Origin of the sequence: Actinoplanes oryzae (assembly GCF_030757795.1) — a bacterium.
GTDB lineage: Bacteria > Actinomycetota > Actinomycetes > Mycobacteriales > Micromonosporaceae > Actinoplanes.
The window spans coordinates 1-43,829 of sequence record NZ_JAUQWH010000070.1 but is presented as its reverse complement, the minus strand read 5'-3'; the positions used below and the strand labels follow the sequence as shown (position 1 = coordinate 43,829).

Here is a 43,829-nt window from a genome sequence, read left to right as displayed (position 1 = left end):
CGGCCCGGCGCCGGCGGGTGACGACCTTCCTGCTGGCCTGGGGTACGCCGGTCGCCCTGCTCGCGATCTGGGAGATCAGTGCGCGGGCGGGCCGCCTGGACACCCGGTTCTTCCCGGCGCCGGACACGATCTGGCGGGCCGGCGTGGCGTCGTTCGAGACGGGCGTCATGACCGACGCGATCGGCGACACGGTGGGCAAACTGCTCGTCGGCTATGCCGGCGGCGTGACCGCGGGGGTCGTACTCGGCCTGCTCCTGGGCATGTCGTGGATCGCCCGGGCCGCGCTCGAACACACCCTGATCGCCCTTTACACGCTGCCGAAGCTCGCGCTCTTCCCGGTGTTCCTGCTGATCTTCGGCCTGGGTGGCCTGCCGCAGATCGTGCTGGTCGGAGTCACCGTGTTCTTCATCGTCGTGCTCGCCTCGACCACCGCCGTGCTGTCGGTCGAGCAGGGGTACCGGGACGCTGCGACGGTCTTCGGCGCGCGCCGCGGGCTGCTGCTGCGGCACGTCATCGTCCCGGCCGCGATGCCGGCCATCGCCACCTCGATCCGGCTCACCGCGGGCATCGCGATCCTGGTGATCGTCGGCATCGAGATGGTCTCCGGCAGCACCGGCCTCGGCTATCTCATCTTCCAGCGGTCCCAGGTCTTCGACCCGGCCACCATGTACGCCGGCGTCATCGTGGCCGGGGTGCTCGGGGTGACCTTCACCGGTCTGGTCGGTCTGCTGCTCCGCCTCGCCGTCCCTCCGCACAGTCTCAGGAAGAGTCATGCGTAAAGCCCTCGCCACCCTCGTGGCCGTAGCCCTCACCGCCGCGTGCGCCTCCCCGGAGGACACCAGCGCCGCCGACGCCCGGAAGGTCTCGGAGCTGCCCAGCGGCGCCGCCCTGACCGCGTCCGCGGGCGCGCCCGCCCCCAAGCCGCTGCCCGCGAGGACGACGCTCAAGGTGGGCATCCCCTCGCTGCTCGAGGTCGAGGTGCCGGCGCTGCTGGCCGACGCCCAGGGCGAGTTCGCCAAGGAGAACCTGGCCGTCGAGTTCGTCCACGACACCGTTCCCAACCTGCTCACCCTCCTCGGGCAGAACAAGATCGACCTGACGTACGCCGGCGCGCAGGCGCTGGTCTTCAACTCGCTGAAGAGCAACGTGCCGATCCGCTGGGTCTCCGGTGTCTCGCACAGCCAGCCCGACAGCGGCCTCTACGTGAGCAACAAGTACGGTCCCGCGGCCGGCTTCGACCCGGCGTCGCTCAAGGGCAGGAACATCGGCGTCAACCCGGGCGGGCTGGCGGCGCCGTCCCAGTACGTCCTCTACTCGGCGCTGACCAAGGGCGGGGTCGAGCCGGCCGACATCACGATGACCCCGTTCAGCGACCCGGCCGCGATGGCCCAGGCGCTCATCAAGGGGACCGTCGACGGGGCGATCCTCGGGCCGCCGTACACCGCCGTGGCCAAGCCGGCCGCGTTCCTGGCCGAGGGGTCGGCGGGGACGGACACGCAGATCGCCGGGTACTTCGCCACCACCCGGCTGCTGGGCGCCGGGCGGGAGTCCGGGCTGGCGTTCTTCCGGGCGCTCGAGCGCACGATCAACACGTACCTGACCGGTGACTACCATCGGGACGCCGCGGTGATGGCCAAGGTGGCCACCCTGCTGAGCACCACGCCGGACAAACTGACGTCCTCGCCGGCGGTCACGTTCGACCTGAACGTCCCCGCCTCCTCGTTGGAGCGCCTGCAGGCGATGTACCGGTCGGTGCCGGGCACGCTGCAGTACGAGGGCTCGGTCGCGCCCGGCGACCTGATCGACCTGTCGCTGGTCGCCGACGCCGCGGCGGGCAAGTGACCGGGGCCCTCGACGGCGTCCGGGTCCTCGACGCGGCCACCGTGCTCGCGGGCCCGGTCGCCGCCACCATCCTCGGTGACTTCGGCGCCGACGTGGTCAAGATCGAGGACCCCCGGGCCGGCGACTTCACCCGGCGCGGCGGCCGGTCGCCCGCCTGGCTCCAGGAGGGCCGCAACAAGAAGTCGGTCTCGCTCGACCTGCGCACCGAGGCCGGCCAGGAGCTGCTGCACCGGCTGGTCCCGCACTTCGACGTGGTGGTCACCAACTTCCGGCCGCCCACTTTGGAGCGCTACCGGATGCTGCCCGAGCAGCTGCGGCCGCTCAACGAGCGGGCTGTGCTGCTCTACCTGACCGGGTACGGGCTGGAGGGCCCGTACCGGGACAGGGGCGCCTTCGATCGCGTCGCCAGCGCGTACAGCGGGCTCACCTACACCACCGGCGAGCCGGACCGGCCGCCGGTGCGCAGCGGGTACGCCGTGATCGACTACATGAGCGCCTACCTGGCCGCCTTCTCGGTGATGACCGCGCTCTACCACCGGGACGCCGGCGGCGGGCAAGGTCAGGTCATCGACCTCGCCCTGTACGAGGCCGGGCTGCGCGCCACCGAGGACGCCGTGCCGGGCTTCGGCCTCGAGGGCGCCGTCCGGGAGCGGCTGGGCAACCGGAACCCCGTCATCGTGCCGGCCTCCGACTTCGCGACCTCCGACGGGCGCCGGGTGTCGGTGCACGCCGGCACCGACGCGCTCTTCCCCCGCCTGGCCGCGGTCATGGGCATGCCCGGCCTGACCGAGGACCCGGCGTACGCCGACCGCGCCGCCCGGATCCGCAACCAGGACGAGCTCTACCGGATCATCGGCACGTGGGTGTCCGGCCGGACCGCCGCCGAGGTGGTCCGCGTGCTGAGTGCGGCCGGGGTACCCGCGTCGCCGGTGATGAGCGTGGCCGACGTCATGGCGGACCCGCACTGCCGCGCCCGGGGCTCGATCATCGCCGCGCCCGACCCGGAGTTCGGCACCGTGCCGATGGTGGCACCCCTGCCCCGGATGAGCGGGACGCCGGGCCGGGTCCGCTGGGCGGGTGCCCCGCTCGGCGCGCACACCGAGGAGATTCTCGGCGGCATACTCGGGCTGTCCGCCGGGGAGGTGGACGCTCTCCGGGCGAAAGGCGTGGTGTGAACTCCGACGAGACGGCGCGCAGGCGGCGCGGGCGGGACAGGGCCCGGACCGAGGCCGATCTGCTCGACGCCACCTTCGACCTGCTGCAGCGCGACGGCATCTTCGCCGGCCTCAACCTGCAGGAGGTGGCCGACCGGGCCGCGGTCAACCGGGGCCAGATCTACCAGTACTTCGGGGATCGCCGGTCGCTGCTGCGGGCGGCGGTGGCGCACCGGGCCCGCGCGTGGGCGGCCGGCGCCAAGCGGCACTGGGAGGCGTCGTTCGGGCAGCGGCGCCGCGCGATGTTCCGCGACGGGCTGGCGAACCCCGGCGTGACGCTGGTCGAGGCGCTGCTGGCGATCGACCGCGACCCGGAGTACCACCCGCTGCCGGAGATCGCCCGGACCCGGGTCGCGCTCGAGCGCGACCAGCAGGCCGGGGACCTGCCCGCCGACGCCGACGCGGTCGCGCTGCACGCCTTCACGGTGGCCGCGGCCAAGGGCTACGTGCTGTTCCGTGAGTCGCTGGCGCGTGACATCGGCGTGCCGGTGGAGGAGCTGGACCGGCGGGTGCTCGCCGTCTATGACCAGGTGCTGGACGGCATGGCGAAGGGGTGAGCTGCAAGCTCGCCGGGGTCGCGTGCACGGTCTGGACCGGCGACCGGGCCGCGCCCTCGCACGGCGGTCGCCCCGGTTCTTCAGGGACTGGCCGCGCGTACATGTGAATTCGTCGCGGCCTGGAGCACGACGCTGCCTGGGCGCAAGGACGGCCCCGGCCCGGTGGGGTCAAGATCGTGAGCGCGCACCAACTCTCCTTCCGGGACAACCCCGACCATCCACGCGCGCGGCCGTATCGCTACATGCGAATGCGTGAGATTTTATGGCGGCGACGCCGGCCTGAAACGGGGGTCGGCGAGCGTGCGATCAGTCCGGTCCCCGTGCACCCACCCCTGCGCGCGGGGAGGGACTTGTCCGGGGAAGGGAGCACCCCTCTTGAAGAGGAAGATACTGGCCGGGACCGCTGCGGTCGCCGTGGTTCTGGGCGGCCTGGCGGCCGGGCCGGCGAGCGCGGCGCCCGCGACGGCCGGGGCCGATGCCGAACCGCAGGCGTCGCTCGGGGAGGACAACCTGCCGCACCCGCTGGCCGAGGAGCGGGAGGCCGAGCGGACCGAGGCGCTGCGCAAGCTGATCTCGGGGCAGGCCGGCACCGAGAAGCGGAACGGCTCCGAGGTCATCAAGCTCGGCGCGAACAAGTTCGTCGAGTACCGCAAGAAGGAGACCAAGACCGACCCGATCCTGACCTTCCTGGTCGAGTTCGGGGATCAGGTCTATCCCGCCGCGGGCGGCACGCCGGGGCCGGTGCACAACACCATTCCCGCGCCGGACCGGGACTGGAACGGCGACGCGACCGACGACAACACCACGATCTGGGCGCCGGACTTCAGCCCCTCCTATTACAAGCAGCTCCTGTTCGCGAAGAACAAGGAGTCGATGACGAACTTCTACTACAAGCAGTCGGGCGGCCGGTACACGGTCGGCGGCGACGTCTCGGACTGGGTCCAGGTGCCCTACAACGAGGCCCGCTACGGCAGCAACGAGATCGACGAGTCCGACGGCTACTGGAACTTCATCAAGGACAGCGCCACCGCCTGGTACGACTCGCAGGTCGCCGCGGGCAAGACGGCCGAGGAGATCAAGGCGTACCTGAAGACGTTCGACGTCTGGGACCGCGACGACTTCGACGGCGACGGCAACTTCAACGAGCCCGACGGCTATGTCGACCACTTCCAGGCGATCCACGCCGGGGCGGGCGAGGAGGCCGGCGGCGGCGCCGAGGGGCCGGACGCGATCTGGGCGCACCGGTGGTACGCCTTCAGCAACCTGGCCGGCACCGCGGGCCCCGAGGGCAACCTCGCCGGCGGCGTGCAGATCGGCGACACCGGCCTGTGGATCGGCGACTACACGACCGAGCCGGAGAACGGCGGCCTCGGGGTGTTCGCCCACGAGTACGGCCACGACCTCGGCCTGCCCGACCTCTACGACACGGCCGGCGGCGAGAACGGCACCGGCTTCTGGACGCTCATGTCCTCCGGCTCCTGGCTGGGCCGGGGCGCCCCGACGATCGGCTCGACGCCCGGCTACATGGGAGCCTGGGAGAAGATCTGGCTGGGCTGGTCCAACTTCGTGACCGTCAACCCGGGCAAGGCCAAGACGGTGACCCTGGGCTCGGCGGCGCTGGCGGAGACGAGCGTGCTGCCCGAGGCGGTCGTCGTCCCGCTGGCCGACGGCTCGTACTACGCGGCGGAGTACCGGACGTACACGGGCTATGACGAGACGCTCAAGCTCGGCCCGTACAACTGGGGCTGGGCGGACAGCAAGCCCGACTGGGCGGAGCGCTTCCCGTACCAGGACGGCCTGCTCGTCTGGTACGTCAACCCGGCGGTGGGCAACAACAACACCAGCCGTCACCCGGGCACCGGCCTGACGCTGCCGGTCGACGCCCGCCCGGCGCCGATCGTCTTCGCCGACGGCACCCTGGCCAGCAACCGCCGCCAGCCCTTCGACGCCACGTTCGGCCTGCAGAAGACCGACGCGATCACCCTGCACCGCAACGGCGTCCCGGTCACGGTCCCGTCCTCGAAGGCCATCCCGGTCTTCGACGACTCCGACCCGCTGCGCTACTACAACACCCTCAACCCGCAGAACTCGGTCAAGGTCGCCGGCGCCGGCGTCAAGATCGAGGTCAAGACCCAGATCACGGGCCTGGTCCCGCTGATGACGCTCAAGGTCACCCCGCCCGCGGCGTGACCCGCAACGTGCCGGGTCCGGTGCCCCCACCGGACCCGGCACGTCAGCCTCACCGGGCGGCCCGCAATCATCCGCGGTCTGTTGTCGTTTCGTCGCTCGCGGTCATCCGCCGTCTGCTGTCGTTTCGTCGCTCGCCGCTCATCGCATCGCGGTCCGGCGTCAGCGGCGGGTCTCGTCGCTTTCCCCGGCGGCAATCTTCGCCTGGATCCCCGGCCCGAGAATCCCCGCGAAAATGACGACCAGCCAGGCACCAACCGCCCACCCGGGCACCACGGCCCGCGGCCCGATGATCCCGCCCAGCACCTGATTCCCCAGGTCGATGAAGTGCTCGGCCACGCCGCCTCCCGCCACGTCGAAGTGGCCCCAAGATCGGCCCCCCACCCCCGGACCTGAGCTTTCCCGCCCCGCGACGTCGTGCTCCAGGCCGCGACCAATTCCCATGTACGCGCGGCCAGTCCCTGAAAAACCGGGCCGACCGCCGCGCGAGGGCGCGACCCAGCCGCCGGTCCAGGTACGTGAGCGCGACTTCCGCGAGCTAGCCGGCCACCGGCAATGCCGCGTCCGCTCCAGCGCCCCGGGCGGATTGATCGACCGGTGTGGCAGGGCCATCGTCGGAGCGCCGCACCCTTCCGTCTGGCCGGAAAACTGCCCCCCGACCTCAAGGTGAAATCGTCCAGATTGTTCGCGGTCGACTTGACCGGAAAGAAATTGAACGAGTTGACCAGTCGTTGGTTACGCGTTCACGCCCGTCCGGTCATGAATCTGACGCAATGCCTTACGGGTATCGACGCGCGGCTAAATTTCCTGGCATGCATAGAAGCAGGGAAATGCCAGCCGGATTGTCGCGCCGACAGGCCGGCAAATTCGTGATCGAAGCTTTCCTGGTGGCCCTCAATATGCGACCGTCGCAGCTGTCTGAGCTGACGGGGCATGCAACAGTGACGATCTCACGATATCGGGCGGGACTGCGAGTTCCGACGCTGACCTTCATCCTGGATTTGATCGAGGAAGCGCCCAACGTCGGCTTCACCGTCGATCGAATCGCCGCAAGGCTGGGTCATCCGTGGAGGCGGACCAAGGATCCGGCTCGTCACCGGAGCTTCGCCGACTACGTGGCCGTTGTGCGGGTCATGGAGCAGTGCAGTCGTAAGCAGTTCGCCATCAGGCTCGGGGTGACCGCCGAGGATGTGCGGGACCTGGAGCGGGGCGTACTCCCCGAGGAGCCCTTGCTCAAGAAATTCGTCAGAGTCTTCCTGCGGCCGGAGCACTCGTACAAGGACGTCATCGCCGCCTTCCCGCTCCTGCGGCCGAATGACGATGAGCTGCAAATCCGTGATCGCTTTCTCAAGTTTCAGCACATTGCGAAGAGTGACCCGGTGCGGCGGGCGATGGAGAATTTGATCATCGAAGAATGCGTGCCGATGGCCAAGCGGATCGCTTCATCCGTTGCCGGCCGCTACCGTCGGCCGGAGTTGGCCGAGGAGCTGTGGGGTCTGGGGTTGGTGCTCGCCGTCCGGGACCATGACCCACGGCGTGGATATCTGCCTGGTTACTTGAAGGCAAGAATCGGTGGGTTGGCCCGAAATCTGATTTGGTCGCGGTTGCAGACAGGGGTGGGGGCTGCGCTTCGCAACCACGGCCTCATGGTCCGTGAGGCGGAGGAGTTCCTCCTGCAGGCGCTCGGCCGGAGCCCGAGTGAGATGGAGGTGGCCCAGCACCTCGAATTGCCGGTGGAGGCTGTCCGTCAGGTCGCTCAGGCGCTGTCGGCCGGTGACACCGTGCTCACCGACAATCTCGATCTGTTGATGCAGGAGGTCATCGACATCAGCGTCGTGTCCACAGAGTGGATGGACAGCGACAGTGCGCTCGTCAGGCGGTTCCGTCGACTGTCCGAGGAGTCGAAGGAGCTTCTGTACCTGCACTACTTCGATGAATTGCCGCTAAACGAGGTCGCTCGTCTCACCGACGCTACGGAAGCGGACGTCTCTTGGGGCCTCAGATGCGCGCTCGCAGCGCTGTCGGAGGGCGTCTGACAGCGCCCGACCCCCGAACATTGACCCGCGAGGAGCTCGGGGCGGGGCGCGCGGATCGCGATAGCGGGTACGAAAAGACCGCCGTCAGCATCGGCTGGCCGGCGGCGTAAAGAAAGTTTTGTGCCCCCGGCAGGATTCGAACCTGCGCTTTCGCCTCCGGAGGGCGACGCTCTATCCCCTGAGCTACGGGGGCTCAGTGAGGGAAACTCTAGCAGGCCGCCGGGGCCACCCGGCAACCGGATACCGCCGGGGCGCGTCCCCGCTGCTCATGAGGGCGCCCGGCGGGCAGTGGGAGGTCCGGGAGAGGCGCCGGCGCGGAGACGCGGGTCGGGCCCGAAGCGTCTTGCTTGCCCCGCGGGCCGGCGGGCAAGGGTGGCGTGACGCGGTTGCGGAGGGCGGCGGGCAAGGGTGGCGTGACGCCGTCGCGGGGGCGGCGGGCGAGGGGCCGGCGCGCGGAGTGGCCGGCAAGGGGTCGTGAGGCGAGGCGCGGAGGGCGGCGGGAGGGGGCCGGGGCGGGAACGGAGCAGCCGCCCCGGTGGTGGTCTCGGGGCGGCTGGGTGGGGCGGGTGCGGTCAGGACTTCTGGAGCTTGGCGAGGAGGTCGTCGATCAGGTTGATCTCGCTTTGCTGGCCGGCGACCATTGTCTGGGCCAGGTCGGTGACCTTCTCGTTGCCGGAGAGGTTGATGATTTCCTGGGCCATGTGGATGCCGCCCAGGTGGTGCTGGCGCATGAGGGTCAGGAACTGGATGTCGAGGTCCGGGCTCGCGGCCTTGCGGAGGTCGGCCAGCTGCTGCGGGGTGGCCATGCCGGGCATGAGGCCGTTGACCACCGAGCCCTCGGAGCCGGGCATCCAGGCCATCGGGTCGGCGGAGCCGGTGGGGCTCAGGTGCCAGTCGCGCAGCCAGGCCTGCATCGTGGCGACCTGGCCGTGCTGGGTGAGGGCGATGTCGCCGGCGAGGGTGACGATGTCGGAATTGGTCGAGTTCGCGTGGGCGATCATCGACATCTCGACGGCCTGGGCGTGGTGGGTGCTCATGTCGCGCAGGAAGCCCGCCTCGACCGAGTCGTCGCCCGGGGTGCCGTAGAGGCGGGGGACGAGCAGGCCGCCGGCCACGCCGACCACAAGGCCGAAGACGAGGACGGCGGCGAGCCAGGCCGCCCCGAAGCGGCGGGTGCGCTCCGGGGCGTTGCCGTTGACCGGCGCGGCGGCCGGGGTCGCCGCGTCCCGGTCGTCGGTGGAGACGGTCATCAGTTGCCCATGGTCGCGCCGGTCGTGCCCGTGGCGGCCAGCGGGCCGGTGGTCGTGTTGCCGCCGGAGCAGGCCGCGTTGGGCTCCATCGTCGCGTTGAGGCGCAGCGCCTTGATGAACTCGTCGATGCGCGGGTCGTCCGCGTTGTCGACCTTGAGCTGGTAGCCCCAGACCTGCAGGGAGATGTTCTTGTCGAGCCCGGCGTAGGGGCTCATGAACATGTAGTCCTTGCCCTGCACCTTGGTCGTGAGCTTGTCGATCTGGTCCTGGGCGAGGCCCTGCTTGTACGTGACCCAGACCGCGCCGTGCTCGAGGCTGTGCACCGCGTGCTCGTTGGCGATGGGCTCGGTGTAGACGTCGCCCATGCAGTTCTGCCAGGTGGCGTTGTGGTCGCCGCCGACGGGCGGGCTCGTCACGTACGTCTGGGTGCCCTCGACGTGGTTACGCGAGTCGATCTTCGCGTTCTTCTGGGCGCGGTAGTCCACGATGCCCGAGATGTCCGCGGCGCGCTCCTCCCAGGAGGCGCTGCCCTTGGCCGAGGCGAAGATGCCGTAGCCGATGATGCCCGCGGCGATCAGCACGACGACACCGGCCACCGCGATCGGCCCCCAGTTGCGGCCGCCGCTGACCTTGACCGGCTGAACCTTGCGGCCCTTGCCGCCCTTGCCGGGCTGGCCCTTGCCGGCCGGCCGGGCGCCCTTGGCGGGCGTCTTCTTGCCGGCGGCGCCGGTCGGGGGCTTGCCCTGGCCGGAGGTCTTGCCGACCTTGACGGTGGAGGGAACCCGCTCGGGCCCCGGGGTGCTCATGGACATCGTGCCTCGTCAATTCATGGGGAAGGTCGGGCCGGACCCCGCGCAGGGGCCTGGATACGCCGCCGGGCGCCAAAGTCTACCCGGATAGCATGGCTCAGTGACTCCCGCTGACCTCGCTGCCACCGTTCTCACAGCCGCGCGTGCCGTTTTCGTCACCCGCGGCCTCGACGTCTCGCTGCTGCCGGAGACGACGACGGTGGAGCGTCCCCGCAATCCCGAGCACGGCGACTACGCCTCGACCATGGCGCTGCAGCTGGCCAAGAAGGCGGGCGTGCAGCCGCGTGAGTTCGCCGCGGCACTCGCCGAGGAGCTGGGCGGGCAGCCGGGGATCAAGTCGGTGGAGATCGCCGGCCCCGGCTTCCTCAACATCCGGCTCGACGCGGCCGCGGCCGGCGTGCTGGCCCGCGACATCATCACCGCGGGCAGTGAATACGGACACACCGACCGGCTGAGCGGCCGGCGCATCAACCTGGAGTTCGTCTCCGCCAACCCCACCGGCCCCGTGCACATCGGTGGCGTCCGGTGGGCGGCCGTGGGCGACGCGCTGTCCCGCCTGCTGCGCGCGTCGGGCGCCGACGTCGGCACGGAGTACTACTTCAACGACGCGGGCTCGCAGATCGACCGCTTCGCGCGCTCCCTCGAGGCGGCCGCGAAGGGTGAGCCGGCGCCGGAGGACGGCTACGGCGGCGCCTACATCGCGGAGATCGCCGAGACGATCGTCAAGGAGCAGCCCGGCGCGGATCTGGAGACGTTCCGCACGCGGGGCGTCGAGCTGATGTTCGCCGAGATCAAGCAGTCGCTGGCCGACTTCGGCGTGCGCTTCGACACGTACTTCAACGAGAAGGACCTGCACGACCGCGGCGAGCTGCAGGAGGCGCTGGACCGGCTGCGCGAGCAGGGCCACGTCTACGAGTCCGAGGGCGCGACCTGGCTGCGGACCAGCGAGTTCGGCGACGACAAGGACAGGGTGCTGCGCAAGTCGGACGGCGACTGGACCTACTTCGCCGCGGACTGCGCCTACTACCTCGACAAGCGCAAGCGCGGCTTCGACCAGGTCGTGATCATGCTGGGCGCCGACCACCACGGCTACATCGGCCGGATGAAGGCCATGTCGGCGTGCTTCGGCGACGACCCGGCGGTCAACCTGGAGATCCTGATCGGCCAGCTGGTCAATCTGGTGCGTGACGGCGAGCCCGTACGCATGAGCAAGCGCGCCGGCACGGTCGTGACCCTCGAGGACTTCGTCGACGCCCTGGGCGTGGACGCGACCCGTTACGCCCTGGCGCGCTACTCCAGCGACAGCCCCATCGACATCGACATCGACCTGTGGACCCGGGCGAAGAGCGACAACCCGGTCTACTACGTCCAATATGTCGCGGCCCGCACCGCCAGCATCTCGCGCAACGCCGCCGAGGCGGGCCTGACCCGCGGCGAGCCGGGCGACTTCAAACCCGAGCTGCTGACCCACGAGAAGGAGAACGATCTCCTCAAGACGCTGGGTGAGTATCCGGCGGTCGTGGGCAGCGCCGCCGAGCTGCGCGAGCCGCACCGGGTGGCCCGCTACCTGGAGGACCTGGCGGGCGACTTCCACCGGTTCTACGACAAGTGCCGGATCCTGCCGCAGGGCGACGAGGAGATCGGCGACCTGCACCGGGCACGCCTTTGGCTGAACGACGCCACCCGAACGGTGATCGCGAACGGTTTGGGGCTCCTCGGGGTGTCCGCGCCGGAGAGGATGTAGGGACATGCGGGCGCAGGAAGCGGTACCACGCGACGCGGCTGGGAGGATCTGAGATGCGCGCACATGAGGCCGGGGCGCTGCACGGCGAGCTCGGCACGCGCGGGCCGGCCTGGCTGCGTACCCCGGAAGACGTCAATGCCCTCGTGCCGCAGCTCTGGCCGCGGACAGTGCACCGCGACCAGGCCGGGGCCCTGGAAATCGGCGGCGTGAGCGTGCTCGACCTGGCCGAGGAGTACGGCACCCCCGCCTACCTCCTCGACGAGGACGACCTCCGCGGCCGCTGCCGCGACTTCGCGAGCGCCTTCGCCGGGGCCGACGTCTACTACGCGGGCAAGTCGTTCCTGTGCAAGGCGGTCGTGCGGGTGGTCGACGAGGAGGGGCTCTTCCTCGACGTGTGCTCCGGCGGCGAGCTGGCCGTGGCGCTGGCGGCGGGCTTCCCGGCGGAGCGGATCGGCTTCCACGGCAACAACAAGTCGGTGTCGGAGCTGCGCCGGGCGCTCGAGGCCGGCGTGGGGCGGATCGTGCTCGACTCGTTCCACGAGATCGACCGGCTGACCGCGCTGGCGCGGGAGGCGGGGACCAGTCCCGCCGTGCTCATCCGGGTGACGGTCGGCGTCGAGGCGCACACGCACGAGTTCATCGCGACCGCGCACGAGGACCAGAAGTTCGGCTTCTCGCTGGCGGGCGGTGCCGCGTTCGAGGCCGCTACGCGCGTACTCGACGAGGGTGTCCTCGATCTTCGGGGGTTGCACTCGCACATCGGGTCGCAGATCTTCGACACGTCCGGCTTCGAGGTCGCGGCGCGGCGGGTGCTGGAGCTGCAGGCGCAGATCCGCGACGCGCGCGGGGTCGAGCTGCCCGAGCTGGACCTGGGCGGGGGCTTCGGCATCGCGTACACGACGCAGGACGACCCGTCGGCGCCGGCCGACCTCGCGAAGCGCATCAACAAGATCGTCGAGGGCGAGTGCGAGATGGCCGCGCTGCGCGTGCCCAGGCTCTCGATCGAGCCCGGCCGGGCCATCGTGGGTCCGTCCGTCTTCACCCTGTACGAGGTCGGCACCGTCAAGGACGTCGACGGCCTCCGCACGTACGTGAGCGTCGACGGCGGGATGAGCGACAACATCCGGACGGCCCTGTACGACGCGTCCTACTCGGCCACCGTGGCGGGACGTGCGTCACACGAACCGCCGATCCTGGCCCGTGTCGTGGGAAAGCATTGCGAGTCCGGGGACATCGTCGTGAAGGATGAATTCCTGCCCGCCGACGTTCAGCCCGGAGATCTTGTCGCCGTGCCCGGCACGGGAGCGTACTGCCGCAGCATGGCCAGCAACTACAACCATGTGCCGCGACCGCCCGTGATCGCGGTCCGCGACGGTGCCTCCCGGGTGATCGTGCGCCGGGAGACCGAAGACGATCTGCTCGCATTGGATGTGGGATGAGCTCTGGTAAGCCTGCGGTCCGCCTCGCCCTGCTCGGTTGCGGCACGGTCGGCAGCGAGGTCGTACGCCTCCTGCACGACCAGGCCGACGACCTGACGGCCCGGATCGGGGCGCCGCTGGAGCTGGTCGGCATCGCGGTGCGCCGGCCCGGCCGGGAGCGGGGTGACCTGCCCGTCGACCCGGGGCTGTTCACCACCGACGCGCTCGGCCTGGTCAAGCGGGACGACGTCGACGTGATCATCGAGGTGGTGGGCGGCATCGAGCCCGCCCGCACCTGGCTCACCGAGGGGCTGCGGGCCGGCAAGAGCGTCGTCACGGCGAACAAGGCCCTGCTGGCCGAGGACGGCGCCGCGCTGCACGACGCCGCGGCCGAGGGCGGTGCCGACCTCTACTACGAGGCGTCGGTCGCCGGGGCCATCCCGCTGCTGCGCCCGCTGCGGGAGTCGCTGCACGGCGACCGTGTGACCCGGGTCACCGGCATCGTGAACGGCACGACCAACTTCATCCTCTCGTCGATGGACTCCAGCGGCGCCGGCTTCGGCGAGGCGCTGGACGAGGCGACCGAGCTGGGCTACGCCGAGGCCGACCCGACCGCCGACGTCGAGGGCTTCGACGCCGCCGCCAAGGCCGCTATCCTGGCCTCGCTCGCCTTCCACACCCGGGTGACGGCCGCCGACGTGTTCCGCGAGGGCATGACCGGCGTGACGGCGGCCGACATGGCCAGCGCCAAGCAGATGGGCTGCACGATCAAGCTGCTCTGCATCGCGGAGCGCGGCCCGGACTCGAGCGGCGCGGAGTCGGTCAGCGTCCGCGTGCATCCGGCGATGATTCCGCGTACGCACCCGCTGGCCAGCGTCGGCGACGCCTTCAACGCGGTCTTCGTCGAGGCCGAGGCGGCGGGCCAGCTCATGTTCTACGGCCGGGGCGCGGGCGGCACCCCCACGGCGAGCGCGGTGCTGGGCGACATCGTGGCGGCGGCTCGCAACCGGCTCTCCGGGACCCGGGCGCCGAGCGAGAGCGCGTACGCCCACCTGCCCATCCGGGCCATCGGCGAGGCCGTCACGCGCTATCACATCAGCCTCGACGTCGCCGACCGGCAGGGTGTGCTCGCCACGGTCGCCGGCGTCTTCGCGAAGCACGAGGTGTCCATCGCCACGGTGCGCCAGCAGGGCCGCGACGAGGACGCGACGCTGGTCGTCGTCACGCACGGCGCCCCGGACGCCAACCTGCAGGCCACTGTCGACGATCTGCGGGCGCTGCCGATCGTACGGTCGATCGCGTCGGTCCTGCGGGTCGAAGGAGGCGCCTGACCGCATGCTCGACCACGTCGGTCTCCAGTGCTCGGACCTCGCCGCGAGCGCGGCGTTCTACGACGCGGTGCTCGCGCCGCTGGGCCTGCGCCGGCTGAGTGACTTCAAGGTCGCCATGGGGTACGGGTCGGAGCACGCCGACTTCTGGATCGGCGCGCTCGACTCGGGTGACGGCTTCCGCGAGTCGCACATCGCGTTCCGCGCGGAGAGTCGTGCCGCGGTCGACGCGTTCTTCGCGGCGGCCGTGGCGGCCGGCGCCGAGGTGCTGCACGCGCCGGCGATCCACCCCGAGTACCACCCTTCGTACTACGGCGCCTTCGTGCGCGATCCCGACGGGAACAATGTCGAGGCCGTGTCCCACGGTCCCGAATAGTGGAAGCTCGGTCCCGGCATTCGGTGCGGTGAGGCATCCTGTCGGGGTCTGCTGAGAGGAAAAGACCATGTGGCGCGGACTTATCGAGGCTTATCGCGACCGACTTCCGGTCACCGACAAGACGCCGGTGGTCTCCCTGCACGAGGGCAACACGCCGCTCGTGCCCGCCCCGGTGCTGTCCCAGCGCACGGGTGCCGAGGTCTACCTCAAGGTCGAGGGCGCCAACCCGACCGGCTCCTTCAAGGACCGCGGCATGACGATGGCCGTGTCCAAGGCCGTCGAGGAGGGCGCCAAGGCGATCATCTGCGCCTCCACCGGCAACACGAGCGCCTCGGCCGCGGCCTACGCCGCCCGGGCCGGCATCACCTGCGCCGTCCTCGTCCCGCAGGGCAAGATCGCGCTGGGCAAGCTCGCCCAGGCGCTCGTCCACGGCGCGAAGCTCCTGCAGGTCAACGGCAACTTCGACGACTGTCTGGCGCTCGCCTCCAAGCTGTCGCAGGACTTCCCGGTCGCCCTGGTCAACTCGGTCAACATCTTCCGCCTGCACGGGCAGAAGACGGCCGCCTTCGAGATCGTCGAGGCCCTGGGCACGGCCCCCGACATCCACTGCCTCCCGGTCGGCAACGCGGGCAACATCTCCGCCTACTGGATGGGCTACCAGGAGGACCAGGCGGCGGGCAACAGCACGATCCTGCCCAAGATGTACGGCTTCCAGGCCTCCGGCGCGGCCCCCATCGTCACCGGCAAGGTCGTCGAGCAGCCGTCCACGATCGCGACGGCCATCCGCATCGGCAACCCGGCCAGCTGGACCAAGGCGCTCGACGCCCGCGACTCCTCCGGCGGCCTCATCTCCGCGGTCACCGACCGGGACATCCTCAACGCCTACCGGCTGCTGGCCCGCGAGGTCGGCGTCTTCGTCGAGCTCGGCAGCGCGGCCAGCGTCGCCGGGCTGCTCCAGCAGGCGGCAGCCGGCAAGGTTCCCGCCGGTGCCAAGGTCGTGTGCACCGTCACCGGGCACGGCCTCAAGGACCCGGAGTGGGCCATCTCGACCGCGCCCTCGCCCACGACGATCAGCAACGACGTCCTGATCGCCGCGCGGGAGCTCGGTCTCGCCTGAGCGTCCGCCGCCCGGCTTGCCGACGGGCCGGACGCGAGCGCTCGGCTCCGCCCGGATGTGAGCGCCGGCTCCGCCCGGATGTGAGCGCCGGCTCTGCCCGGACGTGAGGCGGCTGGGCCCGGCGCGGTTCGGCCTGCGCGTGGCGCGGCCCGGGCGTAACTCGGCGTGGCGCGGCCCGGGCGTGGCGCGGCTCAGGCGTGGCGCGGCTCAGCCGACCGGGACGGGCTGCGGCGCGGTCAGCCGGCCCAGCTGGGTGGTGACCAGGGTGCCCGCGAGGGTGCCGAGCAGGGTGAGCGCCGCGCCGATCGGCCAGAGCCCGTCGCCTTGCGGCTCCCTGATCGCCACGAGCACGAAGGCCGCCGTGACGGTCAGCGTCAGGGTCACCAGCGCCAGCCATGCGTGCCCCGCCCGCCCCGCGGCGAAGCCCAGCGCCCCGACGATCAGCGCGAGCGCGACCACCTGCCACGCCTCGTAGGGCCCGCTGGAGTGGCTGGTCACCGGGTCGAAGTCGCGCTGGGTGTCCCAGCCGAGCAGTCCCGCATAGGCCACGCCGCTGCCGGCCACGAGGGCCGCCGTCCAACCGAGAACACGCTTGTTGTCTGCCATGCCGACGAGCCTTCCGCAGCCGCCGGCGGCCGGGATGAGTCCCCGTACTCAACGCTCCCCGGGTACGGACGCGGTCTCCTCCGACGCGGCGCGGATCATGGCGTTCAGGCCGTCGCGGACGGCTTGCAGCTCGGTGCCGGTGAGGCGGTTGAGCAGGCGGAGCTGGAGGTCGGCGCCGGCGTTGGCGATCTTGTCGACCAGCTCGCGGCCCTGGGGGCTGAGGCTGATGCGGCGGACGCGGCGGTCGTGGGGGTCTTCGGTGCGGGTCACCATGTCCTGGGCGACCAGGCGGTCGACCATGCCGCTGAGGGTGGCGAGGCTCACACCCATGACGCCGGCCAGTTCGCGGCCCGAGGTGTCGCCGAGGCGGTGCAGGAGCATGAGCACTTTCAGCTGTTGCATGGTGAGGTGCGAGGCGAAGAGCGGGTCCGCCCGATCCTGCACGAACAGCTCCTGCAGGCGTTGCTGCGCTGCCATGATGTCGGCGATGAGGTGATCGTTCGCGGACACCGGTCCTCCTGTGTTGCGCTCCGGCGGCGACCTGGCCCCGGGCAAAAAGAATTTGTTCGCGTCGGGCAAACTATATGTCTTGACCGAACTTTTCCGGGGGAGCACATGTCATTTCTGACGAGGCTCAGTCTCGCGAACCGGGGGCTGGTGGCCCTCATAGCCGTGGTGATCACCGGTTTCGGTGTGTACGCCATCCCCTCTCTCAAGCAGCAGCTCCTGCCCTCGCTGGAGTTCCCCGGCGCGTTCATCGGCGCGTCGCTGCCCGGTGCCTCCCCGGAGATCATGGAGGAGCAGGTCACCGAGCCGATCGAGCAGGCGGTCCAAGGGGCCGACGGGCTCGACTCGGTGCAGTCGACGACCCGTGAGGGCTCGGCCACGATCCAGGTGACGTTCGAGTTCGGCACCGACATCGACAACGCGGTCAACCAGCTGACCACGTCGATCAACCGGATCCAGGCACAGCTGCCCGACAACGTCGAGCCGACGGTCTTCGCCGGCAGCACGGACGACATCCCGGCCATCATCCTGGCCGCGTCCGGCGGCTCCGACCAGAACGACCTGGCCAACCGGCTCGAGACGAACGTCGTGCCCGAGCTCAAGGCGATCGAGGGCGTCCGCGAGGTGCAGGTCACCGGCACCCGTACGCGGCAGGTCGTCATCAAGCCCGACCTCGCCAAGCTGGCGGCGTCCGGGGCGAGCCCGCAGGCCCTCACCACGCTGCTGCAGAGCAACGGCATCTCGGTGCCGGCCGGCGCGCTCACCGAGGGCGACCGCACGCTGAGCGTCCAGGTCGGGGCGCCGATCACCTCGATCGACCAGCTCAAGGGCCTCTATCTCAACGGCTCGACCAAGCTCGGCGACGTCGCCTCGGTCACCACCGAGGAGTCGACGGCGACCTCCTACACCCGCACCGACGGCGTGGAGAGCCTCGGCGTCGCCGTCACCGCCTCGCCCGACGGCAACCCGGTCGCGATCTCGCACGAGGTGCGCGACAAGCTCACCGACCTGCAGAGCGCCTCGGACACCAAGCTCACGGTCATCACCGACCAGGCGCCCTTCGTCGAGCGGTCGATCGAGAGCCTGACCACCGAGGGCCTGCTCGGCCTCGTGATGGCCGTCATCGTCATCCTGATCTTCCTGCTGTCCGTGCGCTCCACGCTCGTGACGGCGGTGTCCATCCCGCTGTCCGTGCTGATCGCGCTGATCAGCCTCTGGATCGGCGACTACTCGCTCAACCTGCTCACCCTCGGCGCGCTGACCATCGCCGTCGGGCGGGTGGTCGACGACTCGATCGTGGTGCTGGAGAACATCAAGCGCCACCTCGGGTACGGCGAGGAGAAGGTGCACGCCGTCATGGCCGGCGTGAAGGAGGTGGCCGGGGCCGTCACCGCCTCGACGCTGACGACCGTGGCCGTGTTCGCCCCGATCGCGCTGGTCGGCGGGTTCGTCGGGCAGCTGTTCTCGCCGTTTGCGATCACGGTGACCGTGGCGCTGATCGCGTCGCTGTTCGTGTCGCTGACCGTGGTGCCCGTGCTGGCGTACTGGTTCCTGCGGCCCGCCGCGGGTGGCGCCGAGTCGGAGGCCGTGCGCAAGGCGGCCGAGGAGAAGGAGCTGCGCAGCCCGCTGCAGCGCGGCTATCTCCCGATCATCCGCTGGGTCACCCGGAGCCGGGGCACCCGCTGGGCCACCGTGGCGATCGGTGTCGTCGTGCTCATCGGCACGCTCGGCCTGGCCAGCCGGCTGGAGACCAACTTCATCGACCAGTCCGGCCAGGACACCATCACGATCAGCCAGGACCTGCCCGTCGGCACCAGCCTGGCCGCCACCGACGCCGCCGCCAAGAAGGTCGAGGCGGTGCTCGCGGGCCGCGACGACGTCGAGACGTACCAGGTGACGGTCGGCAGCGGGGAGTTCAACCCGTTCGCGGGCTCGGGCGGGGCCAGCGGCGCCAGCTTCAACGTGGCGCTCAAGTCCGACGTCGACTCGGTCAAGGTCTCCGACGAGCTGCGTGCGGAGTTCAAGGGCCTGACCGACGTCGGCGAGGTCACGGTCGGCGGCGACAGCGGCACCGGCTTCGACGGCAGCCAGCTCTCGGTCGTCGTGCAGGCCAACGACCAGGAGGCCCTGCAGACGGCCACCAAGCTCGTGCAGGACGCCATGGCCGGCACCCCGGACGTGACCGACGTCGGCTCGTCGCTCGCCGCCAGCGTGCCGCGCCTCGACGTGCAGGTCGACCGGGCCGCCGCCGCCCAGCGCGGGCTCACCGAGGCCGCCGTCGGCCAGGCTGTCGCCGGGGCGTTCCGCTCCGCGCCGGCCGGGCAGATCACGGTCGACGGCGCGAGCCAGGACGTGGTCGTGACGTTCGGCGCCCCGCCGGCCAGCGCCGCGGCCCTGCGCGCACTGCCGATCACCACGCCGGCCGGGCAGCGCGTGCCCCTCGACCAGGTCGCCGACGTCAAGGAGGTCGCCGGGCCCGAGGAGGTCACCCGGATCGACGGCAACCGCAGCGTGACGGTCGACGGCACGGCCACCGGCTCGAACGTCGGCGCGGTCACGACCGACCTGACGCAGCGGCTCGAGGAGCTGACCCTGCCGGCCGGGGCCTCGTACGCCATCGGGGGTGTCAGCCAGGACCAGGCCGACGCCTTCGCCGACCTGGGGCTCGCCGTCCTCGCCGCCATCGCGATCGTCTTCGTGATCATGGTGGCGACGTTCCGCAGCCTGCTCCAGCCGCTGCTGCTGCTCATCTCGATCCCGTTCGCGGCGACCGGCGCCATCGCGCTGCTGCTCGCCACGGGGACCCCGCTGGGCGTGCCGGCACTGATCGGTGTCCTGATGCTCGTCGGCATCGTGGTCACCAACGCCATCGTGCTCATGGACCTCATCAACCACTACCGTGCGGCCGGTCTGGGCGTACGGGAGGCGGTCGTCGAGGGTGGCCGGCACCGCCTGCGGCCGATCCTCATGACGGCGATCGCGACCATCTTCGCGCTGATCCCGATGGCGCTCGGCCTCACCGGCGAGGGCGGCTTCATCTCGCAGCCGCTGGCCGTCGTGGTCATCGGCGGCCTGGTCAGCTCGACGCTGCTGACCCTGGTGCTGGTCCCGGCCCTCTACACGATGGTCGAGAACACCAAGATCAGCCGCCGGGAGAAGCGGGACCGCCGGCGGGCCCGCAAGGCCGGCGTGCAGCCGTCGCCGCGGCACGCCGCCCCGGACCCGGAGCCGGAGCCGGAGGCCGCCCAGGACGCGCCGGTGCGGTCCGAGGAGGCGCCGGGTGCTCTCCGCGGCTACACGGACCAGTTCGAGGTCTTGAAGATGCCGAAGCGCCCGCAGACCGAGGGCTGATCAGCACATCAGGCAGTAAACCGGCCGCCCCCGCACGCGCGGGGGCGGCCGGTACTGTCTGCGTACGTGCCCACCCCGTTTTCGGTCCTTACCCGCAACCGTGACTTCCGGCGCCTCTTCGCCGCCGAGCTGGTCGTCTTCGGCGCCGACTGGTTCGTCATGGTGCCGCTGCTCGTGCTGCTGCCCGAGCTCACCGGGAGCGGCGTCTGGGGCGCCCTCGTCCTGGCCGCCGACACGGGCATCAATGCGCTGCTGCTGCCGTACACGGGAACCGTCGCCGACCGCCTGGACCGCCGCAAGATCCTGATCGCCGCCAACCTCGCGGCGTTCGTGGCTGTTCTTCTGCTTTTCACGGTCCGTTCAGCCGCGACCGCGCCCCTGGCCCTGGTCGCGATCGGGGCGGTCGCCGTCGCCAAGGCGTTCTACTCCCCGGCTGCCTCCGCCGCCCTGCCGAACGTCGTCGACCCCGGCGACCTCGCCGCCGCGAACACCGTCGCCGGCTCCGCCTGGGGCACCATGACGATCGTCGGCGCGTCGCTGGGCGGGATCGTGAGCAGCGCCGCGGGGCCGTACGTCAGCTTCGGCGTCGCCGCCGCGAGCCTGTTCGTGGCCGCGGTCCTGACCATGCTCATCCGCCGCCCGCTGCAGGCGCCGCGCGACCCGGACGCCACCCCGGTACGCAGCTGGCACGCCATGCTCGAGGCGCTGCGCTACATCGGCGCCCGGCCCCGGCTCGGCGCCCTCGTCACGGTCAAGTCGGCGGTCGGCCTCGGCAACGGCGTGCTCACCGTCTTCCCCCTGCTGGCCACCATGTACGGCGTCGGGGCGCTCGGCGCGGGCCTGCTCTTCGCGGTCCGCGGCGCCGGCGCGCTGATCGGCCCGCTGGTGCTGCGCCCGGTCCTGCGGCACCGCGCCTGGCTGCTGCCCGGCCTCGCGCTCTCCATGATCCTGTACGGCCTCGGCTACATCGGCGTCGCGTTCGCCCCGTGGTTCCCGCTCGTCCTCGTGCTGGTCTTCGTGGCGCACTTTGCGGGCGGCAGCAACTGGGTGCTGAGCAACTACGCGTTGCAGGGCGAGGTGCCCGACCGCCTCCGGGGCCGCGTCTTCGCCACCGACCTCATGCTGGCCACGCTGGCGATCGCGGTCAGCCAGCTGGGCGTGGCGGCCGTCGTCGACCACTTCGACAAGCGCATCGTCCTCGTCGCCTGCGGCCTCGTGACTGTCGTCTACGCGATCGGCTGGCGCATCGCGACCCGGAAACTGTCCCTGACCGGGCAACCTTCCGAGCTCGTCTGATCACTACGGGACGGCGCCTGCTGTGGAGACGGCGGGCGCCGCCCGAGCCTCAGCGTTGTCCCGACGCGGGCTCCTGCACCGTGCCCAGAAAACCGCCGGGGGCACGGTCGGCCAGCCCGGCCCCCGCCGGGTTGCGGGTCAGCAGGGCGCCGAGCAGCAGCGCGACGCCCCCGGCGGAGAACACCGTGCGGATCAGGCCGACGATCAGATTGAGCACCTGCCACACCGAGGCCGACACCGCCTCGCCGCCGATCAGCGTCGGGATCAGCAGCGACCAGAGGAAGCTGAGCGCCAGCCCGGCGGCGAGGGCGCCCAGGCCCAGGTACGCCAGGGTGGTGCTGCGCCGGCCCAGCCGCTCCCGGGTGCGGGGCACGAGGACGAAGCCGGCGAGGATCACTCCCGCCTCGGGCAGCAGGCCGACCAGGATCGAGAGGACGTATCCGACGCTCATGGCGGCGACCGTACCCGGTGAGCCGCTGATGATCGACCACTAGAGTCGGCGCATGGGCCTGACTTTCGCCTCCGAGCCGGTGCACGTGCGGACCCCGGCCACCAGCGCCAACCTCGGGCCGGGCTTCGACTCGCTGGGCCTCGCGCTCACCCTGTACGACGACCTGACCGCCCGGGTCACCGGGGACCGCTGCACCGTCTCGGTCACCGGCGAGGGCGCGGGTGACCTGCCCTCCGACGAGTCGCACCTGGTCGTGCGGGCGATGCTGGCGACCTTCGACGAGCTGGGCGGCCGGCCCGCCGGGGTGGCCGTGGAGTGCGTCAACCGCATCCCGCAGGCGCGTGGCCTGGGCTCCTCGTCCGCGGCCATCGTCGGCGGCGTGCAACTCGCCCGGGCGCTCGCGACGACGAAGATCACCGACGACGACGCCCTGCGCATCGCCGCGCGCCTCGAGGGGCACCCCGACAACGTCGCGCCCTGCCTGCTCGGCGGCTTCACCATCGCCTGGACCGAGGCGACCGGCGCCCGGGCCGTGCGGCTGGCTGTGTCCGGCGACGTGCGCCCGACCATCTTCGTACCCCAGGAACGCGGGCTGACCTCGACGGCGCGCGCCGCGCTGCCGCCGAGCGTGCCGCACGCGGACGCCGCGTTCAACACGAGCCGCGCCGCGCTGCTCGTGCACGCCCTCCAGCACGACCCCGGGCTGCTGCTCACGGCGACCGAGGACCGCCTCCACCAGGGCTATCGGGCCGAGGCCATGCCGGGTACGGCCTCCCTGGTCGCCTCGCTGCGCTCGGTCGGCGTGCCGGCCGTGGTCAGCGGAGCCGGGCCCACCGTGCTCGCGTTCGGGCCGGTCCCGGGCGATTTCCACCCCGGAATGACGTGGCGCGCCGAAACGTTGGGGGTGGACAGCGCCGGAGCCCTTGCGTGAGGGAGTATGGTGGAACACGCCGAGCGGGACACTGTTGCCGCAGGTCGCATGAGTTGATTACGCTCAAGACCTAGCACAGCCGCGAAGCAAGCGATCTCTGCGGTCCGGCGCGCACCCCCGAGACTCATGCCGATCCGGCTCGTCTCACTTCTCATCAGGCACACGCCGGTCCACAGGTCTCCAGGTCGCTGCACTCGCCGAGACCTACCCGTCTTTGTCCGACGGGGCGGGAGACCGTCGAGCTGCCGTGCTGCAAAACTCCCGCACCGCACATGCGAAGCGGGGTCCGAGGGCACCCGGCCACCAGGCTGCAGACCCGGGTGGACTTGGTTTTTTCGACGGAAGGAATCCATTGAGCGACACCACCGACGTGACGTCGGGTGTTTCTGACGTCGCTGCTGACGGCACCACCACTGCTGTCACCAAGCGCCGCCGTGGCGGCACCGGGCTCTCCGCCATGCTGCTGCCCGAGCTGCAGAGCCTCGCGGCCTCCCTGGGCATCTCCGGCACCGCCCGGATGCGCAAGGGCGAGTTGATCACCGCCATCACGGACCGTCAGAACGGTGGCGGCGGGTCCGCCGCCCCGGCCGCCGAGGCCGCGCCCCGCCCCCGCCGGGGCAGCGCCGCCGCGGCCGCCGAGCCGGTGACCGCGCCGGCCGCCGAGGCCGCTCCGCAGGTCAGCGCGCCGCAGTCCACCGCGCCGCAGCCCGTCGCCCAGGAGGCGCCCGCCGCCGTGCAGGCCGCCCCCGCGGCGACCGCGCCCGCGACCGAGCAGCCGGCCGAGCAGGGCCAGCAGCCCGAGCAGGGCCGCCGCAGCCGGCGCGAGCGCCAGGGCCAGGACCGCCAGGATCGCCAGGACCGCGCCGAGCGTGAGCCGCGCGAGCAGGGCGACACCCGCACCGAGGGCGACACCGAGCGCGGCGACCGGGGCGACCGTCCCGAGCGCGGCGAGCGCAACCGCGACCGCCAGCGCAACCAGCAGCGGGGCGAGGGCGGCGACCGCGACCGCAACGACCGCGGCGACCGGGGCGAGCGCAACGACCGGGGCGACCGCAACGACCGCGGTGACCGCAACGACCGGGGCCCGCGCAACGACGCCCACGACGACGACGACAACGACGGCGGAGAGGGCGGCCGCCGCAGCCGGCGCAGCCGCTTCCGTGACCGCCGCCGGGGTCGCGACCGCGACGGCGAGGGCGGCGGTGGCCGCGAGGGCCGCGAGCCGCACGTCGCCGAGGACGAGGTCCTCGTGCCGGTCGCCGGCATCCTGGACGTCCTCGACAACTACGCGTTCGTCCGCACGACCGGCTACCTGTCCGGTCCCAACGACGTCTACGTGTCGATGTCGCAGGTCAAGAAGCACGGCCTGCGCCGCGGCGACGCCGTCACCGGCGCCGTGCGGTCCGCGCCCCGCGAGGGGGCCGGCGGCGACCAGCGCCGCGACAAGTACAACCCGCTGGTCCGCCTCGACACCATCAACGGCATGGAGCCCGAGGAGGCCCGCAGGCGTCCCGAGTTCTACAAGCTCACCCCGCTCTACCCGCAGGAGCGCCTGCGGCTGGAGACCGAGCCGCACATCCTGACCACGCGCGTCATCGACCTGGTGATGCCCATCGGCAAGGGCCAGCGGGCCCTGATCGTCTCGCCGCCCAAGGCCGGCAAGACGATGGTGCTGCAGGCGATCGCCAACGCGATCACCCACAACAACCCCGAGTGCCACCTGATGGTCGTGCTGGTCGACGAGCGGCCCGAAGAGGTCACCGACATGCAGCGCTCGGTCAAGGGCGAGGTCATCGCGGCCACGTTCGACCGGCCGCCGCAGGACCACACCACGGTCGCCGAGCTGGCGATCGAGCGCGCCAAGCGCCTGGTCGAGCTGGGCCACGACGTCGTCGTGCTGCTCGACTCGGTCACCCGCCTCGGCCGCTCCTACAACCTGGCGGCGCCGGCCTCCGGACGCATCATGTCCGGCGGTATCGACTCGACCGCGCTCTACCCGCCCAAGCGCTTCCTCGGCGCGGCCCGCAACATCGAGAACGGCGGCTCGCTCACCATCATCGCCACGGCGCTGGTGGAGACGGGCTCGATGATGGACACGGTCATCTTCGAGGAGTTCAAGGGCACCGGCAACGCCGAGCTCAAGCTCGACCGGAAGATCGCCGACAAGCGCGTCTTCCCGGCCATCGACACCCACCCCTCCGGCACGCGCAAGGAAGAGATCCTGCTCGGCAAGGAGGAGCTGGCGGTCGTGCACAAGCTCCGCAAGGTGCTCAGCTCCCTGGAGTCGGGCGCCGCGCTGGACCTGCTGCTCGACCGGCTCAAGCAGAGCCGGACGAACATCGAGTTCCTGATGCAGATCGCCAAGAGCACGCCGGGCGAGTAAGCACGAGCACGATCAGGGGCGGTCACCACCCGGTGGCCGCCCTTCGTCATGCCCGCGCCGGCCCTGTCGCCCGCGGAATCGGGCAGGACGGTCGAGCCGGCCGCCCATTTCCACGCGATGCTCGACCGGCTCCGGGGCTTTCCCCGGGAGAGCGGGGCCGAGCGTGGGGCTCCCGCGGTGCCGGTCGTGCGGTGCGCTCCCGGGGGCAGCGGTGCCGGTCGTGCGGCGGGCTCGCGGGGGCAGCGGTGCCGGTCGTGCGGCGGGCTCAGGCGAAGCCGTTCACCGGGAAGTCGTCGCGGTGGCGCCAGCTGTCGTCGGTGCGGACGTGGTCGGGGCGTACCCACTTGAGGAGCTTGAGGGGGAACTCGGCCGCGGGGATGCGGCCGGCGGAACGGACCACGAAGCCCTCGGAGGTCTCCGGGGTGTGGCGCGTCGCCCACGCCGCCCGGGCCTCGCTCAGGCTGCCGCCGCGGTAGAGGACCGGGACGACCGGGAGCTCGAGGCGCTGGGCCCAGTCGACCGTGTCGTCCCAGCCCAGGAGGGTGTCGGTCTCGTCCCAGATGCCGAAGACGATGAAGACCCCCGGCAGATCCGCGTACGGGATGCTGCGCCGCGCCCACATCGATTCGCCGCAGACGCGCCACTCGTCGGGGATCCGGTACGACGTCATCGCCCACAGGGCCTTCGCCGGGGTGTCCCAGGGCTGGGTGCCGGAGTCGGGGGAGCGGCCGTACATGGCGTCGCGGGTGAAGGTCAGGTTGCCGCCGTCGAGTTTCTCCGTCACGACGAGTTCGCCGTCGAGCCACGTCAGATCCTGCTGGATCCGGTCGTCGGCCGTGGCGCCGGGGGAGTCGGGCAGGTGGAAGGTCCGCGGATACTTGACCGCCTGCCCGCTCATCAGAAGTCCCCTTCCGCCACCTGGAACACCGTCAGTCCCAGCGCGCGCCACATGCGCACCACCTGTTGACGGTCGTCGAACACGCCGACGACCCGCCACCGGTCGCGGATCTCGGTGTCGAAGATCTCCCGCTTCACGATCGCATCCTTGCGGGAGTCGCCGGCGGGCCGCATGAAGAGTCCTTCGTACGGCACATCGACGTAAAGATCCAGCCAGGCCTCCGTCTCCGCCCGGCACACCTCGTCGCGCCCCGAGCAGAAGACGATCGCGTGGCCCGCGGCGTGCATCGCGCGCACCGCCGTGATGACGGCCGGGTTGGGGGCGTCCTCGCCCACGCGCGACCAGTCGAACGGGCTGCGCGCCCCCATCAGCGCCACCGTGCCGTCGATGTCCACGAGGACGACGGGCGGCAGCGACAGGTCGGGCTCGTAGACGTGGCCCGGGCCGCCCGGGTCGACGTACGGGATCGGCAGCGGGAGCCGCTTGCCCGCGAGATAGCGGTCGTGCATGCGGCGGATCACGTCCTCGCCGACCCGGTCCTCCTCCGGCCGGTCGACGTCGCGCCGGACGCACTCGTCCACCGGCACGTCGGTGAAGTCGTGCACCTCGAAGCTCGCGTGGAAGCGGGCCGCCAGCTCGGCCCACTCGCGTACGGTCTTGGCCCGCAGGTTGGTGTCGTCGACGATCACGTCCGCGCGGGCGCGCAGCAGCGCCTCGACGGCGGCCCGCTGGGCGTGCGTGACCTGCGCCTCGGCATGCTGCGTGTAGAGGCGCCGGCCGTGCAGCATCCGCCGCAGGTCGTCGCGGTTGACCCGGACGACCTGCGGCTGCAGCTTGCGGGCGAACGTGGTCTTGCCCGAGGCGGGCAGCCCCCGCGTGATCAAAAGTCGCGTCATGCTGTGTCTCCTGGGCATGCCTTCTTGGCCCTCGCCGTTGCGGGCCGTCCGCGGGTGGCGGCTCGGCGTGGCTCGGTGCAGTCAGTCATGCCTCAACCATCTTCGTGGCTGGGGGGCGCACCGCGTCCCACAGCCCGGGGGTGTAGTCCTTGCCGTCGAGCCGGAGGAACAGCGCGGCTCGGCGCGGGCTCCGGACGGCCAGCGCCGCGAACTCGCGCCGGCCCCAGCCCTCCGGCAGCTGTGCCGTGATTTCCGCGAACTCCTGCTCGACCTCCCGCCGGCCCGCCTCGACGGCGCCGGTGAGCTCCGTCACCACGTTGCGGACCCACGCGTGGAACTCGTCGGGCAGGGGAGCCGTCAGCGCGTCCAGGTCGCCACCGGAGACCAGGATGTCCCACACGGTACGGGCGGTGAGCCCGAACACGAGCCGGTGCAGCCGTACGTAGTCCGCGTACTTGATCTTCACCCGGACGTCCGCGTCGGGGAAGTGCACCACGAGTCCCTCCCGTCCCGCCCGTGCCGGCGCGGCGAGGGCGTCCGCCAGCGTCGGGTGGTCGAACGACTCCACGACCGGACCCGGCCACGTGGGCACCGACTCCGGTCCGCCGCTGCGCCCGGTCGCGATGTCGACCGAGCCGAGCAGCACGAGATCGTCCAGCCCCGCGTAGTCGAGCACGATCCGGTTCTCCGGGTAGATGATCTCCACGAGGACCGTACGCCCGGCCGGCGGCGCGAAGTCCGGATAGCGCGTCCGCAGCACCCGCGTGGCGTGCTTCGCCTGGTCGGACGCGAACGATCCGCGCGTGGCCACGGCCCAGCCGTCCTCGTCGCGCCAGATGATCCCGAGCGAGCCGTCCGACTTGTCCGTCACGGCGACCTTCGCCCCGGGGTCCACCACGGGCGCCTGCGGCTCCGACACGTTGAAGAACTTCGGGAACGGGCGGGCCAGGACCTCGCCCGTCCCGGCGTGCGTGATCAGGCCGCGGCAGGCGAGGGTGGTCCGCGTCCAGGCGCCCGCGTACTGGCACGCCTCGGTGTAGTTGTGGATCACGTACGGCCGGCTGGGGTGCCGCTGCGTCCGCACGAGTCCGGTGCGCACGGCCTCCGCCAGCGCGGCAGGGTCGAGGACGTCGGCGAGCAGCGTCATGACGGGTCTTCCTTCCCGGGGGAATGATCGGAGGGCTGCTCACGTTATCGACCACGGACCGGCGAACGCCTCCTGATTTCTGGTCAGGGCTTGTGACATGGCAGACTGGTTCATCGGCCAACAGAGGTTCCGGTTCCCGCCGGCGCAGCAGCGCGGGCGACCCGGCGACCCGATCATCGAGAGGGACCGAGCACACATGAAGAGCGGCATCCACCCGGAGTACACCTCGACCGAGGTCATCTGCTCCTGCGGCAGCACTTTCACGACCCGCAGCACCGCCAAGGGCGGCGAGATCCGCGTCGAGACCTGCAGCGCGTGCCACCCGTTCTACACGGGCAAGCAGCGCGTGCTGGACACCGCGGGCCGGGTCGCCAAGTTCCAGGCGAAGTACGCCAAGGTCAACGCCGGCAAGAAGAAGTAACTGCCTCCACGGCGCCCGGTTCCCGCTCGCGCGGGGGCGGGCGCCGTTGGCATGTTCGGGGCCGCGCGGGGCAAGCGACGCGGCGCGCGGGCCGACACCCCGCGACGCGGGACAAAACGGGCGATCGAGACGCGGGTGCGAGCGGGCCGCAGGAGGTCACCGCGAAGCGACCCGCGGCGAGCGGGCCGTGGCAGGCCACCGCGAGATGGCTCGTGATGAGCGGGCCGTGGCAGGCCACAGCGAGATGGCCCGTGGCGAGCGGGCCGCGGTGGACCGCGGGGAAGTGGCCCGCGGCGCCGGGCGGAACGGGTGCCGGCAGCACGACAGCGGGCAGCGACAGACACGGGCTGGAACCGAGGGGCAGGACGACGGTGAGCAACGACCGGCTGAGCACGCTGCTGGACGAGTACGCGCAGCTCGAGAAGCAGATGGAGGATCCCTCCATCCACTCCGACCAGGCCCTGGTGCGCCGGGTCGGGCGCCGCTTCGCCGAGCTGGCCCCCCTCTACGCCGCGCACACCGAGCTGGAGGCCGCGCGCGCCGATCTGGCCGCGGCCAAGGAGCTCGCGGCCGAGGACCCGTCCTTCTCGGGTGAGGTCGAGGCGGTCGCCGCCCTGCTGCCCCCGCTGGAGGAGAAGCTCGCCGAGATGCTGATCCCGCGCGACCCGCACGACGCCAAGGACGTGATCGTCGAGATCAAGGCGGGCGAGGGCGGCCAGGAGTCGGCGCTGTTCGCGAGCGACCTGCTGCGGATGTACACCCGGTACGCCGAGCGCCGCGGCTGGGTGGTCGAGGTCATCGACGCGCAGGACTCCGATCTCGGCGGCGTCAAGGACGTGTCGGTGGCCGTGAAGACCAAGGGCGTGCCCGAGGGCGGCCACGGTGTCTGGTCGCGGATGAAGTGGGAGGGCGGCGTGCACCGGGTGCAGCGGGTGCCCGTCACCGAGTCGCAGGGCCGGATCCACACCTCGGCCGCGGGCGTGCTGGTGCTGCCCGAGGCGGAGGAGGTCGACGTGCAGATCGACCCGGGCGACATCCGGGTGGACGTCTTCCGGTCGTCGGGCCCGGGCGGGCAGTCGGTCAACACCACCGACTCGGCCGTGCGGATCACACACCTGCCCACGGGCACGGTGGTGAGCTGCCAGAACGAGAAGAGCCAGCTGCAGAACCGCGAGTCGGCCATGCGGATCCTGCGCTCCCGGCTGCTGGCGATCGCGCAGGAGCAGGCCGACGCCGCCGCGTCCGACGCCCGCAAGCTGCAGGTGCGTACGGTGGACCGCTCGGAGCGGATCCGGACGTACAACTTCCCGCAGAACCGCATCAGCGACCACCGCATCGGCTACACCGCGTACAACCTCGATCTGGTCCTGGGCGGCGAGCTCGACGGCGTGCTGGACGCGCTGGCCGAGGCCGACCGCGCCGCCCGGCTGGGCGGGGAGACCGAGCTGGGCCGCAAGTAAAAGGCCCGCCTGGGCGGGGAGATCGAGCTGGGCCCCAAGTAAAGGCCGGGGCCGACCGGCTGGGCGGGCCGCAAGGCGAGGCGGCCCGCGGAGGATCAGCCGGCCCGCAGCGCGCCGGGGGTGAGGATCACCAGCTCGGTGGGCGCCTGACAGGCCATCAGGGCGCCCTCGGTCTGGCAGGAGTCCGGCCCGATCGGGCCGACCCGGCCGAGCACGGCGCGCCGCCCGGTGGCCGGGTCGATCCGGGTCACGACGTCCGGGGCGGTGATGTCGGCCGCCTCGAGCAGGTAGGGGATCCCGTCCGCGGGGTCGAGGGTGACCGTGGTGGTCGAGCGCAGCGGGGTGATCTCCCGCCCGGTCCGCGAGTCGAGCAGCACGCGCGGCGCCGAGCCGTCGTTGTCCGCGACGACGAGGCCGTCGGCGAACCCGGCCGGGTTGGTCGTCCCGGCGCGCCGCCACAGCTCGGTGCCCGTACGCGGATCCACCGCACTGGTCTCCTGCAGGTCGTACACGCACAGGACCGGCGCGCACCCGGTCAGCGAGCCGGTGAGGCGGGTGTCCCACGTCTGCCGCAGCGTCTCCGTGTCGTACGCCCAGGCGTGCGGCCCGTCGCCGGCGCGGGCGGCAATGACGACCGTGTGCCCCACGATGAGGATGTTCAGGAGCGTCTCGTTGTCGCGGACCGGCCGCCACGGGAGCTGTCCCCGGCTCACCGGCCTGCCGTCCGCGCTGTCGAGGATCTCCGCGCCGCCGTCGGCCGTCATCGTGACTATGCGGTCGGCGACGGGACTGTCGACGAACACGACGGGCCAGCCGGTGCTCGTGGTGGCCGGGCGCGACCACAGCAGCCGGCCGTCGCCGAGGGCCGCGCTGCGCAGCGTCCGGACGGCCTGCCCGTCGGCCGTCCGTTCCAGCAGCAGGACCCGCCCGTCGTACGGCGGATAGCTCACCTCGCCGGGCAGACGCCACAGCTGCCGCCCGGAGGCCGGGTCGACGGCGATGGTGGCCCGGGCGTACTCGACGGCGTCGGGGTCGGCCGAGCGGGGCGCGCCGGTGGTGGCGAGCAGCAGCACCTCCGGCCTGGAGGAACTCAGCCACAGGCGCTCGTCGGGCTGCGCCGAGCGCCACCGGACCCGCCCGCTGCGGCCGTCGTACGCGGTCAGCTCCCGGCCCCGCAGCACATAGAGCACGTCGCCGGCCAGCAGCCGGCCGGCGGAGGCGTCGTTGCCGGGCAGGCTCCACAGCGGGCCGATCGCGGGCTCCCGTGGCGGGCCCGACGCCGCGGTGACGGCCAGGACCAGGACGGCCAGCGTGACGGCGAGCAGCGCGCGCGTGCCCGTGGTCAGCCGGAGTCGCGGCGGCGGCGCCGTGGGGGTCTCGTCGTCCGCGCCCAGCTGACCGAGCTCGATGACCGGCATGGCGGAAGCCTATGACCGGGGGCTGGTGTCCAGCACCTCGAGACGGCCGTCCGCGGTGGCGCAGGCGATCACGTCGTCCTGGCTGTGGCAGCTGTCCCGCAGCACCTCGGGGACGCTGCCGCGCAGCACCACCGTCGAGCCCACCAGCTCGGCGATCGCGGTGCGCCGGGGCGGGTCGGCGGTGGCGGACGTCAGCCAGGCGGTGGCCCCGCCGGAGCGCCAGTCGTAGATCGGCTGCGCCTTGCCCGACGCCACGAGCACCCGGCCGGTGGCGGCGTCCAGGAAGTAGTGCTGCGTGGCGGGGTCGGAGTCCTGGGTGCCGTCGACCACGATCCGCCCGTCGCCGAGGGGCGCCGCGGTGGTCACGCCGGGCCGCTGCCAGCGCAGGGCGCCGGTCGCCATGTCGTACGCGTTCATCCCGTACGTCTGGAAGACGCACAGCACCGGGCCGCAGTCGAGGCTCCCGCCGGCCTGCGGCGTACGCACGTCCCACAGTTGCCGCAGCCCGGGCACGCCGTAGCGGGTGGTGCGCTGGAAGTCGCGGCCGACGTTCTCCACGAACAGCCCGTCGGCGGTGAGCCGCAGCGCCGAGTAGCCCTCGAACGAGTTGCCCAGCAGCCCCTGCCTGGTCCACGGCACGGTGGCGCTCGCCAGGTGCCGGCCGTCGGCGCCCGCGAGCAGGTCGACCCGGCCGGTGGTCGTGGAGGTGGCCACGTACTCGCCGCCGGGCGCGGAGACGACATCACGCCAGCCGCCGGCGGGGGCGCTGCGCCGGCAATGTCGCCACGCTGCGCGCGGGCACGACCGCCGAGATCATGGCCGTGGTCAAGGCCGACGGCTACGGGCACGGCATGCTCCCCGCGGCCCGGGCAGCCCTGGCCGGCGGCGCCACCTGGCTGGGCGTGGTGACCCTCGACGAGGCCCTTCAGCTGCGCCGGGCCGGGCTGACAGCGCCGATCCTGTCCTGGCTGCACTCGCCCGGGATGCCGTTGCACGAGGGCGTCGAGGCGGACATCGACCTCAACGCGGGCAGCCTTCCGCAGCTCGCGGAGGTCGTCGCGGCGGCACGGCGGGCCGGGCGGACGGCCCGGGTGCATCTCAAGATCGACACAGGGCTGGCGCGCGGGGGCTCGACTCCCGACGAGTGGCCCGCCCTGCTCGAGGCGGCGGCCAAGGCGCAGGCCGACGGCGACGCCGAGGTCGTCGGGGTGTGGAGCCACTTCGTGCGCTCGGACGAGCCCGGCCACGAGACCACGGACCGCCAGCTCGCCCTCTTCGCCGAGGGGCTGGCGACGGCCGAGCAGTTCGGCATCGAGCCGCGCTACCGCCACATCGCCAACTCGGCGGCGACGCTGAGCCGGCCCGACTCGCACTACGACCTGGTCCGCCCCGGGCTGGCGATCTACGGCATCTCGCCGCTGCCCGGGCCACAGCCGCCCGGGCTGCGGCCGGCGATGACCGCGCGGGCCCGGGTCACGCTCACCAAGCGGGTGCCGGCCGGGCAGGGCGTTTCGTACGGGCACGCGTATCACACCGGGCGCGAGACGACGCTCGCTCTGGTGCCGCTCGGCTACGGCGACGGGGTGCCGCGGCACGCCTCGAACGTCGGGCCGGTGCTGCTCGGCGGCAAGGTTCGCACGATCGCGGGACGGGTGTGCATGGATCAGATCGTGCTGGACTGCGGCGACGATCCGGTGCGGGCCGGCGACGTGGCCACCCTGTTCGGCCCGGGTACGCAGGGCGAGCCGACCGCCACGGACTGGGCGGAGGCGATCGGCACCATCAGCTGGGAGATTGTCACGCGGTTCGGCGCGGCCCGGGTGCCCCGGGTGTTCGACGGCACTGCCGGGGTGGTGGCATGACTTCCGGAAAGGCTGTTTCCCCCTCGCACTCGCGGGCGGTCGCGTCCGCTCTGTCGAAGGCGACCCCGGGCTCGCTGGCCAGGGCGATTCCGTCGTCTCTCGCCAGGGCTGTCCCGTCCTCGCTGGCCAGGGCGGTTCCGTCGAAGAAGCAGGTCGGCATCGCCGGCGCCGTGGTGGGCGTCGCCGCCGCCGGGCTGGCCACCGCCTTCGCCGTGGAGCGGCTGCTGGTGCGCCGCTCGGTGCAGGCGCCCGGCGACCCCTACGTCGACGAGGAGTTCGGGGACCAGCCGTTCGACTCCGAGCGTACGGTGACCGCGGCCGACGGGACCGAGCTGCACGTCGAGATCGTCGAGCCGCGCGAGGTCACGGACGAGACCAAGCCGACGATCGTGTTCGTGCACGGCTTCGCGCTGGACATGGGCACGTTCTACTTCCAGCGCCAGGTGCTCACCGAGCGCGGCGACCACCGGCTCGTCTTCTACGACCAGCCGGGGCACGGACGGTCCAGCCGGCTCAAGTCCGGCCAGTACGACATCGCGGCGCTCGGCAAGTCGCTGGCCGCCGTGCTCGACGCCACGGTCCCGGACGGGCACATCATCCTCGTCGGACACTCCATGGGCGGCATGACGATCATGGCGTTCGCCGAGCAGTACCCGGAGTGGTTCGGCAAGCGCGTGACCGGCGTGGTGCTCATGTCCACGTCGGCGGGCCTGATCGACAAGACGAAACTCGGCCTGCCGTCCCTCGTGGCCCGGGCCAGCGCGCCCTTCTTCCCGCTGTGGTCGGGGGCGGCCCGGCTCGGCGGCGGGACCATCGATCGCGCACGGGTCGTGTCCTCCGACCTCGCGTGGCTGCTGACCCGCCGGTACGGCTTCGGTGAGACGAAGCCCAGCCCGTCGCTGGTGACCTTCGTCGAGGAGATGAACTCGCGGACGTCGGTGGAGACGCTGACCAAGTATCTGCACACGCTCTACACCCACAACCGCTTCCCGGCGCTGTCGGTGCTCAAGGGCGTGCCGGTGCTGGTGCTGGTGGGCACCAAGGACTATCTGACCCCGGTGACCCACTCCGAGGAGATCGCCCGGCATCTCCCGGACGCCGAACTGATCAAGATCGACAACAGTGGACACGTGGTGATGCTGGAGAAGGCGGACGAGGTCAACGCGGCGCTGCTGCCCTTCCTGGACAAGATCTCATGAGCGTACGTCTGTCGACTGTGGAGGAGACGCACGCCTTCGGGGCGCGGCTGGCCGAGATCCTGCGTCCGGGCGACCTGCTGCTGCTGACCGGTCCGCTCGGCGCGGGCAAGACGGCGCTGGTGCAGGGGATCGGCGCGGGGCTGCGGGTGATCGGCAGCATCACGTCGCCGACGTTCGTGATCGCTCGGGTGCATCGGGCGGACGTGGCCCGGGGCGGGACGGTGCCGCTCGTGCATGCTGATGCGTACAGGCTGGGGGACGCCGCCGATCCGCGCGCCGAGATCGACGACCTGGACCTGGACGCGTCGGCGGAGGACGCGGTGACGGTGGTCGAGTGGGGCGCCGGGATGGTCGAGCAGCTCAACGACGAGTATCTCGCCGTGCGGATCGACCGGCTGGACGACGACACGCGGGTGATCGACCTGCAGCCGTACGGCGGGGACTGGGCCGAACGCGTCAAGAAGCTGTAGAGCGCCCGGCTTCGGCGGTCGCCCTCGCGGGAAGTGTCGTACCCGGTGGCTATGGTTTCTGCGTCCCGACAGCACTGTGACACCGGAGCCGACGTGAATCTTGCTGAGCTGCTGCCGCCCGCCTGGCGCTCGGAGCTCGACCCGTTCCTGGACCCCGTGGCGACCGCGAAGCTCGGGGAGTTCGTGGGCGAGCAGTACAGCACGCACACGATCTACCCGCCGGTCGAGGACCTCTTCGCGGCGTATCGGCTGTGCTCGCCCGAGCGGACGCGGGTGCTCATCCTCGGCCAGGATCCGTATCACGGCGCGGGTCAGGCGCACGGGCTGAGCTTCAGCGTCCGCGACGGGGTGCGGGTGCCGCCGTCGCTGCGCAACGTCTACAAGGAGCTCGCCGAGGACGTCGGAGTGCCGCCGTCCACCAGCGGTGACCTCACGGGCTGGGCGCGGCAGGGCGTGCTGTTGCTCAACGCGGTGCTGACGGTCCGGGAAAAGTCGGCGGGCTCGCACAAGGACAAGGGCTGGGAGGTGTTCACGGACGCGACGATCCGGGCGCTCAACGCCCGCGACGAGCGCATCGTGTTCCTGCTGTGGGGCGCCTACGCCCGCAAGAAGACGGCGCTGATCACCAACCCGGTGCACACGATCATCGAGTCCGGCCACCCGAGCCCGATGAACGGCGGCCGCGACTTCTTCGGCGCCCGCATGTTCAGCGCCGCGAACAAGGCCCTCGCCGACGCCGGCCGCCTGGCCATCGACTGGGACCCACGCGCCTGAGCCTCCTCCCGCGTCCTACGAGTGGGACCCGCGCCTGAGCTTGCTCCCGCGCCCTGCGAGTGGGACCTGGCACGCCTGAGCTTCCTCCCGCGCCCTGCTAGCCGACCTCGGCGATGCCCGCGCAGGACCGGCGAAGACACGCGACGCGAGCCCGTCAAGACGCGCGGGACGAGGTGATCGAACCACGTCCCGCGCTTACTCAGGCCCTTTCGTGTCTCCCGCGCCGGGTAAGAGGCGCTACGGGCTGGCGGAGACGCGTGCCCCGCGCCGACGAGGCGGCTGCTCGGCGCCGATGAAGTGGCTTGCCTTGCGCTGGTGGAGACGCGTGCCACGAGCCCGCGCGGCGCCGGCGGGTGGGGGCGGTGGTGGGACCGATGGCCGCACGCGCCGCGACTCCCGCTGCCTGATCCGGGTCGAGCCGGCCACGGGGCGGAGGCCGATGACGCAAGGCTGCCGGCGAGCCGGGGCGGTGGAATACCCGGGGGTGCGGCGCGCCCGTGGGGGAAAGCTACTGTTTGGTGGTGCTCGTTCTTGCTCTTGACACCGCCACCCCCGCCGTCACGGCGGCGCTGGCTGAGGTGGGTGACAGTGGGCTGCTGCGGGGCCTCGGGGAGCGGCGGACCGTCGATCCCCGGGCGCACGGGGAGCTGCTCGCCCCCCAGGTGAGGCGCGTGCTCGAGGACGCCGGGAAGAAGCCCGGCGACCTGGGGGCGATCGTCGCCGGGCTCGGACCCGGGCCGTTCACCGGGCTGCGGGTCGGGCTCGCCACCGCGGCCGCCATGGGACAAGCACTGAAAATTCCGACTTACGGCATTTGTTCGCTCGATGCGCTCGGGCGGGCCGCCGGCCCCGGCCGGGTGCTCGTGGCGACCGACGCCCGCCGGCGTGAGGTCTACTACGCGGTCTACGCGGACGGGGTGCGGGTCGCCGGCCCCGATGTCGCCAAGCCGGCCGAACTCGACGTCACCGCGGACCGGGCCGTCGGGGAGGGCGCGGTCAAGTACAGCGACCTGCTCGGGATGCCGATCGACGACCGCGTGCTGCATCCCTCCGGCGAGGCGTTGATCGCGCTGGCCCTGGACAAGATCCGGGGCGGGCAGGGCGAGGTGCTCACCCCGCTCTACCTGCGCCGCCCGGACGCGGTGGCCGCCGCCGAGCGCAAGAGCGTCCTGCAGTGACGGCCGTCGAGCGGTTCCGGTGGTGGCACATCGCCGAGGTGCTGCCGATCGAGGAGGACCTGTTCGGCGCGGAGAAGTGGTCGGCGGCGATGTTCTGGAACGAGCTCGCGCAGCGCAACTACTACGTCGTGGCGACGGACGGCGGCACGCTGGTCGGTTATGCCGGTCTCAGCGTGGTGGACGAGCAGGAGAGCTGGGTGCAGAACATCGCGGTGCGCCGGGAGGCGCAGAAGCGGGGCATCGGCCGCCTGCTGCTCGAGGATCTCATCGGGCGGGCGGGCCGGCGGAAGGTGCTGCTCGAGGTCGCGGTGGACAACGCGCCGGCCCAGCACCTCTACGCCACGTACGACTTCGAGCCCGTCGGGATCCGGCGCGGCTACTACCAGCCCAGCAACACCGACGCCCTGGTGATGATGCGTGATGCCTGAAGAACCCCTCGTCCTCGGGATCGAGACCTCCTGCGACGAGACCGGCGTCGGGATCGTCCGCGGGCACACCCTGCTCGCCGACGCGCTGGCGTCCAGTGTCGAGCAGCACGCCCGGTTCGGCGGGGTGGTGCCCGAGGTGGCCAGCCGGGCCCACCTGGAGGCCATGGTGCCGACCATGCAGCGGGCGCTCGACGAGGCCGGCGTCACCCTCGGCGACATCGACGCGATCGCCGTGACGTCCGGGCCCGGTCTGGCGGGGGCGCTGCTCGTCGGGGTCGCCGCCGCCAAGGGGTACGCCCTCGCGGCCGACAAGCCCATCTACGGCGTCAACCATCTCGCGGCCCACGTGGCCGTCGACACTTTGGAGCACGGCCCGCTGCCCGAGCCCGCGGTCGCGATGCTCGTCTCCGGCGGCCACTCCTCCCTGCTGCTCGTGGACGACCTGACCGCCGGCGTGACACCGCTCGGCGCCACGATCGACGACGCCGCCGGCGAGGCCTTCGACAAGGTGGCGCGCCTGCTCGGCATGGGTTTCCCGGGCGGCCCGGTGATCGACCGTACGGCCCGGCAGGGCAATCCGGCGGCGATCACGTTCCCGCGCGGGCTCACCGGTCCGCGGGACCAGGAGCGGCACCGCTTCGACTTCTCGTTCTCGGGGCTCAAGACCGCCGTCGCGCGCTGGGTCGAGGCGCGGGAGCGGGCCGGGGAGCCGGTGCCGGTGGCCGACGTGGCGGCGAGCTTCCAGGACGCGGTCTGTGACGTGCTCACCGCGAAGGCCCTCGACGCGTGCCGGGAGCACGGCGTGGAGACGCTGGTGATCGGGGGCGGGGTCGCGGCGAACTCGCGGCTGCGGCTGCTGGCCGAGGAGCGGGCGGCCAAGCTCGGCATCCGCGTCCGGGTGCCGCGCCCCCAGCTCTGCACCGACAACGGCGCCATGGTCGCGGCGCTCGGCTCGCATCTCGTGGCGGCGGGCGTGGCGCCGAGCCGGTTGGAGCTGCCCGCCGATTCGGCAATGTCATTGACCGATGTCGTGGCCGCGGGGTAGGAAGCACGCATGATCGCACGCATGTGGGAGGTCCGCGCCTCGCGAAGTGGCTTCGACGAGCTGCTGAGCTGGGTCTGCGACGAGGCGCTGCCGTCGCTGGAGGTGCTGCCCTCGCACGTGTCGAGCGAGGTCTACTCCTCGACCGACCTGCGCATTGTGGTCATCACCCGGTGGCGCAATACCCCGGAAGAGTTACCCGCGCCGCCCGCGGAGCTGGTGGCAAGATCTCCGCACGTGTGGGATTTCACGCCGGTCGATAGATAAGGCAGCTAGATCGTGATCACGAGATTACGTAACGTCGAAGGGCGATGCGTGATCTGCCTCCTGCCGACTCCGGAAGCCCCGACCACCGGTCAGCCACCCGCTACCTGACGTGGCTGGCCCGCCGCACCTGGGCCTCCGTCAGTGCCGCCGTTCTCTTCGCCGTGTTGTGGATGGTGTGCCAGGCCGTGGTGCCGGCCGTCGTGGGCAGGGCCATCGACGCCGGGCTGACCCATCACGACGGCGGCGATCTGCTGCTGTGGAGCCTGGTGCTGCTGGGCATCGGCGCGGTGCAGGCGCTGGCCGGCGTGCTGCGGCACCGGCGGGCCGTCTACAACTGGCTGTCCGCGGCCTTCCGGACGATCCAGGCCTCGGTGCGCAAGTCGGGCGAGCTGGGCGTGGCCCTGCCGCGCCGGATCGGCGCGGGTGAGGTCGTCGCCATCGGTACGGCCGACATCAGCCACATCGGCAACGCCATCGACATCACCGCCCGGGGCACCGGCTCGGTGATCGCCGTCCTGACCGTCACCGTCCTGCTGCTGTTCACGTCGGTCCCGCTCGGCCTGGTCGTGATCTTCGGCATCCCGCTGCTGACCGCGGTGGTGAGCCTGCTGATCCGTCCCCTGCACCGTCGTCAGCAGGAGTACCGCGAGCAGCAGGGGCACCTGACCGGCCGGGCCACCGATCTGGTCGGCGGGCTGCGGGTGCTGCGCGGGGTGGGCGGCGAGCCGGTCATGGCCGAGCGCTACCGGACCGGGTCGCAGTCGCTGCGGCAGGCCGGGCTGCGGGTGGCGCGGGTGGAGGCGCTGCTGGACGGCGCCCAGGTGCTCGTCCCGGGGATCTTCCTGGTGCTGGTGACGTGGCTCGGAGCGCGTTTCGCCCTCGAAGGGCGGATCACCGTGGGGCAGCTGGTCAGCTTCTACGGGTACGCGGCGTTCTTGGTGTCGCCGCTGCGCCAGCTCACCGAGACGATCGACAAGCTGACCCGCGGGCACGTGTCCGGCCGGCGCGTCGTGGAGATGCTGCGCGTGGAGTCGGACCTGCGGGATCCGCCCCGGCCTGCTCCCGTGCCGCGCACCGGCGATCTCGTGGACCCTGTCTCCGGCCTCGTGGTGCGCGCGGGACGGGTCACCGCGGTCGCCGCGGCGCTGCCCGCCGACGCGGTGGCCATCGCGGACCGGCTCGGCCGCTACAGCCGGGCGGGCGACGGGACGCTGCTGTCCGGCGTACCTCTGAAAGAGCTGGAGCTGGCCGCCCTGCGGGAGCGGATCGTGGTGGCTGACAACGATTCCCGGCTGTTCTCGGGGCCGCTGCGGGAGGACCTCGACCCGCAGGGCACCGGCCGGGCCCCGGCGGCGCTGGCGGCGGCCTCGGCCGACGACGTCGTCGCGGAGCTGCCCGGCGGCCTGGACAGCGAGGTCGCCGAGCGGGGTCGCAGCTTCTCCGGCGGTCAGCAGCAGCGGCTGCGGCTGGCCCGGGCGCTGGTCGCCGATCCGGAGATCCTGGTGCTGGTCGAGCCGACCAGCGCGGTCGACGCGCACACCGAGGCGCGGATCGCGGACCGGCTCGGGCCGGCCCGGCGCGGCCGGACCACCGTCGTCTGCTCCACCAGCCCGCTGGTGCTGGACCGGGCGGATCACGTCGTCTACGTCGAGGACGGGGTGGCGGTCGCCGAGGGAACCCATCGCGAGCTGCTGGACAGCAGCCTCGCCTACGCGAGGACGGTGCTGCGCGAGTGAGCAACGCGCTCCCGGTGGCGGACAGCCACCAGGTACGCAGGTACGCCCGCGATCTGTTCCGCCGCCATCCCCGGCAGCTCGCCGTCGCCGTGGGGTTGCACGCGGCGGCGGCGATCGCCGGGCTGGCCGGGCCACGGCTGCTCGGCGACCTGGTCCAGTCGATCGAGCACGGCTCCGGATTCGGGGCCGTGGACCGCATCGCACTGCTCATCGCCGCGTTCATCGTGGCGCAGGCGGTGCTCGTGCGGTTCGCCTACATCCGGTCCGCCCAGCTCGGCGAGCGCATCCTCGCCGAGCTGCGGGAGGAGTTCGTGGACCGGGTGCTGCGCATCCCGCTGTCCACGGTGGAACGAGCCGGCTCGGGTGACCTGCTGACCCGGACCTCCCGGGACGTGGACGCGCTGTCGCGGTGCGTCCGGTTCGCGGTGCCCGAGACCCTCATCTCTCTGCTCACCGTCGCGCTGGCCGTGGTGGCGCTGATCCTGGTGAGCCCGCTGCTGGCCCTCCCGCTGCTGATCGCCGTACCGTTGATCGTCTTCTCGGCGCGCTGGTACCTGCGCCGGGCCGCAGCCGGCTACCTGCGGCAGAACGCCGCCTACTCGCAGGTCACCGACGGTCTCGCGGAGACCGTGGAGGGGGCCCGAACGGTCGACGCGCTGCGCCGTCAGGAGCAGCGCCGCCGCCGTACGGACGACGACCTGAGCCGCTCCTGGCGGGCCGAGCGCTACACCCTGTGGCTGCGCACGGTGTGGAGTCCCACGGTCGAGTTCGGCTACATCCTGCCGGTCGTGGGCACCCTGCTCATCGGCGGCTGGTTCTACTACCAGGGCTGGGTGGACCTGGGCCAGGTGACGTCCGCGGTGCTCTACACGCAGCTGCTCATCGACCCGCTCGACCGGTTCCTCGGCTGGCTCGACGAGCTGCAGGTGGGAGCGGCGTCACTGGCCCGGCTGCTCGGCGTCTCCTTCGAGACCCCGCCGGCCACCGAGGAGGTGCCGCGGGGGACCGAGATCGTCGCCAAGGACGTGCGGTTCTCGTACGTGGAGGGGCGTGAGGTGCTGCACGGCATCTCCCTGACCATCGCGCCGGGGGAACGGCTGGCGATCGTCGGCCCGTCGGGTGCGGGCAAGTCGACGCTGGGCCGGCTGCTCGCCGGGGTCCACGCGCCCGGTGCCGGGTCGCTCACCGTCGGCGGGGTGCCGCTCGCGGACCTTCCGCTCGACCGCTTGCGTACGGAGGTCGCGCTCGTCAGCCAGGAACATCACGTCTTCATGGGCACGCTGCGGGACAACATCGCCATGGTCCGCCCGGGCTCCTCGGCCGCCGATGTCCGGGAGGCGCTCGCCGCCGTGCACGCGCTCAAGTGGGCGGACGCCCTGCCGGCCGGGATCGACACGGTCGTGGGCGCCGGCGGTGTGCCGTTGTCCGCGGCCCAGGCGCAGCAGGTGGCGCTGGCCCGGCTCGTGCTGGCCGACCCGCACACGCTGGTGCTGGACGAGGCGACGGCGCTGCTCGACCCGCGGGCGGCGCGCGACCTCGAGCAGTCGCTCGCGGCGGTGCTCCGGGGCCGTACGGTGGTCGCGATCGCCCACCGCCTCTTCTCCGCGCACGACGCCGACCGGGTCGCGGTGGTCGAGGGCGGGCGGATCACCGAGCTCGGCTCGCACGACGAGCTGGTGGCCGCGGGCGGGTCTTATGCCGCGCTGTGGGACTCGTGGCACGGGACACCGCAGATACAGGCGGAGCCCGCCTGAAGACCAGGCGGGCTCCCTCGTGAGCAGCGGCTATCTGTTGCCGGTCGACGCCGAGCGGCGCCGGGAGAGCGCGTCGACGCTGGCCGCGAGCAGCAGGATCAGGCCGGTGACGATGAACTTCGTGCCGGAGCTGAAGCCCATCAGGCCCATGCCGTTGTCGATGACCGCGATGACCGCGCCACCGATGACCGCGTCGAAGACCCGCCCCTTGCCGCCGAAGAGGCTCGTGCCGCCGATGACGGCCGCGCCGACGGCGTAGAGCAGCACGTTGCTGCCGCCGGAGTTGGGGTCGACCGAGTTGGCCCGGCTGGCGGCGATGATGCCGCCGATGGCCGCCATGAACGTGCCGATCACGAAGACCGAGATCCGGATCCGGTCGACCGGGATGCCGGCGCGGCGGGCGGCCTCCTTGTTGCCGCCGACCGCGTAGAGGTGCCGGCCGTAGCGGGTGCGGGCGAGCACGAAAGTCCAGATCACCAGGATCACGCCGATGATCGGGGCGACGATCGGCACGCCCTTCACCGAGATGATCAGCGGGTTGATGCTGCGCTCCTTGGTCAGCACCGCGACGGCCGCGAAGAGCAGGATCGCCAGGCCGGCGACCCGGGCCGCCACGATGCCCATCGGCTCGGTGACCAGGCCCCGGGACACGCGCCCGCGGATCTTGGCGAACTGGGCGGCCGCGAAGCCGGCCACGGCGACCACGGCGACGATCCAGCTCAGCGCGACCGACATGTTGTTGTTGGCCAGGGCGAGGACGAACTTGTCGCGGATCGAGATGTTCTTGCCGCCGCTGAGCAGGACCAGCAGGATGCCCTGGAAGGCGAGGAAGCCGGCCAGGGTGACGACGAACGACGGGATGCCCAGCTTGGCGCAGAGCCAGCCCAGCACGAAGCCGATCACCAGGCCGGTGGCGAGGGCGACGAGGATGGCGCCCGGCCACGACCAGCCGTGATCGGTCAGCAGGATCGCCATGACCGCGCCGCAGACGCCGCTGGCGAAGCCGGCCGACAGGTCGATCTCGCCGAGCAGCAGCACGAAGACCAGGCCCATCGCGATGAAGATGACCGCGGCGCCCTGCGAGAACAGGTTGGCGAAGTTCGTGGCGCTGAAGAACGTGGGCCGCGCGATGCCGAAGACCAGGCACAGCACGACGAGCCCGAGGATGGCCGGCAGGCTGCCGATGTCGCCGCCCCGCACGCGTCCCCAGTAGTCGTGCAGGTGGCTGGCGACGGTCGGCTTGACCACCTGGATGTTGCCGGCGGTCTCGGTCGTGGTGGTACTCATGCGGCGGACCCTCCGGGCGTGGTGGCGGCCGGCTTCTCCGGCGGCAGGCCGAGGTTGCCGCTGCGGCCTGCCGTGATCAGCTCGACGACCTGGGAGTGGGTGACGTCGGTGGTCTTGACCTGCGCGGCGGTGCGGCCGAGATAGAGGGCGGCGATCCGGTCGCTGACGGCGAAGACGTCGTTCATGTTG

38 protein-coding genes, 1 tRNA gene and 2 pseudogenes are annotated in these 43,829 nt (G+C 71.8%); 27 read left to right on the top strand and 14 right to left on the bottom strand.

The annotated features are described in order from the left end of the window. The 5 genes from RBH18_RS22670 to RBH18_RS22650 form a co-directional block, all read left to right on the top strand. The coding region (locus tag RBH18_RS22670) for an ABC transporter permease (protein ID WP_306210979.1) at positions 1-779 on the top strand (779 nt) is incomplete at its 5' end. Beyond that, positions 772-1,842 (top strand): ABC transporter substrate-binding protein, encoded by a 1,071-nt coding sequence (locus RBH18_RS22665; protein WP_306210977.1) that lies wholly within the window; start codon positions 772-774, stop codon positions 1,840-1,842. The genes RBH18_RS22670 and RBH18_RS22665, both read left to right, overlap by 8 nt. Then, positions 1,839-3,017: a CaiB/BaiF CoA transferase family protein gene (locus tag RBH18_RS22660; protein ID WP_306210975.1), complete on the top strand. Its 1,179-nt coding sequence runs from the start codon at positions 1,839-1,841 to the stop codon at positions 3,015-3,017. The genes RBH18_RS22665 and RBH18_RS22660 overlap by 4 nt, the downstream gene beginning before the upstream one ends. Next, positions 3,014-3,613, top strand: a complete 600-nt coding sequence (locus RBH18_RS22655; RefSeq protein ID WP_306210973.1) for a TetR/AcrR family transcriptional regulator — start codon at positions 3,014-3,016, stop codon at positions 3,611-3,613. The genes RBH18_RS22660 and RBH18_RS22655 overlap by 4 nt, the downstream gene beginning before the upstream one ends. A gap of 375 nt (positions 3,614-3,988) precedes the next feature. Next, positions 3,989-5,803 (top strand): immune inhibitor A domain-containing protein, encoded by a 1,815-nt coding sequence (locus RBH18_RS22650; protein WP_306210971.1) that lies wholly within the window; start codon positions 3,989-3,991, stop codon positions 5,801-5,803. A 159-nt stretch (positions 5,804-5,962) separates the two neighbouring features. Here the strand turns inward: RBH18_RS22650 and RBH18_RS22645 are convergent, their stop codons facing one another. Beyond that, on the bottom strand, positions 5,963-6,139 hold the full coding sequence (locus RBH18_RS22645) for a hypothetical protein (protein WP_306210969.1): 177 nt from the start codon (positions 6,137-6,139) through the stop codon (positions 5,963-5,965). A 491-nt stretch (positions 6,140-6,630) separates the two neighbouring features. Here RBH18_RS22645 and RBH18_RS22640 point away from each other — a divergent pair, with 491 nt between their 5' ends. Further along, the gene (locus tag RBH18_RS22640; RefSeq protein WP_306210967.1) at positions 6,631-7,836 is read left to right on the top strand and encodes a sigma-70 family RNA polymerase sigma factor; all 1,206 of its coding nucleotides are present in this window, start codon (positions 6,631-6,633) and stop codon (positions 7,834-7,836) included. Between the two features lie 121 nt (positions 7,837-7,957). On the opposite strand, the gene RBH18_RS22635 is transcribed toward RBH18_RS22640, so the two are convergent. From RBH18_RS22635 to RBH18_RS22625, 3 genes are all read right to left on the bottom strand, one after another. Further along, positions 7,958-8,029: transfer RNA gene (locus tag RBH18_RS22635), tRNA-Arg, on the bottom strand. A gap of 379 nt (positions 8,030-8,408) precedes the next feature. Continuing rightward, positions 8,409-9,086 (bottom strand): DUF305 domain-containing protein, encoded by a 678-nt coding sequence (locus tag RBH18_RS22630; RefSeq protein WP_306210965.1) that lies wholly within the window; start codon positions 9,084-9,086, stop codon positions 8,409-8,411. Then, complete coding sequence (locus tag RBH18_RS22625; protein WP_306210963.1) at positions 9,086-9,898, bottom strand: DUF3105 domain-containing protein; 813 nt, start codon at positions 9,896-9,898, stop codon at positions 9,086-9,088. Before RBH18_RS22625 ends, RBH18_RS22630 begins: the two co-directional genes overlap by 1 nt. Before the next feature lie 97 nt (positions 9,899-9,995). On the opposite strand from RBH18_RS22625, the gene argS reads away from it, so the two are divergent. The 5 genes from argS (at position 9,996) to thrC (ending at position 15,878) form a co-directional block, all read left to right on the top strand. Then, positions 9,996-11,639: an arginine--tRNA ligase gene (gene argS, locus RBH18_RS22620; RefSeq protein WP_306210961.1), complete on the top strand. Its 1,644-nt coding sequence runs from the start codon at positions 9,996-9,998 to the stop codon at positions 11,637-11,639. Positions 11,640-11,692: 53 nt separating this feature from the next. Next, positions 11,693-13,078, top strand: coding sequence for a diaminopimelate decarboxylase (gene lysA, locus RBH18_RS22615; RefSeq protein WP_306210959.1), 1,386 nt, complete (start codon positions 11,693-11,695; stop codon positions 13,076-13,078). Then, positions 13,075-14,388, top strand: a complete 1,314-nt coding sequence (locus RBH18_RS22610) for a homoserine dehydrogenase (RefSeq protein WP_306210957.1) — start codon at positions 13,075-13,077, stop codon at positions 14,386-14,388. The genes lysA and RBH18_RS22610 overlap by 4 nt, the downstream gene beginning before the upstream one ends. A gap of 4 nt (positions 14,389-14,392) precedes the next feature. Beyond that, a complete protein-coding gene (locus RBH18_RS22605) occupies positions 14,393-14,761 on the top strand; it encodes a VOC family protein (protein WP_306210955.1) in 369 nt (122 codons plus the stop codon). Positions 14,762-14,828: 67 nt separating this feature from the next. Beyond that, positions 14,829-15,878, top strand: a complete 1,050-nt coding sequence (gene thrC, locus RBH18_RS22600) for a threonine synthase (RefSeq protein WP_306210953.1) — start codon at positions 14,829-14,831, stop codon at positions 15,876-15,878. A gap of 207 nt (positions 15,879-16,085) precedes the next feature. Here thrC and RBH18_RS22595 read toward each other — a convergent pair whose 3' ends face one another. Both RBH18_RS22595 and RBH18_RS22590 read right to left on the bottom strand, forming a co-directional pair. Next, positions 16,086-16,484 carry a hypothetical protein gene (locus RBH18_RS22595; RefSeq protein ID WP_306210952.1) on the bottom strand — a complete coding sequence of 133 codons (399 nt, stop codon included), beginning with the start codon at positions 16,482-16,484 and terminating at the stop codon, positions 16,086-16,088. Positions 16,485-16,532: 48 nt separating this feature from the next. Beyond that, a complete protein-coding gene (locus RBH18_RS22590; protein WP_306210950.1) occupies positions 16,533-16,994 on the bottom strand; it encodes a MarR family winged helix-turn-helix transcriptional regulator in 462 nt (153 codons plus the stop codon). A 105-nt stretch (positions 16,995-17,099) separates the two neighbouring features. Between RBH18_RS22590 and RBH18_RS22585 the strand changes: the two genes are divergently transcribed. Further along, positions 17,100-20,342: an efflux RND transporter permease subunit gene (locus RBH18_RS22585; protein WP_306210947.1), complete on the top strand. Its 3,243-nt coding sequence runs from the start codon at positions 17,100-17,102 to the stop codon at positions 20,340-20,342. A 66-nt stretch (positions 20,343-20,408) separates the two neighbouring features. After that, entirely contained in the window at positions 20,409-21,638 is a 1,230-nt protein-coding gene (locus RBH18_RS22580) for an MFS transporter (RefSeq protein ID WP_306210945.1), read from the top strand. Positions 21,639-21,687: 49 nt separating this feature from the next. On the opposite strand, the gene RBH18_RS22575 is transcribed toward RBH18_RS22580, so the two are convergent. Then, on the bottom strand, positions 21,688-22,089 hold the full coding sequence (locus RBH18_RS22575) for a hypothetical protein (protein ID WP_306210942.1): 402 nt from the start codon (positions 22,087-22,089) through the stop codon (positions 21,688-21,690). Positions 22,090-22,141: 52 nt separating this feature from the next. On the opposite strand from RBH18_RS22575, the gene thrB reads away from it, so the two are divergent. Both thrB and rho read left to right on the top strand, forming a co-directional pair. Beyond that, the gene (gene thrB, locus RBH18_RS22570; RefSeq protein ID WP_306210940.1) at positions 22,142-23,020 is read left to right on the top strand and encodes a homoserine kinase; all 879 of its coding nucleotides are present in this window, start codon (positions 22,142-22,144) and stop codon (positions 23,018-23,020) included. Positions 23,021-23,372: 352 nt separating this feature from the next. Then, on the top strand, positions 23,373-25,403 hold the full coding sequence (gene rho / locus RBH18_RS22565) for a transcription termination factor Rho (RefSeq protein WP_306210937.1): 2,031 nt from the start codon (positions 23,373-23,375) through the stop codon (positions 25,401-25,403). Between the two features lie 265 nt (positions 25,404-25,668). Here the strand turns inward: rho and RBH18_RS22560 are convergent, their stop codons facing one another. From RBH18_RS22560 to RBH18_RS22550, 3 genes are all read right to left on the bottom strand, one after another. After that, entirely contained in the window at positions 25,669-26,301 is a 633-nt protein-coding gene (locus tag RBH18_RS22560; RefSeq protein WP_306210935.1) for an RNA ligase family protein, read from the bottom strand. Then, positions 26,301-27,197: a phosphatase domain-containing protein gene (locus tag RBH18_RS22555; RefSeq protein WP_306210933.1), complete on the bottom strand. Its 897-nt coding sequence runs from the start codon at positions 27,195-27,197 to the stop codon at positions 26,301-26,303. Before RBH18_RS22555 ends, RBH18_RS22560 begins: the two co-directional genes overlap by 1 nt. 85 nt (positions 27,198-27,282) lie before the next feature. Beyond that, entirely contained in the window at positions 27,283-28,344 is a 1,062-nt protein-coding gene (locus tag RBH18_RS22550) for an RNA ligase (RefSeq protein ID WP_306210931.1), read from the bottom strand. Between the two features lie 196 nt (positions 28,345-28,540). On the opposite strand from RBH18_RS22550, the gene rpmE reads away from it, so the two are divergent. Both rpmE and prfA read left to right on the top strand, forming a co-directional pair. Next, complete coding sequence (gene rpmE / locus RBH18_RS22545) at positions 28,541-28,765, top strand: 50S ribosomal protein L31 (RefSeq protein WP_306210929.1); 225 nt, start codon at positions 28,541-28,543, stop codon at positions 28,763-28,765. Positions 28,766-29,136: 371 nt separating this feature from the next. Next, on the top strand, positions 29,137-30,225 hold the full coding sequence (prfA, locus tag RBH18_RS22540) for a peptide chain release factor 1 (RefSeq protein ID WP_306210927.1): 1,089 nt from the start codon (positions 29,137-29,139) through the stop codon (positions 30,223-30,225). Between the two features lie 95 nt (positions 30,226-30,320). Here prfA and RBH18_RS22535 read toward each other — a convergent pair whose 3' ends face one another. Both RBH18_RS22535 and RBH18_RS22530 read right to left on the bottom strand, forming a co-directional pair. Then, on the bottom strand, positions 30,321-31,643 hold the full coding sequence (locus RBH18_RS22535; protein ID WP_306210925.1) for an outer membrane protein assembly factor BamB family protein: 1,323 nt from the start codon (positions 31,641-31,643) through the stop codon (positions 30,321-30,323). A gap of 9 nt (positions 31,644-31,652) precedes the next feature. Beyond that, on the bottom strand, positions 31,653-32,357 hold the full coding sequence (locus RBH18_RS22530; RefSeq protein ID WP_306210923.1) for a hypothetical protein: 705 nt from the start codon (positions 32,355-32,357) through the stop codon (positions 31,653-31,655). Positions 32,358-32,419: 62 nt separating this feature from the next. Here RBH18_RS22530 and alr point away from each other — a divergent pair. The 10 genes and pseudogenes from alr to RBH18_RS22480 all read left to right on the top strand — a co-directional run. Then, positions 32,420-33,505: pseudogene (alr, locus tag RBH18_RS22525) on the top strand (alanine racemase); the annotation flags it as partial. Further along, on the top strand, positions 33,502-34,704 hold the full coding sequence (locus tag RBH18_RS22520) for an alpha/beta fold hydrolase (protein ID WP_372338965.1): 1,203 nt from the start codon (positions 33,502-33,504) through the stop codon (positions 34,702-34,704). The pseudogene alr and the gene RBH18_RS22520, both read left to right, overlap by 4 nt. Then, positions 34,701-35,174: a tRNA (adenosine(37)-N6)-threonylcarbamoyltransferase complex ATPase subunit type 1 TsaE gene (tsaE, locus tag RBH18_RS22515; protein WP_306210921.1), complete on the top strand. Its 474-nt coding sequence runs from the start codon at positions 34,701-34,703 to the stop codon at positions 35,172-35,174. The genes RBH18_RS22520 and tsaE overlap by 4 nt, the downstream gene beginning before the upstream one ends. A gap of 51 nt (positions 35,175-35,225) precedes the next feature. Further along, positions 35,226-35,948, top strand: coding sequence for a uracil-DNA glycosylase (locus tag RBH18_RS22510; RefSeq protein ID WP_306210919.1), 723 nt, complete (start codon positions 35,226-35,228; stop codon positions 35,946-35,948). 521 nt (positions 35,949-36,469) lie between these two features. Next, on the top strand, positions 36,470-37,126 hold the full coding sequence (gene tsaB, locus RBH18_RS22505; protein WP_306210917.1) for a tRNA (adenosine(37)-N6)-threonylcarbamoyltransferase complex dimerization subunit type 1 TsaB: 657 nt from the start codon (positions 36,470-36,472) through the stop codon (positions 37,124-37,126). Next, positions 37,123-37,554, top strand: coding sequence for a ribosomal protein S18-alanine N-acetyltransferase (gene rimI / locus RBH18_RS22500; RefSeq protein ID WP_306210915.1), 432 nt, complete (start codon positions 37,123-37,125; stop codon positions 37,552-37,554). The genes tsaB and rimI overlap by 4 nt, the downstream gene beginning before the upstream one ends. Continuing rightward, a complete protein-coding gene (gene tsaD / locus RBH18_RS22495) occupies positions 37,547-38,599 on the top strand; it encodes a tRNA (adenosine(37)-N6)-threonylcarbamoyltransferase complex transferase subunit TsaD (RefSeq protein WP_306210914.1) in 1,053 nt (350 codons plus the stop codon). Before rimI ends, tsaD begins: the two co-directional genes overlap by 8 nt. Before the next feature lie 9 nt (positions 38,600-38,608). After that, positions 38,609-38,863 (top strand): hypothetical protein, encoded by a 255-nt coding sequence (locus RBH18_RS22490; RefSeq protein WP_306210912.1) that lies wholly within the window; start codon positions 38,609-38,611, stop codon positions 38,861-38,863. A 44-nt stretch (positions 38,864-38,907) separates the two neighbouring features. Then, complete coding sequence (locus tag RBH18_RS22485; protein WP_306210910.1) at positions 38,908-40,599, top strand: ABC transporter ATP-binding protein; 1,692 nt, start codon at positions 38,908-38,910, stop codon at positions 40,597-40,599. Then, positions 40,596-42,353, top strand: coding sequence for an ABC transporter ATP-binding protein (locus RBH18_RS22480; RefSeq protein ID WP_306210908.1), 1,758 nt, complete (start codon positions 40,596-40,598; stop codon positions 42,351-42,353). The genes RBH18_RS22485 and RBH18_RS22480 overlap by 4 nt, the downstream gene beginning before the upstream one ends. A 30-nt stretch (positions 42,354-42,383) precedes the next feature. On the opposite strand, the gene RBH18_RS22475 is transcribed toward RBH18_RS22480, so the two are convergent. Beyond that, positions 42,384-43,640 carry a sugar ABC transporter permease gene (locus RBH18_RS22475; RefSeq protein ID WP_306210906.1) on the bottom strand — a complete coding sequence of 419 codons (1,257 nt, stop codon included), beginning with the start codon at positions 43,638-43,640 and terminating at the stop codon, positions 42,384-42,386. Then, positions 43,637-43,829, bottom strand: a pseudogene (locus RBH18_RS22470) (sugar ABC transporter ATP-binding protein); the annotation flags it as partial. The pseudogene RBH18_RS22470 and the gene RBH18_RS22475, both read right to left, overlap by 4 nt.

Bases quoted from the DNA above. Each gene is read 5' to 3' on its own strand.
- tsaE (WP_306210921.1), top strand. From the start codon at position 34,701: ATGAGCGTACGTCTGTCGACTGTGGAGGAGACGCACGCCTTCGGGGCG.
- RBH18_RS22595 (WP_306210952.1), bottom strand. From the start codon at position 16,484: ATGGCAGACAACAAGCGTGTTCTCGGTTGGACGGCGGCCCTCGTGGCC.
- RBH18_RS22520 (WP_372338965.1), top strand. From the start codon at position 33,502: ATGACTTCCGGAAAGGCTGTTTCCCCCTCGCACTCGCGGGCGGTCGCG.
- RBH18_RS22485 (WP_306210910.1), top strand. From the start codon at position 38,908: ATGCGTGATCTGCCTCCTGCCGACTCCGGAAGCCCCGACCACCGGTCA.
- lysA (WP_306210959.1), top strand. From the start codon at position 11,693: ATGCGCGCACATGAGGCCGGGGCGCTGCACGGCGAGCTCGGCACGCGC.
- RBH18_RS22510 (WP_306210919.1), top strand. From the start codon at position 35,226: ATGGTTTCTGCGTCCCGACAGCACTGTGACACCGGAGCCGACGTGAAT.
- rpmE (WP_306210929.1), top strand. From the start codon at position 28,541: ATGAAGAGCGGCATCCACCCGGAGTACACCTCGACCGAGGTCATCTGC.
- RBH18_RS22555 (WP_306210933.1), bottom strand. From the start codon at position 27,197: ATGACGCGACTTTTGATCACGCGGGGGCTGCCCGCCTCGGGCAAGACC.
- RBH18_RS22625 (WP_306210963.1), bottom strand. From the start codon at position 9,898: ATGTCCATGAGCACCCCGGGGCCCGAGCGGGTTCCCTCCACCGTCAAG.
- thrB (WP_306210940.1), top strand. From the start codon at position 22,142: ATGGGCCTGACTTTCGCCTCCGAGCCGGTGCACGTGCGGACCCCGGCC.
- thrC (WP_306210953.1), top strand. From the start codon at position 14,829: ATGTGGCGCGGACTTATCGAGGCTTATCGCGACCGACTTCCGGTCACC.
- RBH18_RS22535 (WP_306210925.1), bottom strand. From the start codon at position 31,643: ATGCCGGTCATCGAGCTCGGTCAGCTGGGCGCGGACGACGAGACCCCC.
- RBH18_RS22585 (WP_306210947.1), top strand. From the start codon at position 17,100: ATGTCATTTCTGACGAGGCTCAGTCTCGCGAACCGGGGGCTGGTGGCC.
- RBH18_RS22550 (WP_306210931.1), bottom strand. From the start codon at position 28,344: ATGACGCTGCTCGCCGACGTCCTCGACCCTGCCGCGCTGGCGGAGGCC.
- RBH18_RS22665 (WP_306210977.1), top strand. From the start codon at position 772: ATGCGTAAAGCCCTCGCCACCCTCGTGGCCGTAGCCCTCACCGCCGCG.
- RBH18_RS22560 (WP_306210935.1), bottom strand. From the start codon at position 26,301: ATGAGCGGGCAGGCGGTCAAGTATCCGCGGACCTTCCACCTGCCCGAC.
- tsaD (WP_306210914.1), top strand. From the start codon at position 37,547: ATGCCTGAAGAACCCCTCGTCCTCGGGATCGAGACCTCCTGCGACGAG.
- RBH18_RS22630 (WP_306210965.1), bottom strand. From the start codon at position 9,086: ATGACCGTCTCCACCGACGACCGGGACGCGGCGACCCCGGCCGCCGCG.
- RBH18_RS22640 (WP_306210967.1), top strand. From the start codon at position 6,631: ATGCCAGCCGGATTGTCGCGCCGACAGGCCGGCAAATTCGTGATCGAA.
- RBH18_RS22475 (WP_306210906.1), bottom strand. From the start codon at position 43,640: ATGAGTACCACCACGACCGAGACCGCCGGCAACATCCAGGTGGTCAAG.
- RBH18_RS22575 (WP_306210942.1), bottom strand. From the start codon at position 22,089: ATGAGCGTCGGATACGTCCTCTCGATCCTGGTCGGCCTGCTGCCCGAG.
- RBH18_RS22605 (WP_306210955.1), top strand. From the start codon at position 14,393: ATGCTCGACCACGTCGGTCTCCAGTGCTCGGACCTCGCCGCGAGCGCG.
- RBH18_RS22490 (WP_306210912.1), top strand. From the start codon at position 38,609: ATGATCGCACGCATGTGGGAGGTCCGCGCCTCGCGAAGTGGCTTCGAC.
- RBH18_RS22610 (WP_306210957.1), top strand. From the start codon at position 13,075: ATGAGCTCTGGTAAGCCTGCGGTCCGCCTCGCCCTGCTCGGTTGCGGC.